Below are 57,671 nucleotides of genomic sequence, written 5' to 3'. Positions count from 1 at the left end.
TAGTTCAAACTCAGTAACGCCGCAATGTTCATATCCTGAATGCGGGAACCATTCTGAGAATACTGCGTTCCACGTTTGGTGAATAGACGATACCATTTCTTCATGAGGAACTTTCGGCGTTGTGAATACTGCGTATGTCGCTGCTGGGAAATTACGCTTTGCAACTTCATTTGGTACATTTTCAAAGTCTGTAACTTCCATTCCGATAATATAAGTGAAGTCTCCTGTTTCTAAATTAAAATCAGTACATAATCCAAGCTCTACCCATTGGCTCGTATCTTTACGATTCGGAATCGTCGTTCCAAGATCTTTTTGTAAATATTCTTGCCAAAATGCTGGAATGTCTTGATGGTTCTTCCCTTCTTTACTTGTCGTCTTCAGTTCATAACCCGCCATTAAAAATTCTGGTTTATTTACAATACGATATTCCATTTGTATGCCTCCTAAATACGGATTTAATTTTCTTTGCTTTACATTCACGCTGTAATACATCGGCGTTTCAATTTCTTGCTTTCGATATTCACTCGGTGTCATTTGAAATAATTTTTTAAAGGCTCTCGTGAACGTTTCGTGAGATTGAAAGCCATGCTCAAATGCGATATCAATAACTTTTTCATCCGTATGAGAAAGTTGATAAGCTGCTCGGGCTAACCTCCTCTTTCGAACATACTCCATTACTGTATCACCTACTAACGCCTGAAATACACGATGAAAATGCGACTCAGAAAAACCTGCAATACGTGCTAAATTACGCAGCGTCTGTTTTTCCATTACATCTTCCTCAATATAATCAATTGACCTTTGAATTTGTGCTTCATAGCTTTCCATCTCTGTTCACCCGCCTTATATGTATTATGATAAAAGAGAATCTTATCCAATTCTTGACGTTTTTTACTATAATTTTAAAAACAAATGTAACTTTTTTATATGTATTTCGTTGTTATGTATGAAGGGAGGGAAATGTAGTGAAACATAAACAATCATTAGAAGAAATTTACTCAGAGCATATGCAAGATTTATTTCGCTATCTTCTCTCCCTAACCGGAGATTCCCACTGTGCGGAAGATCTTATGCAAGAAACATTTTACCGAATGCTCATCCATATTGACTATTATAAAGGAGAAGAAATTAGGCCTTGGTTATTTACAATTGCCTACAACGCCTTTATCGATTGGTATCGAAAAGAAAAAAGATATAAAACAACGACAATTGCAGAATTCCATTTACCAAACGTACCAAGTACAGAGCACTCTTATTTCGTAAAACATGAGATTGCTAGTTGGTTAGACAGTTTATCTTCTCTTCCGCTCGAAAGACGAAATGTTCTGTTACTACGAGATTACTACGGATTCTCGTATAAGGAAATAGCAGAAATGACCGGTCTCTCACTAGCGAAAGTGAAAATTGAATTACACCGAGGACGAAAAGAAACGAAAAGCATAAAGGAGTGATACGGATGGGTTGTACAGAATTTAAAAAACTATGGGAGAAGTACGAAAACGGAACGCTCACGCATGATGAACAAGAACTGTTAGAAAATCATATTGAGACATGTGAAGAATGTGAAGCTTACTTAGATGAGTTGCTTTCGAAGAGTGAACCAATAAAGAAAAAACTACCACCACAAAAGCTGAAAGTCCCGTTTTGGAAAATAAAATGGAAACAACGTTGGCAAACCGTTAGTTTTGTCCTTGCCGTTTGTATTGCAATCTATTTTGTCGATCATTTTTCATCTTCTCTTTACTTCTATAATATGAAAAAGTTAGCCGAAGTAAATGAGATTCCAGCACTCGCACTAGAAGCAACAATTCCAAATAGTCGTTCCACTGGAGGCAGTACAAAAATCAAACCCTTTTTCCGTACAGAAAATGAAATGAATTTAGTTAAAACTGTCGGCAAAAAAGAACTTCCAATTGGCACAGTAACAACGCGTAGTTTCTTATCATCTGTAACTGACACAAATCAATCTTGGGCAAATAAACCCTATTCAAAAAAACTTTCCTTTGTTCATCCAAAAATCAAGGAAGAAGCTTCTTTGAAAGAATCATCTAAAAAAGTTTGGGATACACTTGGAAAGATACATGAGGGGACCGTTGCAGAAGTAGCGCTATCTTTCGATAAAGCTTACACTTTACAAGAAGTCGAATCGATTCTATATAGCGCATTTGAAGCACAAGAAATGCCGCCAACTCCTTTATGGTACGCCTTAGACACAGGACAAGAGAGAATAGATGAGGAAGATTTCATCCTACATGGTGGAGAAATTATAGGATTTTCAGAACATATAAATCTCCCTGATAATGAAGCAATACGACCGAAGACAAAAGAAGATGAAGTGATCGAAATGATGCACATTCTTTCTACACATAAAGAAACTGTAAGTAAAACTACTCGAACTCCTGAAAAAGAGCTGAATTTAGATAAGCGCTATCAGTATGTAAAAGATAACGGCGTTAAAGTATACGGGATTGTCATTACTGGTCCATCGAAAGAGTTATTAAAATTACAAAACTCGTCGCACGTTCGTTATGCGACTCTTGGAGATATTGAGGTTTGGAATTGGTTTGATTATTAATGAGGAAAAGGAGAGCAAAGATATGCTCTCCTTTTTAATCCGAAATCACTTTCACATACATCCCTCTCACCGCTTTTTCATAAGCGACCTCACTCATCTGTCTTATGTTTTCTGATACGAAAGACGATGAAACAACTTCACCTTCACGAAGTAACGACGGATCAATGAGTCGGACTTTATTTTTCTGATACAAATCATAATCATTTCTATCTTCTTTTACTTTTACATTCGGATGAACTTTTCTTAATAAAGCATGTACTTCTGAATCATTACATTGCTGCAATTTCGAAATTAGCTCATCATCTTCAAGAAGAAAATCATCTGCATGAATAACCTTTTTGTGTAGAGCTAACTTTAGCGTTTTTGCTAACATATCATTTCCGTAAATATTCATTGGTTGCATAAAGAAATCGATTACTTCTTTGTAATACGTTTCTGCAAACCATTCAGCTATTTCGATATTTTGAAGGACCATTTTCCCATCTACAGCAATGACATCCTCTAAAAAACTGTGAACTTCTTCTAAAGAAACATACCCATATGTATACATATCTCGTAACGTATAATCAACTCTGTCTGCGCATAATTCTGGTGCTGACCTTTCGAGTAACGTCCATTTTGAATCATCTAACAAAATATCTTCATAGTTATAACCATACTTTGAAAGAATCGCTGGAATTTCTGAGTTTTTCACTACAGAACTAAATATCTCTTCATGATAACTTTCACCCTCATTATGAAAAACATAATCAATCACGTGGGAAAAAGCAGTATGTGATACGTCATGCAGTAAACCTGCAATTTGTTCTTCTACTGAACCACCAAGTTTTTTAACTAATAACATAACACCAACTGAATGATCAAAGCGCGTTACATTCCATTTCTCATTTATTAAGTAGCTTGCGCCATTTTGATGAATACCTTTTAGTCTTTGCACAGACTTACTTACAATTAATTCTTCTAACACCTGATCCACTTCAAACTCACCGTATAGCACATCTGATATAACCACTTATAATCCCCCTTTATTTCAGCAGCGTCTTTTAATCGTACCTTTTTTATGAAATCGACATCAATATAAATATTAAATTCAAATATAATAATGTTATACATGTCTGTTATTTCTTTTAATTCATTTGTTTTTATTGAGTGCTCCTTATATGGAGCCTTTTTTTATTGAAAAATATGGGGACTTTCATTCCAAATCGTGAACAGGACGCTATAAATAGAAACGTACATATTCCGGCGACGAAAAGGATAATATTGCCAGTTTCATTCTTCTTTGATTTAATACAAGTATGGCCGTTAAGGGAAAGAGGGGAAACATGAAAAAGATTTTCTTCACCATTCTATTCATCATTATTGTATTCATTAGTTTAGGATATTGGAAATTCTTCACTTTATCTGGGGTTTCAGGCGGTGAAAAGATTCAATCCATATACTCGCCAGATAAAACGTATACTTTACATATATACAGACATAATGGCGGCGCAACGACTAGTTTTGCTATAAGAGGAGAGCTTATAGCAAATAATAAAAAATTTATGAACACGAAAAATATATACTGGAATTATCGTGAAGAAGATGCAACTGTACAATGGTTAGACGATCATACAGTGATGATTAATAAGCATAAATTACATGTAGAGACGGACACGTATGATTTTAGAAAAGATGAAAGAGAAAAGGACTGACATTTATCAGTCAGCCCTTTTCTCTTTATCCCTCTATTCAAACGTAACTTCCACCTGCACAATCTCAGATCTACTTCCCAGTCTTAATGGCGGTCCCCAGAATCCGAAACCAGAAGAAACAATCGCGTGGAATGCACCTTTTTGTGCGTATCCCCAGTCTAATTCGTACATTCTTCTCGTTACAATATGATTCGGCGCCATTTGTCCGCGGTGCGTGTGACCTGATAATAGTAAATCAACACCCGCCTCCGCTGCTTGTTTCAACTCGAATGGTTGATGATCCATTGCAATAACTGGCATAGATTTATCTACCGTACTCATTAGATTTTCAAAGCTTTGACGATCTCGCTCTGTTTTATCTCTTCTTCCGACGAGGTAAAATTGATCTTCAATTGTAATCACTTCATCTAACAGAATACGAATATCAATCTTGTCCATCTCTTGTAAAAATTCAGGAACTGCTCGTCCGTAATATTCGTGGTTTCCTAACACACCATATACGCCTAGTGGAGCTTTCATTTGTTTCATAATTGGTCCCATATTTTTTTGAATGAACACACCTGGATGATCATCGATAATATCTCCTGGCAGTAAAATAATATCAGGCTCCATCTCATTTACATGACGGACAAGTCTTTTTAAATGCGAAACGCCAGATAATTTACCGAAATGCATATCAGAAGCCATCGCAATGCGTAAGCTTTTACGTCCCTCTACTTTTTTCGGGATGTGCACCTCGTACTTTCTTACTACTGGGCTATATGCGTTGAATATCCCATATGCAAAAATAAAGATAAACGCAAATAACACGGTCGTTCCTGTCCAAATAATTGCCGCTTCTTTCTCCACTGAAAACTGTAAAAGAAAGACCGTAATATTTGCTAACGGCAATAACATAAGCGCATATTGTATGACCGCAAACCAAATTGAACCTATCGTTCGTAGAAATGGCAAGAACTTAAACACTTGCACGAGAATGTACGCATATGAAATAAATCCGACTACGAAAGCGTAATATCCCCAAGATTCCCAGCCAAACACCGCATGAAGCCAAATCCAACCGTTCCAGCCGATGTAAAACATGAGTAATGTGTATACAATTAACATAGTAAATATATTGAAATAACGAAGATTTTTCACAGTCAGCCTCCTTCTTAATTTCTTCTATTATATCTTGTTATGCACGTTTAACGTAAATATTAAGCACAGCAATCTTCACAATAAAAACCTCTAACTGCTAGATGCAAACCTAACAATTAGAGGTGCAATTCAAAACAAAATTACTTTTACAGATTTTCGTTATAGAAACTTGTTAATTTTTCAACTGCAATTTTTACTGGTTCTGGTTGGTCATATAAATCGTAATGACTCGCACCTTCCACAACAAGTAAATCTTTTTTCTCTGAAGCTGCTTTCTCATACAGCTCATGACCATCTTTATAAGAACCGAATGCGCCTTGCTTGCTGCCAACAATAATTTGTAACGGCTGTGTTAATAATATATCTGCTAAATGGAACGCATCAAAACCAATTACCGATCCCATGCTCGTAAAGTTTAACTTATTTGGAGAGTTAACACTTTGCCCACGCGGTGTTGTATAATACTCAACTGCTTCTACAATATCTATATCCATCATACCTGTCGCCTTTAATTCCTCCTCATTTTTAGGAATCCAGTTCGTAATCATCGCCTCTGCTCCGCGCGCTTCAGCAGTACGTTGTTTACCAATCGCCTCTAACACCCCAATCGGATTAGCTTCACGGTTTAATCGCCCAATATTTGCACCAACAACTGTGCCGACTGCTTTAATACGGCGCTCTGTCATTGCGGCATTTACCGCATAACCTCCGCCTGCACAAACGCCTAACACACCGATGCGTTCTTCATCTACATAAGGAAGAGTAGTTACATAATCTACCGCTGAGCGAATATCTTCAACGCGCGCAGCTGGTTCTTCCATATATCTCGGTGCACCTTCACTTTCACCTTGATACGATGCATCAAACGCAAGCGTTACATAACCTTGTTCTGCTAATTTCTCTGCATATAATCCTGCCGTTTGATCTTTACAGCTACTACCTGGATGCACACAAACAATCGCTGCATTTGGTTTCTTTTCCTCAGCACCTACAGGAATATTTAAAATACCTGCAACTCGTAATCCTCTTGCATAAAAATGAACTTTTCTCTTCGTAACTGCCATATATAAAACCACCCTTACTTTATTTTTAATTTACACTTGTGAGAGTTAATACTCACGTGTATATTTATAATAAAGCGAGCAACCACTTGTTTCAATGACCACATTTACGCATTTGGGTGATAATACACACATAACGAAATATGTGTATCAATAACGGAGGAACATCATATGGAGAAAATCGATAGAAGAATTATAAAATCACAAAACGCCATTCAATCCGCATTTATCGAAATGTTAATTGAAGATGGCTTTGATGAAATTACAGTAAAAAACATTACAGAAAAAGCGAACATCGGAAGAAAAACTTTCTACCTACACTACCTAGATAAATACAATTTATTAGATAAAATTGTGGACGACCATTTAAATCAATTAAGAGAAATATGCGATATAAAACAAACAAAAGGCTATATAGAAGGAACTGTCATATGGTTTGAATACTTCAAAGAACACAAACCATTTTTCACAGCTTTATTTAAAAGCAACAGCACATTATCATTTCAGAAAAAGTTCCTAACGTTCATCATGGGTGAACTAGAGAAAAAACTAAACACAAATACGTCAGTAAATAAAAACATTGATACACACATCGTTTTAAAATTTTTAGGAACAGCTGTCATGGGCATTTTGGAATCTTACGTGTTGGATGAGATTGATAATGATGTTGAGTATGTTGCGACGCAGGTTGGGGAATTGATGAGGAGGAATATATAACGGTTATGAAAAAGTGCACCCAGATTGTTGGGTGCACTTTTTATATTTATTACCTCACATATTAATTGCATCAACAGAATACAGCGTATCGTCCGTCTGAAAATACATAGCAAATCCGCGGCTATAATAAGTACCAAATTGAATTGGTTCTCCAAGTTCATTACGAAGATTCATATCATGCACATGATTATTATTTAAATCATAAACAAATCCGTCCTACATTATTTTCATCATATTTGTACGTTGCAAATACTATATTTTCACCCTTAACTGTTTATATATAAGATATTTATAAAAAAGAAAAGCTGATATCAGCTCTTCTTTCTACAATTTATTTTTCATTTAATTTTCACCATCCATTTCCTCTGCTGTCTCAGATGAAAATTCTTTTAGGTTTTTTCAATATCTCTAGTTTTTTCTTCATATAAATATCCCTTTTTACTAAAAAAGATGTTTTAAGCTCCCCTATAGGAATATATTTCTCCAATACTATTTGTCATCATAGAGTGTAAATGAATTAGCGGGAAGTTGTTGTGTAAAATTAGAAGTATTGAGTTGTTCTATTGGTTCTTGAGATGTTTGTTTCATGTGTCGTTTTTCAAATGCTAATTGTATCCTTTGTAGCATAATATGTGCTGTAATAATAGTCAGGATGAAAAATGTAATAGGAACCATTGGAATCCAAGGTTGAACAGAGAGGGAACGAAAATAGAGACCAATTAAACCTGACCATTCATTGCTAACTGACTCAACTTCATTTCCGTAGAAAAGAATTGTACCACCAAAAAATAATTCTAAAATACCAAAATGAGAGAAAATGATTAAAGTTTGTACAAATTGTTGCATCATGACAATGATTAGAATAGGAAATATATTCGGAAATATGTGTTTTATAGCGAGATGAAATTTGCTTCCTCCTAATATTGTAGCAGCTTCTATAAATTCTTCATTCAGTATCTTTTTTGTCTCTTTTGCAAAATAAAATATAAGAACGGGTAAAGCGAGAATGACTAAGACTATGATTTCAAAGGATGCTCGTTCAAAGAAAGAGGGAACTGGAGACCCGTTTTGAAAACGCAATACTGTATCAAGAATAAAGTAACCAATGAGGGTCATTGGAACAACTGTAAAACAATCAAAGAGAGCTTCAAGTGTCTTAAAACTTTTTCTTACATAAAAAGCGAAGAATAATCCAATTGCTAGCCCGATAAATGTTCGTAGAAATGCTATCAATAACGATATACCAATGGTCCATTTCGCTCCATCTACTACTCTATGTAATAAATCAAATCCCTTCATATCCGTACCTAACAGAAAAGTGAAAGAAGGGGGAAATGGTGCTGCTTGTACATTACCACTTTCATCATATAGAATAGATGTTTGGCGAACTTTCCCATCAAAGAATATGGAATTTCCGATGCTTACTATGATTAATAGAAGCAAAAAGGATATACAAATTATGAAATACTTATCCCTTTTTAAATGGGCCCACATGTTAAGATTCTCCTTTCAGTTCATCAGGTATGAAAATATTGAAAAGCTTAAAGACAATAAAGATAGGAATGTAAATTAAAAACAATGTAACGCAAAATATTTCAGGTGCTGGTTCTAATTCGGTATTATACGTTTTTAAAAATGTGAAAATACCTTGAACATTGAGTAAATATTCAATAATGTATAAATTAGATAACATATACCAAATATTTGTTTTTGAGAAGTAGAGAGTACTTAAAAAGACGTTTCTTAGAACGTGATGATTGAGAATATAAAACGTGTCAAATCCTTTGGCGCGTGCTAGCAAGGTATAATCTTTTTGTAATTCATTTTCAAAACGTAGCAATAGTAGCTTGTTAAACATAAGAATAGTTGGAAAACTTAAGCAAATAATCGGAAATAGTAAGATTGAGTTGTCTTTTGTACCAGCTATATTTGCGATTAAAAAGTTTGTCTGTTTATAAATCCAAACGACAAGTAATTGGAGACACAAAATAATAAAAATATCAGGAATTGCTTCTAATAGTAAAAAAAATGATTTTATTCTTTCTCTTTTTTTTACAGGGAGTAGCAACAAGGCATAAACAGTCATAAAAGAAACTAATACGGAAATAAAAAGAGCAGCTAAAAAGATAATAACCGTGTTTCCATATTGAATTAGAATTTGAGGAAATAGGGGTTTTGCAAATTTCGTGTAAGTTAATGGATCCCACCCTATTAATTTAGAGGTGACGTCCGTAAGTGTGTGCAGGTAATTGTTAAAGTCGATCTTCATCCCAATAAATAAGTGCGGTAATGTGCCGATAAATATAATGATAATAAACGATAAGAATAGGTGGAACGGTATCGTTAAATATGTTTGTGCAAAATTTTTTTTCATGTTAGCCTAACCTTTCCTATAAAGTGAAGCTACCATCAGTAGAGAATCTCTACTGATGGTAGCCTAATGAACCATTTTTTACAACAAATTCAGGAAAAAGAAACACTTCATATACTTGAATTGAAAGGGAACAAATTTTTATTCCTTATTTATTAGGGGTGCTAAATGTTTTTTATAAACAAATTACATCGCTAAACCATTTAAAGTGAACTGTTCTATAAAAGAAATTTAAGTAACTACTTTACTTTCTAAATGTCAAGATATGAAGTTTAGTTTATGTAGACTCAAAGGTTAAAAATTTTTATTTATTAGCTTTTCATTAACTCTTCTTTGTTTATCTCCATATTTGTCTTAGCAGAATTTTTAAATTCGATTATATTTACTTGATTTTGGAATTTATTCAAGAAGTCTGTTACTAACCTAATTAACAAAAAGAAAATAATCATTTGGATAATCATGCAAGCCCAAAGTAAATAATCCGTCCAGTTCATATCTTTCACTCCTTTATTTGTTTTGTAAGATATAAAAAATGATTCATACTACGATAAATTGTGAATGTTGAGTTTAAAATTGCTATTAATAAAACTAAGAATGTTGATAAAAGTATAGAGAAGATTCCATTATGATTGAAAATTAGTGATATATCCTTTTCATATATAAGAAGAGATTGCAAGCTGAAAAAATCTGTTTCATTTTTAATAAGGAAAATAATTAATCCTACTAAAAAAATATTGCGAAACACTAAAGTCCAAGATAAGTTATGATCTCCTACAATTCCACCACATCCGCAAGAAATATTGGTTCTCTTCCTATATAAATTAACAATGATTCCTATTGTATACATAATTAATAAAAGTAAAAGTATAGCGCCTACCCAAAGCTGTAATAATCCTAGAATGAGTGAAATGGAACAAATTAACGCAAGGCTTACTTCCATCCTAGAAAAGAATTTTATGAATTTTTTGGGGAGGATTTTATATTCCCCTACAATGACAACGTGTTTGCTAAAATGTAATAGTTTACTAATAGAGGACGATAGAAAAAGAGTACCTATTAATATCCTTAAAATTAAGATAATTTCATTCATATTAAAACCTCATCAAGTTTATTTTGATATAGAGTTGCTTGGGTTGTGTATAATTCATAGTATTTCCCTTTTTTCAGGAAAAGCTCTTCATGAGTACCGAACTCAACTAATTCACCATTGTCTAATACAACAATTTTATCTGCTAATTTAGCTGCAGACATTTTATGAGAAATCATAATTGTAGTTTTCTGGTTAGTCAGTAATTCAAATTTATCAAAAATTTCTCTTTCTGAAATAGGATCTAACGCAGCAGTTGGCTCATCTAGAATCATGATATTACCATTTTTAAATAACGATCGAGATATTGCTAATTTTTGCCATTGACCTCCTGAGAGCTCTTCACCCTCTTGTAAAAATCTCCCTAATGGAGTGTTGTATGCATTCGGGAATAGTTGGATATCTTCATGGATTCCTGACTGCATAGCTACATTTTTTAGTTTTTCATCATTATTTATTTCGGAAACATTACCAAGAGCGATATTTTCTCTTATGGTTAAATGGTACTGAATAAAATCTTGAAACATTACTGTCGTGTGCTCTCTTAAAGAATGTAATTGAATTTTGTTAATAGGTATATTATCAAAATATATATTTCCAGATGTAAGTGGATATAGTCCAAGCAGGCATTTTATTAATGTAGTTTTTCCAGATCCATTATGACCGACTATTGCTATCTTTTCATTAGGTAATATAGAAAAAGATACATTTTGTAAAATTTTATTTTTATTATTAGGGTATGAAAAAGATACATTTTCAAAGCGTATGCCATATTGTAAAACACTAGGAAATGGTACTTGTTCATCGGTATTTATTTCATCCTCATCTAGTGAATCGATATAATGAAAATAGTCATATATATATAATACATCCTCATATAATTGAGCCAAATTAGCTGAAATGTTATGTAATGCATTTTGTGTATTATGTACTGCTTGTCCTATAGAAACGAAGTCACCAATTTTAACAGCAGATTTTTTAATGAGCCAAATAATAATTCCGGCCGAACCACAATATGAAAGAGCTACTAGCAAATCTAAAAATATTTCCGCTTTACTTTTGGTTTTTAAGAAATTTAAAGAATAACTCATATTTTTATTATATTTTTTTTCCCATCTTTGTATGAAGTACGTATGTAGGTTAAAAATTCTAATTTCCTTAATCGTATCTTTTTGCATTAACAAGTTCTCTATATAATTTGTCTCCCTTAGGAGGGGAGTAGTTTTTTTTGTGAGTTCAAATCCTTGTTTACCAAGATATGATTTTATGAAAAGAGCTGGAAAAAAGGTAATACTAGCAACTACAGCTAAACTCCAATGAATAGAGAGTAAAAAAATAATTAAAGATGAAATGGTTATTAAAGATTGTGCAATTAAAAATAAATTGTTAATTGGTGATAGTAGACGTCTACCAGTATTTGATTTTATTCGATTGGTATAGTTATAAAAATCAGGATTATCAAAATATGAATACGGTATTTTAAATGTCTTATAAGCAATTTCTTCAGTTAAAAATTTAGTGAGCTTAAAGCGCATATTTTCGTCAATATAATACTGTAATTGTTTAATGATAGTTTCAATTAATAATAGCAAAAATTGTAGTACAAGCAGAGTAATAGCTAATGTATAATTTTTATTTTCACTTGTAATGATGGTGGATACATTGTTAATAAGTTCTTTTGTAGTCCATATTGTAGCCACAGGTAACATCCCTAAAATAATCATGAATATGCTAGAAAAGCAAAACCAAATCTTATTGAGTTTCCAAATTAGTTTAATAGTTCTTAGTATGTAAGTAATGAACATATAAAAAACCCTCACTTTTTTTCTTTTAGAGGACATTGTCAGATATTGGAGAGAATTTAGTAATAGTAGCTTCAGAATTTATACGTATAAATGTCGGGAAAACAAATATTTGTAATTGTTTTTTTTGAATCTCAGATAAAGGAAATACTGGAATCTTACAATGCGCCGGAATACTATTATTAAATTGATTGTATAAATCTGGGGTTTCGGAATATAAATATATTATTAGGTTATGTGATTTGTGCTTATTTTTATGAATAATTTCATTTAATTTTTCATGGCATATTTTACATGATGCAGCCATTAACAAGATAATAGATTCATCATGGATGGAATAGGAATTTGGTAATTGTAATATATTGCTAATATCTTTTTTTATTAAGGAGTTTGATTTTTTCTGAATAAATTTTGGTTTGGGTAATAGAGCGAGCGCTTTTTTCAACTTACTAATTTGTATAAGTAGAACTAATAGAAAAAGTAACCATATGAAAAATAATAGAAGATATACAATCATATTAAACGCCTTTCTATCTTTAATTTAATAGGATTCAAAGCTAAGAATTTTATATTCTTATCTTTGAATTTTACACTTTTAGCAACAACCAACAGCAACAAAACGTCCGTTACCATAATGACGAAGTAATGTGCGACGGCTTGTACCACAATAACTATCATAGTCACAACCTTCTTCATAGTATTGTGGACCAACAACCTCATTTTTTACCCCAAATAATTTTGCTAAAACATTACTCATACTAACAACCCCTTTTCAAATTATTGGTAATACATTACAAATTTTAGCAATAAAAGACAGAATATTCAATATAAATAAAATTTTATCAAGTTTTTTCAGTTTATAGCAAATTAATTATTAAAAAGAATCTGTTTCACAATTGTTCTTTTCTTATTTGTTAATTTTTACAAATAAAAGCATTGAATTAAAGTGGAATTCTTCAAAAAATAATTGGAATTCATTTTGAATAGAAGGATTCATAAAAAATGACATCATTTCGACTCTCTAAATAACTTCTCTTCCCCTATAAAATAAACTAATAATTCACCAAAATAATTATATGCAAATATTCCAGGTATTCTATTCTCTATCGTGCCTGTTATATGTTGTCTATCTATTATTTTTTCATCACTCATATATCCGTATATAGAATTAATTCTAATTAACAGTTGCTCAAAAACCGTTACTATTTCCTGTTTATATTTAGTAAAAAGCTTTTTTTGCAAATGATATTGTTAAATAATCGATACTCTTTCCCCTAGGATCTCCACCACGCTACACTATACCAAAAGCCGCTTCCTCTCCCAAGTACTCCACCAGCAGTACCGACCATTGCATCTAGCTCCTCATCATACCCCCCTGGTTCTTCATGCATCTACATTTCAATAGCTTTTTTCAGTTTCAAATACTTTATTAATTGGTTCGTAGTGTGCTATTTTTGTAAACTCCAATCCAATTTTTTCGATTGTTTCAAAGAAAAAGCTGACATATCTATACGGAGAAATATCTTTCTTCGTATAGATATCGAATATTATAGACATAAAAACTCTCCATTTTTAATTTTTTAATCTTTCCCATCCATATCCTATTAATCATCTAAATCATACTGTGATGCACTTATAAATAGTTTTAACTTTATACTAGCTACTACTATTTACTCCATAATCCGTTCTTCCGCATAACAAACAAATACTTACTTTTCCGAACATAAAGATACTATATAATACTCATCTTCAAAATGACCTACTATATACCCCATTTCCCCCGCTAGTTCAATTGTTTCTTTATTAAAATATACTCTTGCCCGATCAAATTTCATATGCTTTATGATACGCTCTAACTCATTTTCGTTTACTACCTTTTCAGAGAAAAGAAACACGAGGCTTCCATTCTGTCTTCGCAATAAATTGTGCTGCTTCCGTACGGCTTACCTCTTCACCTGGAACCCAGCCCTTATCTGCTCCAACTGAAATATTTTCTTGAATTAAACTATTAACATACTTCGCACCCCAATAATTTTTTAAGCAGCACATTTTTAGTAGTTTTATATTTTCATTTGTTTGCTCTTTATAAGTTTTAAAAATAACATCATATGTATCAGCTACTTTTATATGAATATACGCAACACAACCAACAAATTGATAATAATTATCAACTAAATACAAAAAATATCATTTCCTGCACAAATACGCCTTCCGCTCATTTTTAAAAAGTAAATAATGTGCCGTATGAACTTTCCGTTCTAAATAATCGATAGAATACGAGCTTGATGGATCAACTAAATCACCTATCGCACCTGAAAGATGATCAATGACTTGCTGCAGTATTTCTAAGTTTTTCTTTTCACTTTCAGAATTCATTTCATCCATAATGTCACAAATAAGGTATTGAACTCTCCTTAAACGTAATTCCTTTTGCTCCACGTATATCTCCTCCTTATTAGTCATATTACGCTTTAAATATATGGGGTTATAGCTTAACCAATTCTAAAAAGTACAAAGGCAACCATCTTCATAAAGATGGTTGCCCCTATTTTTATACTTGCATCGCTTTTTCTCTCAAAGCTCTTCTTAACAATTTACCTGTCGTATTCTTCGGCAATTCTGTTAAAAACTCGATACTCTTTGGTACTTTATATTTCGCTAAATGTAACGTGCAATAATGCATAAGTTCCTCTTCTGTTACGTTAGCTTGTTTCAAAACGACGTAAGCTCGCACTGCTTCTCCTAAGTTTTCATCAGGAACGCCAATTACGACAACTTCTGCTACAGATTCGTGTGTGTACAATACTTCCTCTACTTCACGAGGGTATACGTTATAACCACCAACTAGGACGATATCTTTTTTGCGATCAACGATATAGAAGTAACCTTCTTCATCCCTTTTCGCTAAGTCTCCTGTATACAGCCAGCCGTCTTTTAATGTCGCTGCTGTATCTTCTGGTGCGTTATAGTATCCTTTCATAACGTTAGGTCCGCGAACAATTAATTCACCGACTGCGCCAACAGGTACTTCTTCCCCAAGTTCGTTCACAATTTTATTTTCTACATGCCAAATATTTGTACCGATCGACCCTGGTTTACGCGGACGATCGAGCGGGTTAAAACAAGTTACTGGTGATGCTTCTGATAAACCGTATCCTTCTGAAACGATAACGTCAAAACGTTTTTCAAAGTTTTGCAGAAGAGCAACTGGCATGGATGCACCACCTGAAATACAAAGGCGAAGCGTCTTCACATCTTCTGCGCTTGCTTCTTCAAATAAATATAAATAATTGTACATCGTCGGTACACCAGCAAAAATCGTTGGTTCGTACGTGCGACAAATACGGAATACTTCTTTCGGACTAAATTTCGGTAACATTAAAATAGTTGCCCCGTTCACAATCGGTGCATTTACCGCCACTGTTAAGCAGAACACGTGGAACATTGGCAGTGCTGCAACGACGCGGTCATCAGCCGTATATTGTAAATACGACGCCACATCGCTCGCATTACTATATAAATTTTTATGTGTTAACATAGCGCCTTTCGGTTTTCCAGTTGTACCTGAAGTGTATAGAATAACCGCTACATCTTCTTCATCTAGCTCTGGGCCTTCGTAAGTTAAATCTCCAGCCCCTATCATTCTGGTAAACGTTTTCATTTTTTCGGTTTCTGTATGATTAAAATCTGATGAGGTTTCGCATATGATGATGTTTTCAAGTGAAGGAAGTCTTGTTGTAAGAGATTGTATAACAGGTAGAAGGACGTCGAGTACGATGATTGTTTTTACATCTCCATTTTGTAAAATGTAATGCATTTCGTCTGCTGTATAAATTGGATTAACTGGAATAACAGTTGCTCCAGCTTTCATTGTTCCATATAAACCGACCAAAAAATGTGGTGAGTTTCCAACAACTAATGCGACATTGTCCCCTTTTCCAATGCCCATTGCTGCTAAATTGCTAGAAAACCTTGTGACCATTTTGTTTAATTGGTCATACGAGACCGACTGATCCATAAATATATAAGCCGGTTTATCCCCCTTCTTTTTCGCCGTTTCAGCCAAAGATTGAACGAGATTCACATAAACCCCACCTTTATAAAATTTAGAATATTTAAAAATTCTAAATTAATTATATTAAAAGAAAATTAAAGTGGCAAGTGTTATTCCATTAACTGCATATACACAGGTCACCTCCTCTTAGTTTACTTTGGAAGGATAAGGGAATTTCATTTGTTAGCACACTATGAAACGAAGGCTAAAATCATTTCAGGATAATATGCACTCATCTTTTCTCTCAGCATTGCAAGTTCCTCTTTATTCAAGCTCGTATACTCCCCATACAAGTTAAGAACGTCCGCTCCATCTTCATGAAAAAACAATGTAACATATAACGTCGGTAACCCTTTATTGTCATCTATCGAAAAGACAAGATCTGGCGTTTTATTCACCGTACTAAAAGCTTCATTTCTTTTCCATTTCTTATTTTGAAACATAGTTTGTATATCAGCTATCTTTCGTCTGTTATCTGTATGCGTAAAATATATAACATTATCTTTCGCTGGCTTTCCAATAGATAAAAGTGTGCGATCTGAAGACGTTTCATCGTTACAAGCTGCCATTCCGATAACGAAACTGAATAGTAATACAACGTACATTACCCTCTTCATTTCAATCCGCCTCCTTTTGAATATATATACTCCTTTATGGGAGGCAAATGTCCTGTGATTTTATGGTATATGAAATTATATCGGCGATTTTTCTAATATATCGACTTACCGACAAAACGCGATAATTTACGCAAAAAAAGAGGCTGTCCATTACGGCAGCCTCCCTTATTTTTAGAAGAATAAATGTAAGAAATCTTCTGTTGTAATATTACCGAAGTAGCGTTTAATATCTACGCCTTCTAAAGCTGCAGTGAATGCATCTTTATCAAATTGTACACCTGTTAGACGCTCTTCAATGTCATGCACATCTAATGAACCGAAGAAATCACCGTAAATTTTACATTCTGTTACTGTTCCTTTTTTCACTTCAAGACGAACGTCAACTTGTCCAACTGGGAAGCGGTGTGAATGTTGTAAGTTGAACTTCGGAGATTTTCCGTAGTTCCAGTCCCAATTTTGGTAGCGTTCTTCAGATAGTTTATGGATTTCTTTCCAATCATTTTCTGTTAATTCATACGTTGGAATTTCTGTTTCTCCTTCGAAAATTGTTTCTAGAAGAAGTTGTCTAAACTCTTCTGTCGTCATTTTTTCGTTTAAGAACTCAGTAATGTTCGCAACGCGGCTACGGATTGATTTAATACCTTTTGATTGGATTTTATCCATTTTTACTTTTAACGCTGATACGACGTGATCGATTTCAGAGTCAAATAGTAACGTACCGTGACTGAACATACGACCTTTCGTTGAGAACTGCGCATTACCCGAAATTTTTCTACCTTCAGCTAAAATGTCGTTACGACCACTTAGTTCTGCATTTACGCCTAATTTACCAAGCGCTTTCGTTACAGGCTCTGTGAATTTTTTGAAGTTGCTGAAACTGTCTCCATCATCTTTCGTAATAAAGCTGAAGTTTAAGTTTCCTAAATCGTGATATACTGCGCCTCCGCCAGATAGACGACGAACGACATGAATCCCTTTTTCTTTTACGTAATCTGCATTAATTTCTTCTACTGTGTTTTGGTTTTTACCAATGATAATGGAAGGTTCGTTAATGTAGAACAGTAAGTATGTTTCGTTAATATCTAAATTCTTCACACAATATTCTTCAATTGCTAAGTTTATTCTAGGGTCTGTAATTCCTTTATTATCAATAAATAACATCGTATCACCTCATGAGTTCCATACGTAGCCACTATGCGCTAGCGTAATATGGCCACTGAAAATTTGTTTTGCTTCTGTTACTAAATCAGATGGGTTGCCTGTATGCGGTAAGTGCGTTAATAGAAGTTCTTTTACATTTGCATCCTTCGCAATACTTGCCACTTCTGTACTATTCATATGCCCTGCTTTCGCTGCTTCCTGATGTGCATACATATTACACTCACAAATGAAAAGATCAGCATCTTTTGTGAATGGAATAAATTCAGGAATATAACTGGAATCCGCGCTATATACTACAGCGTCACTACCAGCTGTAATACGCATCGCAAAGCATGTAACAGGATGAACAGTTTTTAAGAATGAAATCGAGAACGGTCCAACTTGAAGTGTTTCTTCTGGATTGTACGCGATTCCTTTCGTATGTGGTTCATGTGTTAAAGAATGGAATCCATTCTCGTCAAACGTATGACCGTATATTGGTAATTCCGGTAGTTGCCCTTTTGTCGCACTCGTAATTAATCTCGCATATTGCAATACCCCAATGTCTGCAACATGATCGTGATGATAATGCGAAAGTACAACTGCATCTATATCAGATGGTGTTATATATTTTTGAAGCTGTGCTAGTACACCACTACCACAGTCTACAAGTAAACGAAATCCATCGTGTTCAAACAAATACCCCGACGTTGCTTCTCCCGCTTCTGGAAAGCCGCCCCAAAAGCCGACAACAGTCATTTTCATATGTATCCATCCTTTCTAAAACCGAGTAGGAATGCATGTTTCACTTACATTCTACATTGTTAACTATAATCCATTTCCTAAACTTTTTCATTAATTTTCAATTTTGTTATAAAACAGTTATTGACTTTTATTTTTTGTACTAATACAATGATAGTAAGAAATGGAAATGGAGGGATTGACATGATCGATCAACCAATGGAGTTTTTCAGAAATTTACCGACGAAAACTTGTGCGCACTGCGGGAAAGAAATTGATGAGCAACACGAAGCATACCATAACAAATGTGATGACTGCGTTCACGAAGAATAGTAGTTTATGAACATAAAAAAACCTAGCAGACATAGTCTACTAGGCTAATAACATCGTATCCTTCATCGTTGAACCTTTCACCAAGAGCTCCAGTTCAAACTCATACAATTCTTTTTTTCGATAATTTTTCGTATGGATTTTATCCATCATCAGGTCGACAACTTTTCGGGCCATCTCATCGATTGGCTGTTCAATTGTCGTAATACCTGGCTCTGTAATCTGTGATAAAATTTGATTATCAAAACCGATAACAGCGAGATCATCTGGAATGCTCCAGTCATGGCGTTTCGCCTCTGAAATAATTCCAGCTGCTACTTCATCGCCTCCTGCCAAAATCGCGGTAGGATTTTTTTTGTCCTTTAATACTTCATGGAATATGCGCTTTCCGTCCTCCCAAGAGAAAGCGTTTTCAAGAAAATCGATCGCTTCTACTTGGCGGCTCTTCTCCGTTATGGCACGTAAAAAGCCCATTTTTCGCTGTTGACTAACAACTTTGGTTTCGTTTCCACGGCAAAAAATAAGATTACGATATCCTTGTTCTAACACATGCTTAGCAGCTATGTATGCTCCTTGCGCATGATCAAACTTCACTGTCGGAACATTTGCTTCCTCAATATATTCATTACATAACACGATTGGACCGTGCTGTAAGTATGGCTCTACATCTTCCCACGGATTTTCTAGTGAACATAGAATAATCCCATCTACTTGTTTCGTAGATAATAATTGTAAATACTCCATCTCTTTTTCCGGTAAATATCTTGTTTGACAAATAATCAGTTTATATTTATGTTCAGAAGCAGCAATCTCGATTGCTTCGATAAATCTACTGAAGAAAGGATTTGTAATCCTTGGAACTAGCACCGCAATTGTTTCCGTCTTTTGTTTACGAAGCCTTCTCGCCGCAGAATTAGGAACGAAGCCTAAATGCTTCATTGCTAATTGAACCCTTTTTTTCTTCTCATCTGAAACATATGGATGATTATTAATCACCCTAGAAACCGTTGTCCTTGATAACCCCGCTAATTTCGCCACGTCCTCTATAGTCGACACGAAATTCTCCCCCTTTGCATGAAAACGTTTTCTTAAACTGATTATATAGTATATTATTGGAAACTGCAACATGGGTTGTTATGATTTTACTATATTAATATTATACATAGGGAAAAGTATGTTAATGGGAAGGAAATTTATATTAGTTTTAGAAGTTTACAGGAGGCATATTTATTAAAAATAAAAGGAGATATTTCATGAATCGGACGGATCGTTTATTAGCTATACTAATTGAATTACAAAGAAGACAAACTGTTACAGCACAAAGCTTAGCGGAAAAATTTGAGACAAGTATAAGAACGATTTATCGAGACATGGATGCACTTAGTGAATCTGGCGTCCCACTTTTCGCCATGCCCGGCCACGGCTACTCATTAATGGATGGTTATTTCTTACCACCCATTCAACTTACGCCTGAAGAGGCTGTTACTCTTTTATTAGGCGGTGATTATATCGAGAAAACTTTCACTTCTTCTTTTTCTGTACATGCACAATCAGCAAAAGAGAAACTTGAAATTGTTCTCCCTGCTGACCAACAAAAGAAAGCTCAGGAATTACGAGGAACTTTTCGTTTCCTTTCTCCTATATTTTCACATCAGCAATCTGAACAAGAAAAGCTAGAAAATCAAATTCTCCTATTGCAAGAAGCTATTCAAAAAGAACAGGCTATCTCTTTTTCTTATCTGAAACCGAGAGAAACTACAAAAATAAAACGGACCGTTCATCCTTACGGATTAGTCAATATTTCAGGAATTTGGTACATCGTTGCCCATTGTTTACTTCGAAAACAAATACGTAATTTCCGTTTAGATCGAATGGATGGACTACAACAAGAACAAGAATTCTTTATAAAACCCGAAGACTTTTCTTTGCAAGAATATCAGCCTGAAAGCAACCGTACTGTGATGATTCATTTATTATTCCCATCCCATATTGCACATAAAATTATTGAATCACGATACTTCTTTATAGATTCATACGAACATAGAAATGATGGTTTTCACGTCTTTTTGAAATCAAGAAACATAGATGAAGTGTTTCAATGGGTCTTGAGCTGGGGAAGCCAAGTGCAAGTACTTGAGCCAAACGTTCTATCTGAAAAAATCCGTGATGAAGCAAAGAAAATGTTACAACTTTAATTTTTGCATTTCACTACTGACATAATGTTGTCAGCATTACTTCTTTATAGTAGGTAGTAACAAATACATTTTCATAAAAAGGAGTTAGTGATATGAAGAAATTTGAAGAGTTAGCAACGTACTACATAGAGGAATTAGAAAAGTACTCTATAGAACAATTTAGGACGAAGCCGTCTAGCGAAGAATGGTCTCTTGGTCAAATGTATAATCATTTAATTGCCTCTACATATATGCAGTTAGATGCCATTGCGAAATGTAAAACTGAAACACCATCAGCAACAAACAAGAAAACGGATATGGGTGAAAAAGTATATGAACTTGGTGCTTTTCCAAATATACAAATCAAAGTACCAAATCATCCTGGATATACACCTGAAAATCCCTCTAATAAAGAAGAAATACAAAAACGTATTCTAGAATTAATTACAGTTGTTAAAGACATTGAGCCAACACTTTCTTCTATTCCAAGTGATTGTAAAGTAAAGCACCCTGGGCTTGGTTACTTACATGCAGCAGAATGGTTCCAGCTTATTTCTATGCATTTTGCACATCATCTTCGTCAGAAAGAACGATTAGAGGACGCAATTTCATAATTTCTCATAAAGTGAAAATGGAATCCTCCCACAAATATATTGGGAGAAAGAATAAAATGTTTTAAAGATGGTTCAGATATTTACCTGGCCATCTTTTTAATCGTTACTATTAAAGTGGAACTATAAGAAGTAAACTATTAATTTGTAAGAGCCCCCGTTGAAAAACTGAATTGAGACAATTATATACATTACTGAAAGTGAAGGTTCAAATACAGTACTATTTTTATTTCTCAACAAAGAAACGTAGAGAATATAACAAATTACGAATATCACGTATTATAACAAATGGTACGACTAAAGAATAATTTTTATAAAGCCCCCCATAATCATTCCCTCCTTTAATTCCTTAAACAAATATTCACACAAACTGTATTATAAATTTATCTGCACTTAAAAACATAATACCCTTATTTTTCAAACCTATTACAAACCAAACTTTCTCAACAATTGATTACTAAAATGCGATTTACAGCTATAAAACCATCATTTATTATTAAGTATAATTTTACCATTTAAATAAAATACAGGTAAAATTACCAAAAAAACAAATCACACAAAGGGGATGGATTATGAAAAAGCTACATGCATTAACGTTAACAATGGGGTTATTAACTTCTGCTGTGGTTGTACCTACTGCTTCTTTTGCAAAAAGTGATGATTTACCTTACTTAAATGAAATCAAAAAGATGCAACCCGATGTAAGTACACAAGAATTAATATCTAGTATTAATGAATTAGCAATCAACACTGGGAATACAAAAGAAGCTGTTTCTGAGCAAATTTATAAAGAACTAAAAGCAGATGAAGAACAAGGTAAAAAAGAAGCAAGTAAAAAAATGAATACTTTAGGAGCTAGTGGTGGTACAGTTTCAGTAGGGAACAGCAATATGGGGGATTTCTTCTATACTGGCTCATACACTGCATACTTAAATCATGGACATGTTGGTATGTATTATAGTTCAAATACAATTGTAGAATCTGTACCAGGTGATGGCGTTCGTACAATTAGTACTACATCCCGTAAAGTAGATAAAGGAGATGCGGTAGTAAAATCCGTAAATACATCTTGGCAAAACAAAAATGATGCGGCATGGTGGGCAAAAGATCGTGTAGGTAAAGATTCATATTCTTATAATTTTGCTACAAATAGAAGTACAACACATTATGGGGCTAAAAACTGTTCTAAACTAATTTGGTCGGCTTATCAACTTCATGGCGGACTAGATTTAGATAAAGATGGTGGTGCTGGTGTATATCCGCGTGATGTTCGTGACGCAAAACAAACCTCAACAATTCGCTATATTTAATACTGAAGAAGTGCAACAACTATATTTGTTGCACTTCTTCTTATAAAAGGGAGCTCATAACAGTGAAAAAAATAATCGTTCTTATTCTAAGCATAATTTTAATTGCAGCACTCATCTACTTTTTCTTCTTTAAAAACAGTAATGTAAATTCAATATCTGAAGAAGATATTGAGAAAAAAGATTTTTTAAAAGATAAACAAGCTGTCATATATCTCTCTTCGACTGCCGATCAAGATATGGATGGTAGAGGGATTAGTTATGCGATATTCATCGATAAAAATGAAAAAGCACATGGATATAAAATGAATGGTTTAGAACTCGGAGGAATAGGTGTATCTGATAACAAAAAAGAAATCGTACTAGAAAGTAAAGATAATATTAAATTTATTGGAGAAGATTTTAAAAATTTTAAAATGAAATACCAACATACAGGAGATCAAAGGATATATTTAAAAAAACAAGGCTTATTTGTTAACATTTACAATTCAGGTAGTAACTCCTCTACTGGAAATTATGATTCGAATGTAATTTATGGTAATCAAAAGCAGATTCATAAAGGAAATATCCCTCATTATCTTATTAGCTCTGGCGTCAATACAGATGAAGTCTTAGTCTTAACTCAAGATATAGATAAAAATGAGCATAGCTTAAAAAAATTACTATTTAATAATTCAACTATGCACCTTGAAGACATTACAACAATTAATCTTGATAAAAACATGTCGTATGCTAGTTACTCATCTATTTTAAGTGACTCAAATTTTTATTATACGATTTTAATTGAGAATGATAATTCAATTAAAGGAAAAGTATATTTATTACGCATTGATAAAAAATCATTAAAACAAGATTTAATTTTACTTTCTTCCGAGGAGAATTCCACAGCTTCCATACCATTTACAAAAAATAATTCCGCTTATCTACATAACAATGAATTATTTTTTATAAATGGACTAGGTGAGGTCATAACTTTTAATACCGAAACAAATGCAGTTAATCTTAAATTCAAAATTGATTACCATGTAACCGATGGCGTTAGATATAATGAACAAACATATTTTGAAAACGATCAATTATATGTATTACGTTATAATGAAAAGCAAGAAGATAAGTATTATATAGAAACATACTCTCTAATAACCGGTAAAAAAATTAAAACTACTAAAATTAAAGATATGGATCAAATTATTACATCTGTTAAAGGTGGTAAATCCATTTACGCCTACGATTTTAAAATTTTACATCCGAATAAATAATAAAAGGCTCTGTTTTCCATAACAGAGCTTTTTATTTTAACTCCTCCCACTTCGTCCACAATTCTCTCCCGTTTATATGGTACATATTATCCTCTCGATCCATAAACCCGTGTACAATAAACTCACGTCTAATCGTACAAAAATCATCGTGATACTGTTGTATAAAAGTATTCATTGCTTTTTCCGTATATTGATTTTCAGCATTTAATTTGCTAATTAGATATTCTAACAGTACTAGTTTTTTCTTCTTTTGACCTGGAATCGATTTTAGGCGACCCTCTTTATCAAAAAAGTTACGAATTGTCGTATCCCTGAATTTCATTTCACTTTCAGTCATTTTGTTGTCCTCCATCGTTTTTTATGTACTGATTTTTTATTTGTCCTTACTATTTTTCTTCATTCTTTTACTTATAACATCCATAAAGTAATACCCACCAATTAGCACATAGTAAACTACAAGTATTCCTAGTGCATCTTTCATATTTGTATATTTCTCTTTATGAAACAAGATAGATGAAAGGGCGTAAACAAGAAAGATGATTAGCGGATTTACGATAAAATAATAAGTAAGATTTCCTTTCATCATATCAGCTCCTCTATTCTAGTTTTCTCTGTAAATTGTTGTAAATCCTTTTCTTTCGTCTCTATAGCTTTTAAAAAGGTATAGAGACGAAAGAAAAGATGCCCTACATGAAAATAAAAAAAGCACCAAAAAGGTGCTTTTTTCTATGCTTCAACCGCTTGATTTTCAGCAATATTTCTAAATTGTCGTTTGTGCATCCAAGTTAATGAAGCAATTGTTCCAAGTGATAACACAAAGATAAAGATCATGAGTATTCCAATATTTTGCCACATGAAATTAAAGTCTCCGCTTGATACGACTGCTTTCAATCCTGATACAGAGTATGTCATCGGTAGCCAAGCATTAAATGGTTGTAAAAACTTCGGAATCAATTCTAGTGGGAATGTTCCGGCACTCGTTGTAAGCTGAATAATTAATGTGATGATGGCAATGAAACGGCCTGCATCACCAAATGCTGTTACTAAACATTGAATTAGTGCGATAAACGCTAAGCTTGTCACGATGCTAAAGAGTATGAAGTACGGAATGCTTTGTACTTCTACACCTAATCCGAACAGTAATATGACATCAGCTACTACCGCTTGCATAACACCGACTGATAGTAATACGCCAAACTTACTAATAAACCAGCTAAATCCTGATTTTGGAACACCAACTGTATCGCGTAATGGGTATACGATAGATAATAGTAATGCCCCAACAAATAAACCAAGTGATAAGAAATATGGTGTAAATCCAGTTCCGTAGTTTGGAACTTCCGCCATTTTCTCTGTCTTCACTTTTACAGGGCTTGCAAACATATCATACGTTTTATCCGTTCCTTTTACTTCACCAGTTTTCTCTGCCCCTTCGCCAAGTTTCTCAGCAAGTTCACCTGAACCATCGTTTACTTTTACAAGACCATCTGTTACTTTTCCTGATCCGTCTGCTAGTTTATTTACTCCGTCGATTAGCTGGGTTGAACCTGTTGACAATGTACTTAATCCTGTTGTCACTTGGTCGGATCCATTTGCTAATTGCGTTATTCCGCCTGTCATTTGGCCTGCTCCTACAGATAATGTACCTAAGCCGCCTGTTACTTGGTTTGACCCGTCTGCTAATTGATTTATTCCGCCTGTCATTTGGCTTGCTCCTACAGATAACGTGCCTAAACCACCTGTTACTTTACTTGAGCCGTCTGCTAATTGATTTACACCACCTGCCATTTGATTTGCTCCTGCAGATAATGTGTCTAAGCCACCTGTTACTTTACCCGAACCATCTGCTAATTGATTTATCGCATCAATTAATTGACCGGATTCGTTTTTAAATTTATTTGCGCCTTCTTTAGCAGTATTTAACTTTGCACCAAACCCTTGAAATTTTTCAACAAACCCTTTTTGTGCACTGGATAATTGATCAATACCAACAGTTAAAGATTGTAATTCTGCTGTATTCGGTAGTTTGCTTTGCCCATTACCTGTTTTTTGATGTATTTCATCTTTTAATTGTTTTACTTCTTCATTTAATTTATTTGTTCCACCTGCTACTCTAATAGCTTTCTGCTGAACTGTCGCTGTACTCTTTACAGCACTTGTTATGAATGGTTGTAACTGCTCTTGATATTCTTTCGGTAAATTCTCAATTTGTTTTTGTAAATTCGCTACATCTTGCGTTGCAGTTTTTGCATCTCCTGCTGTTGATTGCGTAAGTTCATTTAACTGATTTACATTCGCCCCAGCACCATCTATTTTCTCATTTACTGTATTCAGTATAGAAGGGCCTTTTGACTGCATTTCCTCTAAAGCTACAGCAGAACTCTTCACTTTACTATTTAAATCTTGCAAACCCTTTTCAACTTTTTGAGAAGCTTCCTCTAATTGGCTTTGTCCCCCAACCAGTTGTTCCATACCATTTGATAGATCGGTTGTTCCTGTTTTTAATTCACCTGTCTTACTTACTAATGTATTTAAACCCGCTGTTACTTTCTGAGACCCATCTTGTAATTTCCCTATACCTGTCTGCATCTCACCTGTTTTACTATTTAACGTATTTAAACCTGCTGTTACTTTCTGAGACCCATCCTGTAATTTCCCTATACCTGTCTGCATCTCACCTGTTTTACTATTTAACGTATTTAGGCCTGCTGTCACCTTTCCAGATCCATCAAATAGTTTTCCTATACCTATCTGCATCTCACCTGTTTTACTATTTAACGTATTTAAACCTGCTGTCACTTTCCCAGATCCATCAAATAATTTCCCAACTCCATCCTTCATCTCCCCAGATTTTCCTTGCAGTGTATGAAGGCCATCCGTCACTTTACTTGAACCATCATGCAGCTCACTTGATCCATCGTGCAGTTTACTTGCACCTTCTGCCCCATCTGCTAATCCTTTTGAGACGTCTTGAATGGAATCAAACATTTTCTCTGCATATGTTTTCGTTAACGTACTTGATACTTCGCCTTTAATTTTTTCAATGGCTGTTCCGCCAATTTGTGAAGATAAGAAGTTTAAGCTTTCGTTTGGAATATATTCTAAGTTTAATGGCTTTGGATCATCTTTTAATAACGTTGTAGCGTTACTTGAGAAGTCATCTGGAATGCGTACTAACATGTAATACTTTCTACCTTCTATTCCTTTTTTCGCTTCTTTTTCACTTACAAACTCCCATTTAAAACTTGTATTATCTTTTAAATTATCAACGAGCCCTTTTCCGACCTCAATTGGTTTCCCATCAAATACTGCACCTTTATCTAAATTAACTACCGCCACTGGTAAATCATCTAACTGTTTATACGGATCCCAAAAGGCCCATAAAAACATACCCGCATATAAAATCGGTACGAATAGAACCGCGATAATTGGAATTAATATTTTTTTACTTTTTATAATTTCAGTAAACTCTTTACGAAGTAACTGATTCCATTTCATCATTTCTCCCCCTTTATTAAATGACCAAAATGTTCATTTAGTCATTTTTACCCAAACAAAAAGGCTATACTTATTCATACATATGCCTTATCCCCGAATTTATACTATGCAACTGTTCCTTACTATGAAGTAAATATTTTTATTATCCCTCCTAAATTAAATATATGACCATTTTGTTCAACCGGTCACTTTTTATAATAATAAAAGGATTATCTTAGTTTGACAATCCTTTTAATAAATAAAGTTCAAATAATTCTGCGATTTTTTCTTTTTCTAGCGGTTCATGATTTTTTTCCCAATCAAAAATAAGCGATACGTATAAGCGAAGCATAATAAATGCTGTAATTTCTGGATCACATTTGCTAATTTCACCTTTATCAATCGCAATCTTTAAATACGATTGAATGACAGAAACAATTTCCACATCTACTTGTTGCATCACTTCTTGTACTTCTTTCGTTCCCATATCACGCTCTTCTTGAATTAACTTAATCATGAGCTGATGTTCTTTTCTGAATTCTAATATGCTATATAATGCTCTATGTACATTTTCAAAAAATGAAACATCTGAACGAATTGCATTTTCTGCAACTTGCTTCATTTCTGTAATTAAATTAGAAATAATTTCACCAAATAGCTCTTCTTTATTTTTGAAAAAAGTATAAATCGTTCCTTTTCCTACATTCGCTAACTTCGCTACTTGATCCATCGTTGTTGCTTTATAACCGAACGCTGAAAAAGACTTTGTTGCAGCTTCAATAATAGAACGTTTTCGATCTATCGCCACATCGTCACCTCCAAAAATGACCAATTGGATAATATAGTCAATCAGTACATCTTTGATATTACCACACGCTTACATTCTAGACAAGTTCTCTTTTTTATTATTTCCAGTATAAAAAAATTCCAGTCAAGTTATATCATACTGTCCATAGTTTATCAGAAGAAAAGAGAAAAGGAAAAGGTGTTCTTGAGATATACGTCTCAAGAATACCTTTTTATTATTTCAACATAGAAAGCATAACCTTCTCTAACTCTTCTTTATTTACATTTTTATCAAATGCTGCTTCTCCTGGATGCTCTAAACTATGATTAATAATGACAATTTGATACGCACTATCTTTCCCTTTTGCAGGGACAATCATCTTCATACCTTGTAAATTACTATCCGAGTTATGAGTCGCGTAGAATATTTGATTACCTTCTAATTCGTACTGTTCAATGTTTTCTTCTACAACAAATAAAGCATGAAACGGATCTTTACTTTCTCCAAATACTTGCGATTGATAAATTGTATAGTTTCCTTTTCCGTTTGTATACTCTAATTCAATAATTAATTCAGGTCTTCTCTTAATAAAATAACCTACATTTTCATCCTTCAGATTGTATCCTTCAATTGTGTACGTTGGCTTCTTAATTTGAAAATCAACATGTTGTTGCGCTTCCTTTACCGTGTAATTTAAAGATTCGTATACTTTGTCATCAAATGATTTTGATTGATCATAAAGTGCATATAATTTGTCACGATCGGCTTTTAATAAACGCTCTTCTCTAAAAAATGTTGACTCGTAGTCAGAATCTCTCGGAGCACCTTTTTTCTGTATATTAATAATTTCTTTAGATAATTTTATGTACTGCTGGAATTCATCTTTTGTTAAAGCTTTTTCAGCTAAATATAAGTAATCTGTCTTTTCTTCATACACTCTTGCTGAATAATGATATTCTTTTTTCGCATTTTCTTCTGTACCATACAGCATATCTACAGCATTTTGGAAAGCATCCTTTGACTGCTCTACTTTATCCTCTTGTTTTTCTTTCCCTTCCGCTGCACGTGCGTTGAATAAAGAAAGAGATGCAATAGCAACTATAACAATAATCCCAAGTAAAGAAAGACGATACGATTTCTTTTGGAACTTTTTAATCATAACGATTCTCCTTTTTAGTGTTCGTTTATTTCTACTTAAATTCGCTAGACTTGGTGCTTGATAGGAATAGTGTTCTAGAAGGGTAATAATTGTATGACCGTATGCAAGTTGTTCCTCTTTATCTATAAAAGTAAGTGCATATGCATCACAGGCTAATTCTTGATCTTCTCGCATACAAAAATAGGCGTACCAAAGAATCGGATTGAACCAATTTAATAGGAGCAAGCTGTACATAATCCAATTTACAGCTACATCGTTTCTCTTAATATGAGCTAACTCATGGTAAAAAACATATTGTAATTGTTGCTCGTTTAATACTTTCATATGTTTTTTTGATAGTAATACTTTCGGGCGGAAGAAACTAAACACAGTTGGGCTCGAAATCTTTCCTGCTAAACGTAATGAAACTTCCTTCTTCATTTTCATAGACTGCTTACAGCGATTAAATATTGTAACGATCTGTTCATCCGTAATATCCGGTTGTTTCTTTATGTACGAATATAACCGTCTATTTGTAATAAACGTTATAGCTGCTAATACGATTACCCCAACTAGCCAAACATATAGAGCAATTTTATATAAAGAAAATGTAGTCTGTTGCTTCGCACTCATATTTACTTCAGGTTTACTATTTTTTGTCACAGTTTCAGCATTTGATTCTAATTCCACTGTATGATCACTTTCTATGTTCATCATACTCTCAGTAGACGACGGCATATTTTTTGGAATAACTTCCGATACACTAGAACGATAGGAAAGTAATGAATAAATGCTATAAGAGCTATCTGGTGACCATGGTAAAAGGAGTCTAATCATTAATACAATCCACAGCATATATTGCCACCGGGGTGTTAACTTATTTCTAAGTAGAATTTTTATACATAAAATAAATCCAACTAATATGCTAGCCATAAGTGACGTTTCTATAAGCCAATCAAAAAAATGAGGAAGGTATACATTTATAAGCATGTCTATCATTGTTATCGATCCTTCCTCTTATTCTCCTCTGTCTTCTCATCTAAAATGCGTTTTAGTTCATTAATATCTTCTGAAGATAATTTCTCCTCTTTCAAGAAATTGACAAGTAACGGCTTAAACGCCGCGCCGCAAAAACGCTTTAGCAAAGACTTCGTTTCAACTTGTAAATAATTATCTTGTGATACTAACGGATAATAAGCGTACATACGCCCTTTATCTTGATGATAAGAAACGGCTTCCTTTTGTACCAACCGATTAATTAATGTACGGATTGTTTTCGGTTTCCAGTCCATTGCATCTTCCAGTTCTTCTATAATTTCATTCGCTGTTTGTGGAGATTTCGACCAAAGTACTTTCATAATTTCTAATTCTGCTTCAGATATTTTAGGTAATTGATTTGTCATAGTATATTTCACTCCCTCGTATTACATTTGTAATCTATAATTAAGATTACAAATGTAATACTTAATTGTCAACCATATTTTAGAAAAAACTAATTTCAACTAAACCTTACTTAACAAGAATAAATTTCCCTTTTTTCAAATAATCAAATAAAAAACAAGAAAAACTTTACAATTAATAGTAATATATAAAATAGACAAGTTTATCAAAATAGTGGAGGCTTTTTCAGTCATGATGCGTGCGCTTCGTTTAAATATAAAGCAAGCTTTTTGTAATCGTGTTTCTTTAATTATTATGTTTAGTGGATTTGTTCTTATTTGTATTTATCACTATTATTATGTCATTCGTTATTTAGGAGACGCTGCGAGCGGACCTATATCAACAGATATAAAATGGATTGGATTTCGTGACAATGAAATGGATGTTTATTTATTATTAATGCCAGTTATTGCGAGTTTCCCCTTTAGTACAAGTTACAATTCCGATAAGTCAGATGGTTTTAAACCGTTCGTGAGTAAAGGAATTTCTTTATTTCCTTATTCAGTAACGAAATATATCGTTACGTTTTTTTGCGGAGGATTTCTTTATACATTTCCATTCATCTTATCGTTATTATTTTGCAAATTAACCATTCCAGACGGAGAACCTATAGCTGGTTCAGGCATCATAAATGATGATGGAATGTTCGCAAACCTATATTTAGATGCGCCTCTCACTTACATTACGGTATATATCGGAATTAATTTTTTATTTGCAGGTTTAATGGCCCTCTTAGGACTTGCTGCATCTGCATGGTCACAAAAGGACTATATGGCGATTCTATTTCCATTTGCAGTTAACTCCATTCCGTACGTCCTGCTAAATACAATATTCCCTACAATAGGCGGAGCACCTATTCATTTATATGACCCAAAGCAACCGTTGCAAGGCATGTCACCGTACATTTTAACGATGCAATGTGCTTTCTTCCTTCTCGTTAGCTTATTCATGTATATACAAGGCGTAAAGCGCGATAGAAAAAAATATAAAAGAAGACTGCAAAGAAGAGATCGGTGTAGAAAAGCATTTCAAGTATAATAAACCCCTAATTTCCTTACTATCTTGGAAATTAGGGGTTTTATTTACTATCCTTTTACGGCGCGCCAGCCAATCCCCATAAAATAACGACCGCCGTAAAATAAATCGCTTTAATACCTACCACTAAACATAATAAAATAATTGCATATTTACTTAACTCTCTACTTGCGCCGATTAAAGTAAAAATAACTGCCAAACTAAACGTTATATAAGATGCTGCTGTATGTATTAAGTTATATGTAATATCTAAAGTTTGTGTAAGTCCTGTTACATCAGCTAGAAATTGAAGCATGACGATTGTACTAAAAAAAATTGCAAGCTGATTCATTAGCTTTCCATTTAACCATGCTTGCATCTTTAACCTCCTCACTAAAAACACTGAACTTTCAAATAATTTTAACATGATTTTTACAGAAAAAGAACGCTTAGTATATCTCTAAACGTTCTTTCATGACTATTTAAGAAGCTTTCTTCAAATCAATTTGAGCAAGTACTGGATCGTGGTCGCTTACACGTCCGTGCTCTTTCATAATGTTTGTGTTTAAGTGTACTGGATCTAAAATTGTATGTGGTGCGATGTTGTTGGTTACTAAAATATGATCTAACACTTGTGCATTGCCTTCATGAATGTACGTGTAGCGATTTTCTTTCGGCACTGTGTTTAACATATTTTTTAAGTTTGTTCCTTCTAGTGTTTTTAGTGGTTTAGCGAACTCAAAATCGTTCATATCCCCTAACACAACAACTGGTGCATTCGTGTTCTTTTTCTGAATACCTTGTACGAAATGATTTACTTCTTGTGCTAATTGAATTCGTTTTTCTTCACTCTTTAATACGAGCGGCTGCACTTTTCCAAATGGCGTTGCATCTCCTATTTTTGAGTTTAAGTGATTGGCAACGACAACAATATTTTGTCCTTGGAACGTAAATTCTGCGGCTAGCGGTTTACGTGTACTTTCAAACAATGGATTTTCGTCTCCAATACGAACAACATTTTTATCTAGCAACTTCGGTACTGCTGCTAGTTTTACGCGAGATGGGTTATAGAAGAAACCGACGCGAATATTCGCTCCTGGTGCTCCTCCGTCTAGATTGTTGTTTGGAGCAATTTCTACATACTCATACTTCGGTCCACGAATTTCTAGCACTGCATCAATGATACGTTTTGCGCTTAACGAAGCATCTGTTGTACCGTCATTAAGCGTTCCGTTATTATCTTGCATTTCCTCTACACCGATAATATCTGGCATTTTTAAATTGTATTTAATAGAATACGCTAATGCTTTTACTTTTTCATCTGTTGTTTCTTTTTTATTCGCCGAGAAGTTTTCAATGTTATATGTAGCAACTGTTAACTTATCAAGACGCGGCTGAATATTTGCCCCTACTTGCTTAAATCCGCCGTCTACTACAGATGGTAATTCCGTTATTGGCGCAATGCGGAACGAACCGTAATCATATCCGACTACTCCTGTTATATCTCCTGTGAAAGTATCTCCTACTTTTGCTACATAATCACGAGGTACTTTTACAGAAAGACGCTCAGGATTTAATTGATTTTCATCTAAAAGAGGTGTACCATATTTCGTTACGACTTTATTCCCGCCATTTTTTACTGTTACATATAAATTCCCGTTTTTCTGAGGAGCAATAATTTTTGGCGTTGGCATCGTAACGCGCATACCTTCTACACTTTCATAAAAGTCAATTGCATCTTCACTTGGATCAAATAAACCAAATGCATCATTATCGATAATTTGATCAGGAATTTTCACACCGTTTTCTCCAAGTACAATCGGTGCTGGTAAAGCTTGATTTTTTGCGATTACAGCAACGCGACTCGCTTTAATTTCTGTCGTCGTTAAGTCTGTTTCAAATCGCTCTGCATATCCAGGCCCAACATATTCTTCTACTACCCCATCAGCTTGAATAAGATCTCCTACTGCTACATTCGCATCTTTTTTGTATACGTACATACCTTCTGAAGTAGCTGGATCATTATCTGGCTGATTGTCTTCTATATAAAAACCATTTTTATCAAGCGCTGTTACAACGCCTTCCACATTGTATACTTTCTTCCCGTTGTAAGGAGAAAGATGTGATTTCCCTTGAATATCATGAATACGAACCGGTTCATTGTTTACGATAACAAATGAAAAAGTTGAAATTGCTGAAGAAGTAAGCCCTTCTTTCTCTGCAATTGCTTTAATTACACTATTTTCATTTACTACAATTTGTCCGTTATAAAGAACATTTTTATTTGTAGGGTTAGAGCCATCTAACGTATAGTAGATTGTTGCTCCTTCTGTATTCGTTGTTAACGTTACAGCTGTGCCTTTCGTAATTTCTCCGCCACCAGGTGAAGCTACTACATCGCTAACACGGTTTTGTCCTTCTCCTTGAAACTTATGAGCTGTTACCGATTTTAAACCTGGGCTACTAAAATATAATTCAAGCGTTCCTGTTAAACTAACTTTCTTCCCAATATTTTCAGGATGATCTTTCACGTTTACTGCCGATCTCACATCGCCTTTTGGCAACTGAACAGGCATGATTTTGTCTGGATTTGTTTCATTTGGCGAATCCGCAATTGCTACGTTTGTATCATCAAACTTAGCCGGATCCTTCGTGTACTTAGAAGGACTTTGCGTATATCCGACAATATATCCTTCCACTGTCCCCTTCGTTTTCCCTTGCTGCTTAAATACTTGAATTGCTTTTTCTACTGACATAGAAGTAGCTTCTTCTGCTTGTACTAAAGTTCCAGTAAATGAAAGCAATAGTATGAATGATAAAAAGACACTTATCAATTTCTTCACAGCCATTTTCCTCTCCCTATTTTATATTTTCTCAGCATTTCTATCATAACAAATGATTCGTTATATAGAATGATATTTCGACAAGTTTTACAAAAAATTAATCTAATTTACTCGTTTTCAAACTATAATACAAAATAATAATTTTACACCTTCTATGAATGCACTTTATAATGTTAAAGAGAGAAAACAGAAAATATCGAAATTTTCTTGGCATGTAAATGGATTCATTTGAATAGGAGTGATTGGATGGAAGTGCAAACAGAAACATACCGCGCAGCTATGAATGGAACATTAGAACGTCATTTTTCAGATATGATTGCCGTTATACCAACTAGAATTACAATTGAGCATTTAAAACAGCGGCTAGAAACGATCTCTACTAAAGTTGATGAGTTAAAAATTGTTTTTAGTGATGAGACAAGCCTTATTGTTGAGTTACATATGGATGAAACAATCATACCGTATGAACTGCATATTGATGAGGCGAATGACCCTGAAGAATATAAAATATACAATAGACAAGATGCTACAATCGTAGATCGCCATTTTGAAGATGCTGCTTATGGCACTGAAATTTTTACTCGTACGCTATTTGTAGGCGATGTACTGGACTGCTTTTTCCAGCAGTTACAGTTTTTATGGAACCTGGCTCCAGACTTGTTATTTGTAATCGATTCAAGTGCCGCAATGAAAGTGATATCTAGAAGCTATATTGAATATCACGTTGAAAATGAATTGTTACCTGACATTCCTGACTTGTACGTTATTCATTCTGTTTATGAGGACGATAAAGAAGGTGCGCCTACGCAGTATTGGTTTCATACACACGGCCTTTTAAGAGCGGGCGTAACAGAAATAGAATTAATTATTCCAAATCGCATTTCTTCCTACTACGGTATTGGCGATCTTTTTCAAACATTTGCTAATAATGCCGTTGAGAATGGACAAGTCCCTATGAATGAGCCTATCGTTATCGCGCATAGTCAGCAAGGTTCTATACATACAGTAGCTGTTCCATGGGAAAAAGGATTATCTTATATTGGGCATAAAACGAGGATGGATCAATTATCTTCAATTGAGGATGAAGAAGTGAAACTACAACCAATTGATGCACAATACGTATTTCTTGGCGGTATGGATGACCGTGATGAATACCATCAATCTCCATCTGTTCTCTTGTTCAAATTTGATACTTCAGAAGAATGTATCGAAAGCTTTTTCAAGGAACACGAAGAAGCTACAGGGCTCATGTTCTATAAAACAAATAGCGAAACGGCTCGTATGGCTTACAACGCGAAGAATACTTTCGGGTATTTCAGTAACATTTTTCAAATTGAACAATCAAATGAAGATTTTCGTTTTCTAGCTAAGTTTGGTGTTTCCTATGAAGAGGGTAAAAGCGAACATATGTGGTTTGAAATGCAAGATATTACGGAAGACCTTATTCAAGGAATACTCATTAATGAACCATATTTTATAGAAGATATGAGTGAAGGAAATAGTTATCATTTAGATTTTGATGACTTAACAGAGTGGGCTATTTATGCAGGAGATGCCGTGATAAAACCAAATAACTTGTATATGTTTATTGGTGAATAAGTGTTTTATATAATAAACGAAACGCCTTCAATATGATTGAAGGCGTTTCACTTTATTGTGCGATTAATTCCGCATCCATTACTTTCTCCAAATGAGATAGCACACGCTTTGCGGCTTTCTCACCTTGATCAATACAGTCCGGAAGACCAGAACCAGCGTAAGAACTACCTGCCAAGTATATACCTGGCAACTCTTTTTCCATAAATGTTGTGAGTTTCTTCATTCGCTCGTTATGGCCTACTGTATATTGGGGCATTGCTTCTTTCCAGCGGCTTACGACTGTAAACTCTGGATCCTCAGTAATATCCATCGTCTTTCGTAAGTCTTCTAGTACAAGCTGAACAAGTTCCTCTTCTGTTTGTTCTACAACTGCTTCATCACCAGGTCGCCCAACGTAACATCGAAGAAGCGTTTTTCCTTCTGGCGTTGTATGTGGCCATTTTTTATGTGTCCACGTACATGCTGTAATTGTGTAATCACTATTCCGAGATACGACAAATCCTGTACCATCAATATCGCGCTGAATGGCTGATTTCGGGAAAGCCATTGCCACATTCGCAACTGATGTGGATGGAATGTTGCGGAAGAAACGAAATTGCTTATACTGAGCAAACATAGACGGCAATACTTTATGTGAGCTTGCCACTACGATCGCATCCGCTTCTATTTCTTTTCCGTTACTAAGAGTAATCGCATAGCCATCACCCTGTTTTGCAACTTTTTCAATGCGGGTTCCCTTTATTATCGTGCCTTCATGCATCTTTGATTCGAGAGATTCTACGATAGATTCTAAACCGGTTTTCACTGTTTGGAAGATTCCCTTTTTCGTTTCAGCTTTCTCTGCTTTCGGAGCGAGCATACGCATACCAAGTGAAATACTGCGATGTTTCTGCTCAATTTGATACATTTGCGGGAATGTTGACATTAAGCTCATTTCATCAATATCTCCTGCATAAATACCAGAGAGTAATGGTTCTATTAAGTTTTCAACTACTTCGTTTCCGAGACGATGTCTGAAAAAATGCCCGAGTGATTGGTCAGATACTGGCTTTGATCTCGGCATTAACAGATCAAAACCAGCTCTTAGTTTACCAATTGGAGAGAACAGCCCGGAAAATAGAAACGGCGTAATTTGCGTTGGAATTCCCATCATTGATCCACTCGGCATTTTATGTAACCGATTGTTTACGAGGATAAATGATTGACCGGCCTTATTATTGACAAGTTCTTCGCCAAGTCCTAGTTCTTTCGCTAATCTAGCTGCACTTTCTTTTCGTGCTAAGAAAGAATCCGGTCCGCGTTCAATTATAAATCCATCTTTTCGAACGGTTTGAATTTTCCCGCCAAGTTTACCCGATGCTTCTATAAGTAATATATCAATCGACAAGTTCTTCTCACGAATATCTTTTTGTAAGTTATACATTGTTGTTAATCCTGTGATGCCACCGCCGATGATTACAACTTTTTTCCTCAAGCATGCTCCCCCCTTTCTTCTTACAATACAGATTCTTTTTTCTTTAATACAACATCTGTTAAGCAATCAATAAGTGCGTCCGATGCGTTTGGCATTTCTGGACGATAATATTTCGCGCCAATTTCATCTGTTACCACTTTACACTCAAAGTCGTTGTCATATAAAACTTCTAAATGTTCCGCAACAAATCCAACTGGTGCGTATACGAATGAAGTATAACCGTACTTTTCATTTAATTCTCTCGTTAAATCTTGTACATCTGGACCAATCCAAGGATCTGGCGTGTTTCCTGCACTTTGCCATCCTACTGCATAGTTTGCTACTTCAGCTCCGCGCGCGATATAGTCCGCTGTTTCATTTAACTGATCTGGATATGGATCGCCCATTGCAATAATTTTCTCTGGTAAGCTATGTGCAGATACGATTAATACTGCTTTTTCACGTTCTGCGTCTGACATACCGTTATATATACCTTTCACTGCATCAACCCAGTACTGGATAAATTTCGGTTCTTTATACCAGCTATCAATGCCGTGAATTGTTAAGTTTCCAAGTTTCTCAGCTTCTTCTTGTGCTCGTCCTACATACGATTTCACGCTAAATGTAGAATAGTGCGGCGCAAGAACAAGTGCGATTGCATCCTGTATACCGTCGTTATGCATATCCTTCACTGCATCTTCAATAAACGGTTCGATATGTTTTAAGCCAAGGTACATATGGTACTCTACTTCATCTTGTACTTCATTTAAACGCTTCTCTAACTTCTTAGCTTGCTCTAATGTAATAGTAGCTAAAGGAGAAATACCACCAATTGCACGGTAACGCTCTGTTAAATCTTCTAGCATTTCAGGACTTGGCTTTCTTCCTCTACGAATATGTGTATAGTAACGTTCAATATCTTCTTCTTTATATGGCGTTCCGTATGCCATTACAAGCAAACCAATTTTCTTTTTCATACAGCAATGCTCCTTTACTTCGCTAACTGCCCTTTAGAGTATTCATGAATAAATGTAGTTAAACGTTTTAATGTATCTGGATTTACTTCTGGGAATACACCGTGTCCTAAGTTAAAGATGTAACCTGGCTGTTTCATCCCTTGATCTAAAATAGCTTTTACATGTTCTTCAATAACAGACCATGGCGCAAGTAAGAATGAAGGATCCATATTACCTTGTACCGCCTTGTGAATACCGCGTGCACGTGCCTCTTCAATCGGTAAGCGCCAATCTAAGCCAACTACATCAAGCGGTAAGTCGTGCCATTCATTTACTAAGTGTGCCGCTCCTACGCCGTGCATAATCATCGGAACACCCATCGGGCGAACTTCTGCAAAAATACGCTCCATTGCCGGTTTAATAAATACGCGGTAATCTGCTACATTTACTGTTCCAACCCAAGAATCGAAAATTTGAACTGCTTTTGCTCCTGCGTTAATTTGCGCTTTTAAATATGTAATAACCATATCTGCTAGCTTATCCATTAAAGCGAACCAAGCTTTCGGCTCTGCATACATGAACGCTTTCGTATTATGGTAGTTACGAGACGGACCGCCTTCAATCATATAGCTCGCTAGTGTAAATGGAGCTCCTGAAAAACCGATTAACGGTACGTCTAACATTTCAGTCGTTAATAAACGAATCGTATCTAATATGTACGGTACGTCATCTTCTGGATTGATTTCCCCTAGTTTTTCTACGTCTTGTAAAGAACGGATTGGATTATCAATAACTGGGCCAATACCTGATTTAATTTCTACATCCACACCAATTGCAGGTAGTGGTGACATAATATCTTTATAAAGAATTGCTGCGTCTACGTTATATTGATCAACTGGAAGCTTTGTAACGTAAGCACATAACTCTGGATTGTGTGTAATTTCAAATAAAGAATACTTTTCTTTTATCTTTCTATATTCCGGCTGCGAACGACCTGCTTGACGCATATACCATGCTGGTACATAATCAGTGCGTTCCCCCCTACATGCTTTTAAAAATGTCTCATTTATAGTTCTTACCAAGACCCTTGCTCCCTTCCTTGCCCATGCTTTTGCTCTAAATACGTTCTATTCCGATATTTATCTTTTTTTACTATACAGCTTGTAAAAACAAAATGCATAATATTATGTACGTTGTTCATTAAATTGACACAAACATTCGTAAAAACGCTTACTATTTTCACAACATTCTTATTATAACACAGAGAAAAACTATGGTTTAGCTACTTTTGACTTTTCTCCTTCGCGATTCGTTTGTGTGTTATATGGCACAACGTAAAAGCTCGGTTTTGAAAAGATGTTAACGAACTTTTCCTCATATTCCCCGGCACCGTTTACAGTACCTACATGCGTATGAATTCCGTTTTCCACTCTATAAATACGATACATAATTCTTTCATCTGGAAGTGGTGTCCAGCTTAATTTCGCTTTAAATAAACCGAAAGGGCTAAACGCTAATTTCATTTTCACATCTTCAATCTTATGCAGCCGAATCGGAGCACCGATTGTTTCCACACCTTCTGGTTTCATAAACTGCTCTTTCTGTTCTACATTTGCTTTCATTAAAATTTTCTTAAACAATTTCGTTGCTGACGCACTTTCTCCTTGCAGCTGATGCTCTTTATCTGTACGGTCATAACCAATCCACACAGCGCCTACTAAATTTGGCGTATAACCAACGAACCACATATCTCTAGCTCCATTATCGTCATTTGGCAAGGAAGTTGTACCTGTTTTTCCAGCTAACGCCCCGCTATATACACCAGCTTTCGCTGTCCCTTCCTTCACAACTCCTTCTAACATTTTCGTCATATACCACGCCGTTTGTTTCGAAAAAATTTTCGTTTCTACTTTTGGCGATTCTCCAATGACTGCGCCGTGTCTATTTAACACTTTATCAATAACGTGCGGCTCAATAATATCGCCATTTGCTAAAAATGCACGATACATTTTTACAAGCTCAAATGGTGAGACACCATTTTTCAATCCGCCAAGCGCTGTACTTAAACCAGCATCAGCAATATGAACATTACCTTTCTCTAAATATTGCTTTCCTTCTTCTACCCCTAACTCATTTAATAAAGAAACTGCTGGTACGTTTGCCGATTCTAAAATCGCATCGTACATGGTCATTTCTTTCGAATACTCATGGTTATGATTTCGAGGTTCATAGCCTTCAAAAGAATTTCGTTCATTCGTCAATAAAGAATACGGATTATACTTTTTCGTTTCGAGTGCTGGTGCATAGACGATAAGCGGTTTTAACACAGAACCCGGCTGTCTTTTTGCAAAAACACGATTAAACCCTCTCGGGACATACTTTCTTCCGCCAATCGCTGCTTTAATCCCGCCTGTACGATTATCCATTAATAAAAATGCACCTTGCGCACCCTCTTCTTTCCCAGGGAAATTCTTTGCATCTTGAAACTGGTTATACGCTACCTTTTGAATCTTTTCATCCATCGGTACGACAAACGTATATCCTCCTCGGAGTACTTCTTGATGAGACAAACTGTACAAACGCGCTGCTTCATCTATGACCATATCAATATACGGCATATATGCTAGCTCATTCTCATCTAAGTTTTTATAGAGAGCAATTGTCTTTCCTTGATAACGAACGCTTTCTTCGGCAGTCAAATACCCTTGTTTATGCATCAGTGACAATACGAGATCGCGGCGCTCCTTACTTTTCTCTGGAGAGAAATAAGGTGAATATCCGTTTGGCGACTTTGGAAGACCTGCAAGCATTGCCCCTTCTTCTACTGTTAAATCTTCTACATTTTTATTAAAATACAGCTTTGCTGCCGCTTGAATACCGTACGCCCCATGTCCAAAATAAATATGATTCATATACATTTCAAGAATTTGCTGCTTCGTATATTTTTGCTCGAGTTGAAGGGAAATTGCGACTTCCTTCAACTTGCGCGTAAATGTTTTTTCACGATTTAAAAAGACGTTTTTAGCAAGTTGCTGCGTAATCGTACTACCGCCCTCTACTTTTTCCCCAGCTAACGTATCTTTATAAAGAGCGCGAAGTATAGACGGATAATCAATTCCTTGATGCTCATAAAAACGGGAATCTTCCACCGCAATAAACGACTGCTGCACGTACTTCGGAATTTGCTCGACTGGTACGAGATCTCTATTCTCTATGTATAATTTCGTAATTTCTTTCCCTTTCTGGTCAACGATACGTGATGAAGAGTGGAAAACGAGCTGCTTTTCATCCATCATATAGCCACCAGCTAACACGATAAGTTTATACAGTACAATCGCTAATACTAGCGTTGCTAACCCACCTAATAAAGTCCACTTTACTTTCTTCATACATCGGCCTTCTTTCCAAATGATGGTACATTTATTATTTGAAAAAGAAGTATCTTTATGTATATAATCTTCGAAGTTTTTTAAGAGAGTTGATATAATAGAAACAAATAAGTAAGGGGGCATTAAAATGAAGGCTATTATTTCATACGAAACACCTCTAGAACAAGCACATTTCACTGCAAAAAATGATGAAAAAGATATGTTTTATAAAGAAGATACAGAAGAATCTGTAGAAGGCTCTCTTCAATATGACGTACTAGACGCTGTTGGAGAATTTAAAGGACAACCTGGCTATATCGTTTGTAATAATATTTCTGTCACAGACGAAGGCCGCCCTGTATTTGAAAACCGTTTTAAAAACCGCGCAGGCCTTATCGAAAACGAACCAGGATTCCAAGCGATCCGCGTTCTACGCCCATTAAGTAACGATACATATGTCATCTTAACGATGTGGGAAACAGAGCAAAACTTTAAAGACTGGACAGAATCACGTTCGTTTGAAAACGCTCATAAAAAACGCCCCACGCAAGCAGAAGGACAAGCTCCGGCGCATCCACATGCAGAACAGCAAAAGAGTATTTTCTCTCGTCCATCTTTCGTGACTACTTTTGATGTGTTAGTTTAAGTTTTTGAGTTCGGAGACCACGGTATGTGAAATTATATCGGCGATTTTTCGAATATATCTATCATATCTTTGAATATATCAACGATTTTTTCAATATATCGACGATTCGACAAATGACGACATAAAAAAGGAAACACCGTTACACGCCGGTGTTTCCTTTTTCTTTGTACCAATTATATATACGAAGCGCATCTTCTTTTTGCATATGCTTCACTTTGTAAGGATGCCCCGCTACCGATACAACAGCTGTACATAGCTCGTCTTTCTTTTGAAAATGCGACTGACTATATCCTACTGCTTGAACATGCCTTCTTCGCATGATCCCTGTATATTTCGCGAGTCCTCGGTACACCATTACTAACTGATTGTCTCGTATCATATAACCACTACTTGTATACCGAGCGTATGCAAGTAACATAAATACAATAAATAATGGTATCAGGCTGAATAACGCAATATTTTGTTTAAAATATATATTCGCACCGACGATCGGCACAGCGAGCACAGCACTTGTAATCCATCCCATGATCACATAACGACGCAATGCTACTTTCGGTAAATGAACGATTTCCTCTTCCATTTCATACGGCAACTGCAAATACGTAAGTAACTGCTGCACATCTTTTTTCTTCATAAAAGGATGTAGCATCACTTCATTCCCTGCCGCTTCTGTACTTTGAATGACTTCTACTTCGACAGAGCAATAACCGAAAGGCTGGCGGAGAATGCCTTCTTTCACTGTAATCGCTTGAATGCGGTGTAATTTTAACACAAACTCTTTCTTATCAAATAATCCTTGCACGATGCGAACTTCATTTCCGTTTCGCTCTATTTTAAAGTTCGCATATTTTAACGCATAGCCAGCTGTAGAAATGACCCACGAGACTGCCATTAAAATCGCCGCCATAACGATTAATTCATATACACCGTTATCCATCACATACGCTTCTACTTTATTGATGAGCCATTCTGGTAGAAATTGATTAAATTCTGTGTAAAGGATGACCAACATAGAAAACACTAATCCAAATCTACTAGATGTAATAGATGCTGCTAAAATTTCTTTCGTTGTTAACTGATAAACCGTCTTACTTCCTTCTTCCGCAGGCGCTTCTTCACTCACAACGCTTCTTTCTTTATGTAATAAGGCTATCAGTTCCTTCGCTTCCTCTTCTCTAATACCAGCTAACATCACTTCCGGCTCATTACCGCCGCCCGCTACTTCAATATTTAATTTCGTCAGTCCAAGTATTTGATAAATGATGTTAGAAGACGTACTAATATTTTGCACACGTTCTTTATTTAAGTAACTTTCTTTCTTAACGAACACACCGTGCTTTATATGTAAAATATTATTTTCAACCCAGTACACTTTGAAATACCATTTTATAGCTGAGAAAATAGCCATAATAAATAAAATGGCCAAAAGAACAAGATGAAATAAATACCAAGGTTTCACTTCACCATCTGACTGAAATAAAACAAGAAAAATAAAAGGCAATAAACCCGCAATTCGAATACCTAATAAAATCGTAATCGGATGTTGCCTCTTATACATCCTCATCACTCACTTTCGCAAGTTCTCCAATTTGTCTTTTCAGCTGCTCTGCTTCTTCCTTCGTTAAGCCTGGGATACTATGAGAAGTTGCTGCTGTTGAAATATGTAATTCTGCTAAATTATACTTTCTCATAATCGGGCCTTGTTCAATCGTTACATGCTGCACACGGATCATCGGAATGAGTACACGTTTTACGACGAACATTCCCTTTTGAATCTCAATCTCTTCTTCATTTAATTTGTAACTATAATAACGTTGACGTAAATTTGGAAACACAAAATAATCAAGTGGGATAAACGTAATAGCTCCTGTTACTAACAAGCCAAACAACCAACCCCACCAATTAAAATTGATCATAAAAAAGAAATACGCAATTACGACTGCTAGTATAACCGCCGCCCCAATTAAAGCGTGAATTCGCCACACTTTCAGCATATTAGAATGAATCTCCCTTTCTAACGGCTGCATCTCATCACTCCAATTATATGAATTTATTACTTATATATTAGTTGTTATATACATTTTTGTAAATTTATAGTTTTCTATATCATATCGATCATTTCTTTAAAATTCCCTTCATTAATGGAATACACTTGAAACTGAATGTAATCTATCTCATTCGTATCTGGTTTAGCAAATGGCAAAATGTTAAATCTCGCCGCTGATCTTCCTAACATATCTACAATCATTAAAGAAACGTCAATATATTCGAAGTCTATACAGAATACTACTGCTTCTCCCGTAAATTTATAATCTGTAATCGCATCATAGGACTTATTCGCACTAATGAGCATCACTTTTAATAGTTGGTTCAAATTTTCTGGTTTAAAATTAATCATATATACAGCTCATTTTTTCAACAAAACACTACAAAAATAGTGTAACCTTATACTTTCATAGCTTCACACATCAATTATATTAAAAATAAAGCTAGTTTTTTATAATTTTTTTGATATAATTACTTACGGGAAAAGGGAAGAATTTTGTCTTCCCTTGTGTTTTTATTTGCATCTAGTACTTTTGCTAGATGCTTTTTTTATGCTAAAAAAGCATCCTCACATACTTTGGGGATACCTTTTCAACAATTGTACTTACATAACCTAGCCTCATCTCCTAGTTTATATTATTTCTGAGTATGCTCTAAAGTGCGTTTTCACTCATTCTCTATAAGCAATTGCATTTGGCAACTGTAAGAATCCGTACTAAAAAACTCATCTAATAATTCCACTTCAATGCAATTTTTAATTGTTACATTATTTTTCTCTATATAATCTTTTAATTTCTCCATACTTTCTTCTTTATTATTCTTTTTATAGGCCAGCATCAAATAGTTACCTTCTGGTAATATATCTATATTTTGCTCTTTCTGTGTGTAATCATATTTATATAACACAGAAAAAGCATACTTTGGTTCCAATCTGTATTTTGAATGAATGGTATATGCTATACCAATCTCCATCGTTGTTTCTAAATTTCTCTCCTGAATAATTTTATCTACATCCGAATAATAAAGGAATTCTTTAAAATTACCCACTTCTTTGCATGGAGCAGTGACGATATAACGTTGCTCAAAATACTGTATTGTTATTTGATTATGTACTAGTACCTTTTTGGCGACTTGTACACTATTATCTAGTTTATCAATCGTATGAATGACTGCTTGCATCTCTTTTATCTTTTGCTCAGTTTCTTCTCTTTTTAATGCTAAAAATTTTAATAATTCATCCATATTCTTTTCCGTAAAAATTTTTTGCAGTTCTTTCGTACTCGTTCCTAAAGCTCTACAAACTTTAATTATATCAATATAAACAAATTGATCTACCGAATAGTATCTATAACCCGTTTTTGTATCAATGTATACGGGGATAAGAATGCCTGTTTGATGGTAGTATCTTAAAGCTTTTATTGTAACACCTTTCATATTAGCAACTTTACCAATAGAAAATAAATTTTCCAATTTATATTGCCCCCTTATTCTTGACTCTCCTCTTAAGGGAGACATTATTATTTTATCGTTAAAGTTAATAGAAGGATAATAAAAAATAGGTCATGCAACAGTAGATGGCTATCACGTATCGTTGTTTTTTGAAATACTGCAACGTGAAATGAACCGTTAACTTTTAACTATGCTTTATTGCTAAAGTTAATAAAAGCGTAGTATAAAAAGAGAGGGAATTTCTACAAAGCTCTTTCTATAGGACATACCATTTTTTCTAGCTAACTAATTCAATGAAAGAAGGATATAATATGAAAATTGATAGACCAAAAATTTCGCCCGAGTTATCTTTAAAGAGTTTTCACGATATTTTTTATGAAGAAGATTCCACATTAGAAATGTGTGAAATTATCGATTCCACTTTTGAAAATGAATCTGTAGATAGAGTACGTTTATATAGTGCAGTGATAAAGAATTGTAAGTTCACAAATACAGACTTTAGCAATATTGATATTACAGATGTTTGTTTTGAAAACTGTGATTTATCAAATGTTAATTTAAGCAATTCTTCTGTTCACAGAGTCGAATTTAAAAACAGTAAATTAATTGGAGTTAATTTTACAGAATCTAGCTTAGGGAATGTTGAATTTGAAAATTCAATTTTGAATTTAGCTTCATTTGGAAATTCTAAACTAGAAAAGATTATATTTAATGAAACTTCATTAAATAATGCAGACTTTTTTGACTGTAAGCTAAAGAAAATTGAATTTGATTCATGCAGCCTTGACGAAGCAAATTTTGATCAAACATCACTGAAAGGAATAGATATTAGTTCTTCTACTTTTGATACACTTACGGTTTCAGTGAACAACCTAAGAGGATGTAAAGTATCACCACACCAAGCTATTCAGTTTGCATCTTTATTGGGATTGATTATTAAAGATTAGTCAAAAAGAACGATTTAAAATGGAAAAAGGTATCCTCATACTTGAAGGATACCTTTTTATTCTCTCTATTTTTATTACTGTTTTGTATCGTATTCTTTTCATCAATTTAGTGCATTTCAATAATTGTACCATCTTCAAATACTTTGAATACACCAGTAAACCCTGATCCAGCTGCACCTTCTATTTTATATGTTGTACGCACTCTAATTTGATAATATTTCTTTCCATTCTCTACTTGCGTATTCTCTAGCGTGTAATCATAGTCTTCTTTATATTCATTTTTGATATATGCTGTAGCTTTCTCAAAAGTAAATGCATCTTGATTCTTTCCTGTCTCTACTTTTTGGTTCTTTTCTGTTACTACCTTCTGATTCTTTTCTGGCTCTGTTTTTGGATTCTTTTCTGTTGTTACCTTCTGATTCTTTTCTGGCTCTGCTTTTTGGTTCTTTTCTGTTACTGCCTTCTGATTTTTTTCTGGCTCTGCTTTTTGGTTCTTTTCTGTCGCTACCTTTTGACTCGTTACTGCATCAGTTTTTTGTGCCTTTGCTGCTGCCGTTACATTCTTTGCATTTTTTTCTTCTTCACCAATTTTAGTGATTAATCCTACAGCCTTTTTATTATATTCTTCAAGATTCTTGTTATCTTTTGTTTCTGAAACTAGCTTATTTAATAGCTCTTTCGCTTCTGCATAACTTTTCTTATTTATTAACTCTTCACTTTTCGTCAGTTGCTCGCTATACTTCTTTTTTTGTTCTAAAATGGCTAATAATGCTGTTCGTTCTTCCTTGGCCTGCTTTATAAGTGTAGTATTTCCATCCTTCATGTTCTCTACTTTTTCAAATGACTTAATTGATTCTTCTATCTTTTTTTCTTCTTTTAACTTCACTGCTTCCATCATGATTTTCGTTTGTTCTACAAGCACTATTGTATCTGAATCGTCTTTTTTCTCATCCAGCGCTCGTTCAAATGATGATAAGGCATTTTTATATTCTTTATTCGTTAACGCGGTCTTCCCTGCATCTATTTCTTTTTCAAAATCTCCATTACTACACCCTGCTAACATTAAAAATGTAATTCCAATTACCGTTAATAACTTCCTCAATGTTTCTCCCCCTATGCATTCCTAAAACAATAACGTCATATGTATAAAAGTCTGTGTAGTAATTAGACTGAAAGTAAATATGTACTACAGTGTGTGTGGGAAAGGAAGTACATTTCATTTACTATCATTACTTAAAACTCCTAAATAGTTGGTAGTTGGTTTTCTTCTTCTTTTAAGACAGAAAGGAATTTTAATAATGTGCGTAAAGCTCTCACCAGGCTCTTTACTACACACACTCTTATACACATAGAAAGATTATTTTTAGTTTAGTATTTTTTTAACTTTATATATTCTCGGTTGATTGGTTACGAACCTCAATTCGTAACATACTGAAAAGCAACAGAAAACAAAACGTAACAAAAGTCATGTTTTGTAACTTCTTTGTAACACAAATGTAACACAAGGTTTTTAAACATACAATAGTTTTTTTACATTATTTTCCCCACTTTCTATATTTTAAGGCGTTAATCCGGTTCCAATCCTTAATGTAATACGTATTTTCATAACAATTACGCCAAAAAAGAGGGAATTTACATTTCTAAGTGCAAAGGTACAGAGTTATTATTTTCCGGATGTTATAAAATTCTTAAGTTGAAGGATATGAAAAGGAAAAAATACGCTATTCTTTCCTATAAGCCTACAGAAAGAATAGCGTATTTTTCAAAAATGAGTTTTCTTATTCAAACGCTTTGGTTCTATATCACAATTAAAAGGGCAATCAACGCTAATATAGCTGGAAGCCCTTGTTTCACAATAATTGATTTATTAGATGTGAAACCGCCAAAAAGAGCTGCTACTACCACACACATTACAAAAAATAATTGAACCATATAGCCAATTGAATTGAGACCAAGTGTAAGCCCCCAAATGAGACCAACGGCTAAAAATCCATTATATAAACCTTGGTTTGCAAACATAATGGCTACGTTTCGATCTCCTTCTAAATGCTCCGGTAATTTAAAAGCACGTTTTGCCACTTTTGAATTAATAAAAAACATTTCGAGGATCATGATAAATAAATGTTCTAATGCTACGATCCCGACTAAAATAGCTGCGATGATTTCCACACTATTCTGCCCCCTCTATTCCCTAATATCAATTTTATACTATTTCCATTGTGCAATTCTATCAACAAAGAGACGGTATGAAGCATATCCTTTGTCCGCTGTTTTACCGACAGATAGAAATATAACTAGTACATAGCACTCTTTTTCCAATCCAAAGGTTACAGCTATACTTTCCTCTGTATAGTCCCGACTGGATTTATATCATATCCATGTGCACATGCTGTCATTAACTGCCTGGAGACAATTAAAATAGTTTCACAAGTTTCTTGGACTGGAAGCTGTTCAACATGTGCATACCATGCTTTTACTTGTCTGTTTTTTAACCCTTGCAACATGTACCCTAGCTTAACAGCCGTTAAACATATTTCCTCTATCTTCACTTTAACCTTGTAGCTTATATACAATTCCGACATCGTCTGAATAACATGTTTTCAAAAATTCCCCCTTCTTACTTATTAAAACATTAATTGATACATCAATATTTGATAGGTCAATTAATATACAACTCCCCTTTTAGTTTTACAAGTTTTTTTGCTCAATTAGTTTTATTTTGTTCCGTCAACTTTAAATCAATTCAAAACCTCTGTTCACTCTCTAGAAACTATAGTGTTTTTCAATAACTACATAAAAAAAATCAGCTGAATCATCAAATTAATAATTAGTTGTCTCCAAAGACGAAAATTTTATTTCTTTTCTATTTTATTTTTTTATCTTATAAGGCGGCGTTAATTCTTTCATCATGGCATAAAAAAATGTTATTACTCCTGTTACATCGAGTAATAACATTTTTATTTTAATCTATTTAACAAATTTGCTTCCAACTAGCATCCTTCACATCTTCACTAGTCGGCTTTCTAACTGATTTCACAAAACATTCCTCACAAGCACCGAACGTAATGAAATTTTTCTGTGCTTGTCTTAACGAAACTTCATTCGCTCCGCCTTCAAAGTCAGAATCATTAAACTGAACCTCATCATCTTCCCAATAACATATATTACAAATTTCATATGTACCTGGTGGTTCTTCTTCTATTGTTTGATATCCGCAGCATGGACAGGTGTATTTCATATAATCACCTTATTTCCCTTCATATGTAGTCCTACTTACTAAAAATGTAATAGAGCAAATTATAGTTAATCCCATAAAGTACATCATTTTAATAATACGAGTATTTTCATATGTTGTAGGAACCCCGTCAGATATAAATTCATAGCAAAAAACAATACTTATGGCTAAAAGAATATATAAAATTAAGGATGGGATAAAATGTAGCTTTATAGGTAAAATAACGCACCTAAACAATATCTCCCCAAGAAGACATCCAACTAAAACAACAGGGACTCCAACTATCAAAGTAGCGGCCAACATTTGGGCCATAGCAATAAAAAGGTTCATAAAAATAGAAAATAGCTCTCCTTTAAAAATCCCCTTCTCATCGTATATTTGAATTATCGTCATTGAAATAAATAAGCTTAATAAAGAATGGGAATACGGAATTAAAAATTTTCCCAATCCTGCTCACCTCACTTTTTTTTTGCGTCACATATATTATTAATTATTTCCTATCATTTTTACATAGAAAAATAACTCGCCTTCCGCAAAAGACGAGCCATTCCATTTAATTCTCACTTATTCTCTTCTTATACCAATCCTGCATTCTCTCCGCATCTTCTACTCTCGTATGCTCTAATTTATAACTCGATGATGCGTTAGAGAACTTATACGTACATAAATCCGCGCGGCGCTGGAAATAGGATTGTGTCTTTTCCATTGATTGGACGTGTCTTCTTCTAACAAGTCCTGTATATTTTCCGATGCTGCGATATACAAGCGTAATTTGCTCTCCATTTACACTGTAACCATTTGTTTTAAATGTTGCGTATCCAAGTATAAAGATGAGGACCGCAAGCGGAATTAGTGCCCACATGATGAAGTGCTTTTCAAAGTATATACTTATTCCAATAAGCGGGATTGCTAGCATAGCGAAGAAGATGAAGCTATCAATGAGATAGCGGCGTAATGCTGCTTTTGGTAATGAAATAATATTTGTATTCAGTTCGTATGGTAGTTGTAAATGCGCGAGTAACTGTTGTACTCGGTCTTTTCGAATGATTGGATGCAGTGTAACTTTTTCTTTTTCATCACCCGTTCCCTTACTTTGAATAACTTCTACTTGCACAGCACAATAGCCGAATGGCTGACGTAAAATACTTTCTTTTATCGTAATCCCTTGAATACGATGTAACTTTAGGACGAGTTCTTTTTTCTCAAGTAATCCTTGTGAAATGCGGACTTCGTCATTTCTTCGATTTACTGTGAAATCTCCATGTTTTAGCGCATAACCGATTGTAGATATAATCCACGAAAGGACGAGCAAAATAGCTACCATGAAAATCCAGCCATATATATCATGTTCCATTACATACGATTTTACGCTATTCTCTATCCATTTCGGAATGTACTCATCTACTTGATGATACACGAAAAAGATTAACCAGAATAATAGTCCAAACTGACCCGATGTAACAGAGGCTAGTAAAATTTCTTTCCAAGTCAATTTATATTCTGTCGTTTGTTTTTCTTCTGTAACGATTTCTTTTTCTACTGCATGTTCTGTTGCTTCATCTAACGTTTCTTCTGCTTTCACTTCTGGAGTTGGCTCATTTAGTAAGGAAATAAGCTCCTTCGCCTCATCTTCCTTAATTCCAGCTAAGCTTACTTCCGCATCATCGCCTCCGCCAGCTGTTTCGATTTGAATTTTCTTTAAGCCAAGCATTTGATATAACACGTTAGAACTTGTATTAATCGTTTGAACACGTTCTTTATTTAAGTAGCTCTCCTTCTTCACAAAGAGACCTTGTTTCACATGTAATACGTTATTTTCAATCCAATATACTTTGTAATACCAGCCTACGATGGCTGAAACAATCGTGATTATCGCAAAACCGATAGGAACTAAATACCAAAATGGGAACTTTCCTTTTAAACTAAAGAGAAAAATAATAAATGGTATAAAGTCTGTTATTTTTAATTCCAATAACATCGTGATTGGATGCTGTCTCTTATACATCCTCATCACTCACTTTCGCTAATTCTGCGATTTTCGTTTTCAACATTTCTGCTTCACACATCGTTAAGCCTGGGATGCTGTGAGAAGTTGCTGCTGTTGAAATGTGTAATTCTGCTAAACCATATTTTCTCATAATCGGACCTTGTTCAATCGTAACGTGCTGCACACGAATCATCGGTACCAATACGCGCTTTACGACGAAAAGACCGTGTTGAATTTCAAGCTCTTCTTCATTTAGTTGGTAGCTATAATAACGTTGACGTAGTTTCGGGAATAAGAAATATGAAAATGGTGCGAATGCAACTGTTAGCCCAATCATCACATACAAAATCCACGCCCACCAATCAAACTTTATCATGAGGAAAAGGTACGCTAACATGACGAGAATACCGATTCCTTCTTCAATTACAGCCCGAACTTTCCACACCTTGACCATGTCAGGGTGAATTTCATTTTTCAATGGATCCATGTAACCACTCCAAATCTAGTAATCTAATATATGAATACTCTCAATCTATATTTTACATAACTTTACAGAAAATTGAAATTTAATTATCTTTCTTCTCAGGAATAAAATATCCGAACCAAAGTAACCAAATGAAACCGATTAACTTCAGCCAACTTCCATCCGCTTGAAAAGCTTCAATCATACCTGGTATTTTATAAATCCCAATAAATCCAAGAAAACCGAGCCACCAGTTTTTTTGCATTTTCAAGTTTACTCCTCCTTCATGACGTTTTTCACATTTCGAATCCAAATCTCTTTATACTTTAACTGAAATCCCATGAGCATGTAATTGCTCATATTATCAATTACAAGCGCTAGTGTATGAGCATTTTCTTCCGTTGCATCTTCTGACACAACGCCCAGTCTCGCGCCTTTCTTCAATAAATCGTGGAAACCATTTAAAAACTCTTCTTGTATTTCAAATAAGCGTTTCTGATACTTTTCATTTCGCGCCGCAGTTACGATAAATTCATTTATAACACGCAGTATTCCTTCTTGTCCTTCATACTCAGAGAGCATATGTAAACCATCTGCGATTAACTTTTCTGCAAAATTTTCTCTCGTATATTGCCCTTTATCAAAATAACTCACGAAATGATAACCAGAAAAAATTTCTTCAAATAAAAAGTCCACTAACGCTTCTTTAGAAGAAAAATGATAATAAATAGCCGGTTTTGAAATTCCTACCTCTTTCGCAATCATGGAAAGGCTCATCTTCTCAATGCCGTGCTCTGCCATGAGTTTAAATGAAGCCTCTACAATGTTTTGCGATGTTTGTAAATTCTTCGTCATACTGTACCTCACTCATTTTTACTTACCGGTCGGTAAGTAAATTGTAAAATAAAAAATTATCGTTTGCAAGTTTGATTCAAAACTACATATTACTTTCTCCATTTACTTTATGAATCGGAATCATATTCCTCCATAATTACTACAGTAATCTTTAATCCGGTTAAACCACAAAAAGCACCTTTGTGAGTGCTTCTTGTAATCTAATATTTAGGCCCCATGTAATCATAACTTTGATCTAGCGCTTTTAATAAATCAATCGCACCCTTTAACTCTCGTTTATCAGACTCTAATTCTTCCATTCTTCTTTCAATATCTTTTTTAAAAGATTCTAAATCGCTAATGGCTTTTTTTTCCTACTCCAAGTTGAGACCAGCTTGATAAGAGTAAATCATGCACCTTACTTACAACCCTTTTATTATGGTTTAAGTCTTGAATCATATGGTCAAATTGTTGTAAGGCTTGGTTCAATGCTTCTTCATTTAAGTAAATTCTCGGCATCCTAATCTTCTCCCTTAATATTGTTGATCCGCCTTCTTATAATCATCGGCTTTCTTCTCAATAAAATCTGAAATTTCCGTTGCTGTTCGTATGTACCAAAAACTTAAATGTTCTACATGTGCACGTATATTATTTACTTTAGCTTCTACCCTTCTACTTTCAGCCGTTTCTAATAATGTCATCATATTTGAAATTAACCTCGGTACTCTATCTTGAAATTCTTGCGCGTTTCGCTTCATATCTCTTACGGCCTTTTCCAAATTCTCTACAACTACACGAATCTCTCCCCCGCCTAATAACGCGCCCGGTGAATCATAAACTCTTTCATTCGTGTCTACATTTAACAAGTATTTATTTGATAAAGACCCATTCTCCCCAAATCGGAAGTTTTTATCTGTTTGATAATGATAACCAGGGCCACTTATCGAATTCAAAAATCGAGTAACATCCATCCCAAGCTTTTGCTGTAATGATAACTCGGACATTTCTTCTTTCGAAATTGGTGGTGTTACCGCATAAGTAGATCCTATATGACTTTCATATGCACCAAATGGTCCATAACCAATCGAATCATTTCCGTGAACAACACTTACAATTCTATTATTAAACTCACCATTATTTGCTTTTTCTTGTAAATCAGGCGGTAACAAATGTTTTGCACTCGGCGCATTCCATGACATACATCTTACATTGTCATTAGATGCCGCTGCATATTCCGCTAACGCTCCCCCTAACGAATGACCCGTCGTATATATCTCCACATCATCCCTATCCTTGTATGTATCCGTTACTTGTTTCATGACCCTTTCAGCTTGTTCGAATTGATTATGTGTTTCCCAGCGCTGATTCTCTTCATTCCAATATTTCTTTGAACCTGCATTCTCAGTCCCTGCTACAGGAGGTGCTGCTGGTTCATGAACACCTTCTCGTAATACAAAGTGATTTACATCCGCTTTGGCATCCTTCATACCTTCCCCTGGTTTCATCGGAATGCCTAAAGAGTTTTTCTCTATAATTTTATCCCCTTCTGTCCCTCGAAAATCTACCATAACTTTCTTTTCCCCATTTATATCTCATTCAAAGACCACTGGGTCCATTCCGATTTATCGTGGAATGTTCCTCCCTTTTCCTATACTTGTAAACTTCGACCATCTTTATTGGTAATAACAACTTCTTCAATATATTTATCAGATTCCTACGTAGTTTCTGCTAATTGATAAAAAGTAGAATCTAAAACTCCATTTTTATTACTCAAAACATTTTTCTCCTACAACATTTGATATATTCTTATAATTAAGATAACATTTCCGGAGGATACATATGGATATTATTATTAAAAAATTTAGTTTTTGTTTATTATTTATACTTATTTTAAGTACTTTAGAGGGATGTACCATGGATCAAAAAAACAATGAAGAACAAGTAGTAAAAGAAGCAAAAGCGACAACCATTACATACTTTAAGGAAAAGCAAAATTTGGATGTAGTAATTACTGGGCATGAGTTTGGTCCTAAAGACTTACAATCCATTTATATTTCTGGACATGTCAAAGATGATAAAGACAAAACATTTAATATAACTATTCAATATAGCGGAGATAAATACACGATAGGTTCAATTTCTAAAAGTAAAAGTTTAAAATTAAAATACTAACACTTCCCATAATTTTTATCTAAGGCATTCCTATATGCTCCCAATGATGTTCAAATAGTTTTTATAAACGGACATGTTAAAGATAACAAAAATAAGGTTTTTTCTATGGACAAAGAATATGATGTAGGAGATTATCATATAAGCTGTATGTCTCATTCAAAAAATTTAGAGCTTAAAAACTAATAATCTGGGCACTTTAGAGTGCCTTTTCTTTATACCCCACCACACAATGTTCTGTGAATATAAAATTTAGTAAAGAGAAATATAACGCAACATTTATGGAGTGATTATTCATGAAAAAATACGGTATAAGATTATTCTTTATTTTTACACTTATCCTTTTAGGAGGATGTACGATAAATCAAAAGAATGAGGAACAACAAATCGTTAATAAGGCTAAAGAAGAAACTATTAAATACTTCAAGGAGGAGGAAAACGTAAATGTAACTATTACTAAACATAAATTCACTCCAAATGATCTGCAAACAATTTTTATATCTGGTTATGTAACGGATGACAAAAACAAAGAATTTAGTGTTGCAGTTGAATACGCTAATAACTACCATATCAGTACCATTTCAACCACGAAAAATTTTGAACTAAAACACGATTAGTTAACGATTCGTTTTATATTATTTCTTTATAAAAAATAATATAAAGAAATTTCAGGAGATACATATGGATCAATCAAAAAAGAAAAGGGTTATAATTTTAATCATTTTAGCAATTATATTTTTAGCCATAGGCTGTACTACATCCTTTATTCACAATAGAAATACAACAAAAGAAAGAGCTGCTGAAGCTGCAATACAACATATACAAACAAGAGAAAATATAGATGTTATAATAACTAAAATCGATATGAAACCAGCTTTTCAAGGAGGCTTTATTGAAGTTAGAGGATATGCGGAAAATGATAAAAAAAGAAAGTTTTATGTCACAGTAAGTAAAAAACAAAATTACTCTATCATGGGGTGGAATTTAGATGATCCTCAATAAGAAACAAAATATTTTCATATTATTATCCGTAATAATTATGATTTTAATTATAGGTTATATAGCAAAGTTTATTCATGACCAAAATGCTGCAATAGAAAAGGCTGCTGAAGTTGCAATAGAAACTATGAAAAAAGAAAA

Annotated in this window: 59 protein-coding genes and 4 pseudogenes (2 of these 63 only partly in view); 17 read left to right on the top strand and 46 right to left on the bottom strand. The window is 34.5% G+C overall.

Annotated elements, in window-relative coordinates:
• Positions 1–828: the 5' portion of an AraC family transcriptional regulator gene (locus ACYVEC_RS07905; RefSeq protein ID WP_199677688.1), read on the bottom strand. The gene continues 75 nt to the left of window position 1, outside the view; 828 of the gene's 903 nt are visible here — the first part of the coding sequence; the start codon lies at positions 826–828; its stop codon lies off the left edge, out of view.
• 137 nt (positions 829–965) lie between these two features.
• On the opposite strand from ACYVEC_RS07905, the gene ACYVEC_RS07900 reads away from it, so the two are divergent.
• Together ACYVEC_RS07900 and ACYVEC_RS07895 are read left to right on the top strand one after the other, a co-directional pair.
• Entirely contained in the window at positions 966–1,451 is a 486-nt protein-coding gene (locus tag ACYVEC_RS07900; protein WP_199677689.1) for an RNA polymerase sigma factor, read from the top strand.
• A gap of 5 nt (positions 1,452–1,456) precedes the next feature.
• On the top strand, positions 1,457–2,575 hold the full coding sequence (locus tag ACYVEC_RS07895; protein WP_199677690.1) for an anti-sigma factor: 1,119 nt from the start codon (positions 1,457–1,459) through the stop codon (positions 2,573–2,575).
• 34 nt (positions 2,576–2,609) lie between these two features.
• Here the strand turns inward: ACYVEC_RS07895 and ACYVEC_RS07890 are convergent, their stop codons facing one another.
• A complete protein-coding gene (locus tag ACYVEC_RS07890; protein ID WP_199677691.1) occupies positions 2,610–3,587 on the bottom strand; it encodes an HD domain-containing protein in 978 nt (325 codons plus the stop codon).
• 313 nt (positions 3,588–3,900) lie between these two features.
• Between ACYVEC_RS07890 and ACYVEC_RS07885 the strand changes: the two genes are divergently transcribed.
• A complete protein-coding gene (locus ACYVEC_RS07885; RefSeq protein ID WP_048526605.1) occupies positions 3,901–4,269 on the top strand; it encodes a DUF5412 family protein in 369 nt (122 codons plus the stop codon).
• 33 nt (positions 4,270–4,302) lie between these two features.
• On the opposite strand, the gene ACYVEC_RS07880 is transcribed toward ACYVEC_RS07885, so the two are convergent.
• Together ACYVEC_RS07880 and ACYVEC_RS07875 are read right to left on the bottom strand one after the other, a co-directional pair.
• The gene (locus tag ACYVEC_RS07880) at positions 4,303–5,409 is read right to left on the bottom strand and encodes a metallophosphoesterase (RefSeq protein WP_199677692.1); all 1,107 of its coding nucleotides are present in this window, start codon (positions 5,407–5,409) and stop codon (positions 4,303–4,305) included.
• A gap of 146 nt (positions 5,410–5,555) precedes the next feature.
• The gene (locus ACYVEC_RS07875; protein ID WP_199677693.1) at positions 5,556–6,473 is read right to left on the bottom strand and encodes an alpha/beta hydrolase; all 918 of its coding nucleotides are present in this window, start codon (positions 6,471–6,473) and stop codon (positions 5,556–5,558) included.
• 168 nt (positions 6,474–6,641) lie between these two features.
• Between ACYVEC_RS07875 and ACYVEC_RS07870 the strand changes: the two genes are divergently transcribed.
• Positions 6,642–7,187 carry a TetR/AcrR family transcriptional regulator gene (locus ACYVEC_RS07870; protein ID WP_199677694.1) on the top strand — a complete coding sequence of 182 codons (546 nt, stop codon included), beginning with the start codon at positions 6,642–6,644 and terminating at the stop codon, positions 7,185–7,187.
• A 489-nt stretch (positions 7,188–7,676) separates the two neighbouring features.
• On the opposite strand, the gene ACYVEC_RS07865 is transcribed toward ACYVEC_RS07870, so the two are convergent.
• The 14 genes and pseudogenes from ACYVEC_RS07865 to ACYVEC_RS07800 form a co-directional block, all read right to left on the bottom strand.
• The gene (locus tag ACYVEC_RS07865; protein WP_000263306.1) at positions 7,677–8,681 is read right to left on the bottom strand and encodes an ABC transporter permease; all 1,005 of its coding nucleotides are present in this window, start codon (positions 8,679–8,681) and stop codon (positions 7,677–7,679) included.
• Position 8,682: 1 nt separating this feature from the next.
• Positions 8,683–9,561 carry an ABC transporter permease subunit gene (locus tag ACYVEC_RS07860; protein WP_048526602.1) on the bottom strand — a complete coding sequence of 293 codons (879 nt, stop codon included), beginning with the start codon at positions 9,559–9,561 and terminating at the stop codon, positions 8,683–8,685.
• A 308-nt stretch (positions 9,562–9,869) separates the two neighbouring features.
• Entirely contained in the window at positions 9,870–10,052 is a 183-nt protein-coding gene (locus ACYVEC_RS07855) for a hypothetical protein (protein ID WP_001104600.1), read from the bottom strand.
• Between the two features lie 5 nt (positions 10,053–10,057).
• Positions 10,058–10,648 (bottom strand): MauE/DoxX family redox-associated membrane protein, encoded by a 591-nt coding sequence (locus ACYVEC_RS07850; RefSeq protein ID WP_016088962.1) that lies wholly within the window; start codon positions 10,646–10,648, stop codon positions 10,058–10,060.
• A complete protein-coding gene (locus ACYVEC_RS07845; protein ID WP_460506094.1) occupies positions 10,645–12,450 on the bottom strand; it encodes an ABC transporter ATP-binding protein in 1,806 nt (601 codons plus the stop codon). Before ACYVEC_RS07845 ends, ACYVEC_RS07850 begins: the two co-directional genes overlap by 4 nt.
• A 592-nt stretch (positions 12,451–13,042) precedes the next feature.
• Positions 13,043–13,204 carry a hypothetical protein gene (locus ACYVEC_RS07840; RefSeq protein WP_000073170.1) on the bottom strand — a complete coding sequence of 54 codons (162 nt, stop codon included), beginning with the start codon at positions 13,202–13,204 and terminating at the stop codon, positions 13,043–13,045.
• A 641-nt stretch (positions 13,205–13,845) separates the two neighbouring features.
• Positions 13,846–14,004: a hypothetical protein gene (locus ACYVEC_RS07835; protein WP_174887996.1), complete on the bottom strand. Its 159-nt coding sequence runs from the start codon at positions 14,002–14,004 to the stop codon at positions 13,846–13,848.
• Between the two features lie 152 nt (positions 14,005–14,156).
• Positions 14,157–14,351: pseudogene (locus ACYVEC_RS07830) on the bottom strand (hypothetical protein); the annotation flags it as partial.
• Positions 14,326–14,628, bottom strand: coding sequence for a hypothetical protein (locus ACYVEC_RS07825; protein WP_098557388.1), 303 nt, complete (start codon positions 14,626–14,628; stop codon positions 14,326–14,328). The pseudogene ACYVEC_RS07830 and the gene ACYVEC_RS07825, both read right to left, overlap by 26 nt.
• Before the next feature lie 6 nt (positions 14,629–14,634).
• Positions 14,635–14,886 (bottom strand): hypothetical protein, encoded by a 252-nt coding sequence (locus ACYVEC_RS07820; RefSeq protein ID WP_048526595.1) that lies wholly within the window; start codon positions 14,884–14,886, stop codon positions 14,635–14,637.
• Positions 14,887–14,998: 112 nt separating this feature from the next.
• On the bottom strand, positions 14,999–16,531 hold the full coding sequence (locus ACYVEC_RS07815) for a fatty acid--CoA ligase family protein (RefSeq protein ID WP_063224672.1): 1,533 nt from the start codon (positions 16,529–16,531) through the stop codon (positions 14,999–15,001).
• A gap of 161 nt (positions 16,532–16,692) precedes the next feature.
• Positions 16,693–17,118 (bottom strand): hypothetical protein, encoded by a 426-nt coding sequence (locus tag ACYVEC_RS07810; RefSeq protein ID WP_336448389.1) that lies wholly within the window; start codon positions 17,116–17,118, stop codon positions 16,693–16,695.
• Positions 17,119–17,289: 171 nt separating this feature from the next.
• Positions 17,290–18,279, bottom strand: coding sequence for a lipoate--protein ligase (locus ACYVEC_RS07805; RefSeq protein ID WP_000897268.1), 990 nt, complete (start codon positions 18,277–18,279; stop codon positions 17,290–17,292).
• Between the two features lie 9 nt (positions 18,280–18,288).
• Entirely contained in the window at positions 18,289–19,023 is a 735-nt protein-coding gene (locus ACYVEC_RS07800; protein ID WP_071758331.1) for an MBL fold metallo-hydrolase, read from the bottom strand.
• Positions 19,024–19,203: 180 nt separating this feature from the next.
• Between ACYVEC_RS07800 and yhfH the strand changes: the two genes are divergently transcribed.
• Positions 19,204–19,332, top strand: a complete 129-nt coding sequence (yhfH, locus tag ACYVEC_RS07795) for a protein YhfH (RefSeq protein ID WP_000567010.1) — start codon at positions 19,204–19,206, stop codon at positions 19,330–19,332.
• A gap of 39 nt (positions 19,333–19,371) precedes the next feature.
• Here the strand turns inward: yhfH and ACYVEC_RS07790 are convergent, their stop codons facing one another.
• Positions 19,372–20,385 carry a LacI family DNA-binding transcriptional regulator gene (locus tag ACYVEC_RS07790; RefSeq protein WP_000103726.1) on the bottom strand — a complete coding sequence of 338 codons (1,014 nt, stop codon included), beginning with the start codon at positions 20,383–20,385 and terminating at the stop codon, positions 19,372–19,374.
• A gap of 197 nt (positions 20,386–20,582) precedes the next feature.
• Between ACYVEC_RS07790 and ACYVEC_RS07785 the strand changes: the two genes are divergently transcribed.
• From ACYVEC_RS07785 to ACYVEC_RS07770, 4 genes are all read left to right on the top strand, one after another.
• Positions 20,583–21,524 (top strand): helix-turn-helix transcriptional regulator, encoded by a 942-nt coding sequence (locus ACYVEC_RS07785; RefSeq protein ID WP_336448388.1) that lies wholly within the window; start codon positions 20,583–20,585, stop codon positions 21,522–21,524.
• A 92-nt stretch (positions 21,525–21,616) separates the two neighbouring features.
• Positions 21,617–22,117 (top strand): DinB family protein, encoded by a 501-nt coding sequence (locus tag ACYVEC_RS07780; RefSeq protein ID WP_336448387.1) that lies wholly within the window; start codon positions 21,617–21,619, stop codon positions 22,115–22,117.
• Positions 22,118–22,686: 569 nt separating this feature from the next.
• The gene (locus tag ACYVEC_RS07775; protein WP_336448386.1) at positions 22,687–23,424 is read left to right on the top strand and encodes a hypothetical protein; all 738 of its coding nucleotides are present in this window, start codon (positions 22,687–22,689) and stop codon (positions 23,422–23,424) included.
• Positions 23,425–23,486: 62 nt separating this feature from the next.
• Positions 23,487–24,680, top strand: coding sequence for a hypothetical protein (locus ACYVEC_RS07770; RefSeq protein ID WP_336448385.1), 1,194 nt, complete (start codon positions 23,487–23,489; stop codon positions 24,678–24,680).
• A 31-nt stretch (positions 24,681–24,711) separates the two neighbouring features.
• Here ACYVEC_RS07770 and ACYVEC_RS07765 read toward each other — a convergent pair whose 3' ends face one another.
• From ACYVEC_RS07765 to ACYVEC_RS07740, 6 genes are all read right to left on the bottom strand, one after another.
• On the bottom strand, positions 24,712–25,017 hold the full coding sequence (locus ACYVEC_RS07765; protein ID WP_128974544.1) for a DUF2087 domain-containing protein: 306 nt from the start codon (positions 25,015–25,017) through the stop codon (positions 24,712–24,714).
• Positions 25,018–25,053: 36 nt separating this feature from the next.
• Positions 25,054–25,266 (bottom strand): hypothetical protein, encoded by a 213-nt coding sequence (locus ACYVEC_RS07760; RefSeq protein WP_460506087.1) that lies wholly within the window; start codon positions 25,264–25,266, stop codon positions 25,054–25,056.
• A 140-nt stretch (positions 25,267–25,406) separates the two neighbouring features.
• Positions 25,407–28,178, bottom strand: coding sequence for a YhgE/Pip family protein (locus tag ACYVEC_RS07755; RefSeq protein WP_460506085.1), 2,772 nt, complete (start codon positions 28,176–28,178; stop codon positions 25,407–25,409).
• A 214-nt stretch (positions 28,179–28,392) separates the two neighbouring features.
• Positions 28,393–28,965 carry a TetR/AcrR family transcriptional regulator gene (locus ACYVEC_RS07750; protein ID WP_000963375.1) on the bottom strand — a complete coding sequence of 191 codons (573 nt, stop codon included), beginning with the start codon at positions 28,963–28,965 and terminating at the stop codon, positions 28,393–28,395.
• A gap of 214 nt (positions 28,966–29,179) precedes the next feature.
• The gene (locus ACYVEC_RS07745; protein ID WP_063222370.1) at positions 29,180–31,081 is read right to left on the bottom strand and encodes a M56 family metallopeptidase; all 1,902 of its coding nucleotides are present in this window, start codon (positions 31,079–31,081) and stop codon (positions 29,180–29,182) included.
• 2 nt (positions 31,082–31,083) lie between these two features.
• A complete protein-coding gene (locus ACYVEC_RS07740; protein WP_063222371.1) occupies positions 31,084–31,485 on the bottom strand; it encodes a BlaI/MecI/CopY family transcriptional regulator in 402 nt (133 codons plus the stop codon).
• Positions 31,486–31,714: 229 nt separating this feature from the next.
• Between ACYVEC_RS07740 and ACYVEC_RS07735 the strand changes: the two genes are divergently transcribed.
• Positions 31,715–32,560: a hypothetical protein gene (locus ACYVEC_RS07735; protein ID WP_063222372.1), complete on the top strand. Its 846-nt coding sequence runs from the start codon at positions 31,715–31,717 to the stop codon at positions 32,558–32,560.
• Positions 32,561–32,615: 55 nt separating this feature from the next.
• Here the strand turns inward: ACYVEC_RS07735 and ACYVEC_RS07730 are convergent, their stop codons facing one another.
• Together ACYVEC_RS07730 and ACYVEC_RS07725 are read right to left on the bottom strand one after the other, a co-directional pair.
• Positions 32,616–32,915 carry a hypothetical protein gene (locus ACYVEC_RS07730; protein ID WP_063222373.1) on the bottom strand — a complete coding sequence of 100 codons (300 nt, stop codon included), beginning with the start codon at positions 32,913–32,915 and terminating at the stop codon, positions 32,616–32,618.
• 103 nt (positions 32,916–33,018) lie between these two features.
• Positions 33,019–35,385 carry a DUF6359 domain-containing protein gene (locus tag ACYVEC_RS07725; protein ID WP_063222374.1) on the bottom strand — a complete coding sequence of 789 codons (2,367 nt, stop codon included), beginning with the start codon at positions 35,383–35,385 and terminating at the stop codon, positions 33,019–33,021.
• A gap of 240 nt (positions 35,386–35,625) precedes the next feature.
• Here ACYVEC_RS07725 and ACYVEC_RS07720 point away from each other — a divergent pair, with 240 nt between their 5' ends.
• A complete protein-coding gene (locus ACYVEC_RS07720; RefSeq protein WP_460506080.1) occupies positions 35,626–36,978 on the top strand; it encodes a DUF4026 domain-containing protein in 1,353 nt (450 codons plus the stop codon).
• A 52-nt stretch (positions 36,979–37,030) separates the two neighbouring features.
• On the opposite strand, the gene hemY is transcribed toward ACYVEC_RS07720, so the two are convergent.
• From hemY to ACYVEC_RS07700, 4 genes are all read right to left on the bottom strand, one after another.
• The gene (gene hemY, locus ACYVEC_RS07715; RefSeq protein WP_460506078.1) at positions 37,031–38,452 is read right to left on the bottom strand and encodes a protoporphyrinogen oxidase; all 1,422 of its coding nucleotides are present in this window, start codon (positions 38,450–38,452) and stop codon (positions 37,031–37,033) included.
• 20 nt (positions 38,453–38,472) lie between these two features.
• The gene (gene hemH, locus ACYVEC_RS07710; protein ID WP_063222377.1) at positions 38,473–39,408 is read right to left on the bottom strand and encodes a ferrochelatase; all 936 of its coding nucleotides are present in this window, start codon (positions 39,406–39,408) and stop codon (positions 38,473–38,475) included.
• Positions 39,409–39,422: 14 nt separating this feature from the next.
• Positions 39,423–40,469: a uroporphyrinogen decarboxylase gene (gene hemE / locus ACYVEC_RS07705; protein WP_063222378.1), complete on the bottom strand. Its 1,047-nt coding sequence runs from the start codon at positions 40,467–40,469 to the stop codon at positions 39,423–39,425.
• A 189-nt stretch (positions 40,470–40,658) separates the two neighbouring features.
• Positions 40,659–42,776: a transglycosylase domain-containing protein gene (locus ACYVEC_RS07700; protein ID WP_063222379.1), complete on the bottom strand. Its 2,118-nt coding sequence runs from the start codon at positions 42,774–42,776 to the stop codon at positions 40,659–40,661.
• A gap of 127 nt (positions 42,777–42,903) precedes the next feature.
• On the opposite strand from ACYVEC_RS07700, the gene hmoB reads away from it, so the two are divergent.
• The gene (gene hmoB, locus ACYVEC_RS07695) at positions 42,904–43,401 is read left to right on the top strand and encodes a heme-degrading monooxygenase HmoB (RefSeq protein WP_048526567.1); all 498 of its coding nucleotides are present in this window, start codon (positions 42,904–42,906) and stop codon (positions 43,399–43,401) included.
• 139 nt (positions 43,402–43,540) lie between these two features.
• Here the strand turns inward: hmoB and ACYVEC_RS07690 are convergent, their stop codons facing one another.
• From ACYVEC_RS07690 to ACYVEC_RS07675, 4 genes are all read right to left on the bottom strand, one after another.
• Positions 43,541–44,959, bottom strand: a complete 1,419-nt coding sequence (locus ACYVEC_RS07690; RefSeq protein ID WP_063222380.1) for a PH domain-containing protein — start codon at positions 44,957–44,959, stop codon at positions 43,541–43,543.
• Positions 44,952–45,428 (bottom strand): PH domain-containing protein, encoded by a 477-nt coding sequence (locus ACYVEC_RS07685; protein WP_063222381.1) that lies wholly within the window; start codon positions 45,426–45,428, stop codon positions 44,952–44,954. Before ACYVEC_RS07685 ends, ACYVEC_RS07690 begins: the two co-directional genes overlap by 8 nt.
• A 74-nt stretch (positions 45,429–45,502) precedes the next feature.
• Complete coding sequence (locus ACYVEC_RS07680) at positions 45,503–45,799, bottom strand: hypothetical protein (RefSeq protein ID WP_063222382.1); 297 nt, start codon at positions 45,797–45,799, stop codon at positions 45,503–45,505.
• A gap of 314 nt (positions 45,800–46,113) precedes the next feature.
• On the bottom strand, positions 46,114–46,917 hold the full coding sequence (locus ACYVEC_RS07675; RefSeq protein ID WP_460506073.1) for a MerR family transcriptional regulator: 804 nt from the start codon (positions 46,915–46,917) through the stop codon (positions 46,114–46,116).
• Between the two features lie 290 nt (positions 46,918–47,207).
• Here ACYVEC_RS07675 and ACYVEC_RS07670 point away from each other — a divergent pair, with 290 nt between their 5' ends.
• Positions 47,208–47,843: a pentapeptide repeat-containing protein gene (locus ACYVEC_RS07670; RefSeq protein ID WP_275718836.1), complete on the top strand. Its 636-nt coding sequence runs from the start codon at positions 47,208–47,210 to the stop codon at positions 47,841–47,843.
• 106 nt (positions 47,844–47,949) lie between these two features.
• Here ACYVEC_RS07670 and ACYVEC_RS07665 read toward each other — a convergent pair whose 3' ends face one another.
• The 11 genes and pseudogenes from ACYVEC_RS07665 to ACYVEC_RS07615 form a co-directional block, all read right to left on the bottom strand.
• Entirely contained in the window at positions 47,950–48,945 is a 996-nt protein-coding gene (locus tag ACYVEC_RS07665) for a hypothetical protein (RefSeq protein WP_063222385.1), read from the bottom strand.
• 695 nt (positions 48,946–49,640) lie between these two features.
• Positions 49,641–50,012, bottom strand: a complete 372-nt coding sequence (locus ACYVEC_RS07660; protein WP_063222386.1) for a DUF1304 domain-containing protein — start codon at positions 50,010–50,012, stop codon at positions 49,641–49,643.
• A gap of 39 nt (positions 50,013–50,051) precedes the next feature.
• Positions 50,052–50,386 (bottom strand): annotated as a pseudogene (locus ACYVEC_RS07655) (nitroreductase family protein); the annotation flags it as partial.
• A gap of 428 nt (positions 50,387–50,814) precedes the next feature.
• Positions 50,815–51,081: a CPCC family cysteine-rich protein gene (locus tag ACYVEC_RS07650; RefSeq protein ID WP_063222388.1), complete on the bottom strand. Its 267-nt coding sequence runs from the start codon at positions 51,079–51,081 to the stop codon at positions 50,815–50,817.
• A gap of 9 nt (positions 51,082–51,090) precedes the next feature.
• Positions 51,091–51,525, bottom strand: a complete 435-nt coding sequence (locus ACYVEC_RS07645; RefSeq protein WP_063222389.1) for a hypothetical protein — start codon at positions 51,523–51,525, stop codon at positions 51,091–51,093.
• Positions 51,526–51,631: 106 nt separating this feature from the next.
• Positions 51,632–53,083, bottom strand: coding sequence for a PH domain-containing protein (locus ACYVEC_RS07640; protein WP_098556858.1), 1,452 nt, complete (start codon positions 53,081–53,083; stop codon positions 51,632–51,634).
• Positions 53,076–53,552, bottom strand: a complete 477-nt coding sequence (locus ACYVEC_RS07635; RefSeq protein ID WP_063222391.1) for a PH domain-containing protein — start codon at positions 53,550–53,552, stop codon at positions 53,076–53,078. The genes ACYVEC_RS07640 and ACYVEC_RS07635 overlap by 8 nt, the downstream gene beginning before the upstream one ends.
• Before the next feature lie 79 nt (positions 53,553–53,631).
• Positions 53,632–53,799 (bottom strand): hypothetical protein, encoded by a 168-nt coding sequence (locus ACYVEC_RS07630; RefSeq protein WP_063222392.1) that lies wholly within the window; start codon positions 53,797–53,799, stop codon positions 53,632–53,634.
• Between the two features lie 2 nt (positions 53,800–53,801).
• Positions 53,802–54,383 carry a TetR/AcrR family transcriptional regulator gene (locus tag ACYVEC_RS07625; RefSeq protein ID WP_063222393.1) on the bottom strand — a complete coding sequence of 194 codons (582 nt, stop codon included), beginning with the start codon at positions 54,381–54,383 and terminating at the stop codon, positions 53,802–53,804.
• Positions 54,384–54,583: 200 nt separating this feature from the next.
• A pseudogene (locus ACYVEC_RS07620) lies at positions 54,584–54,881 on the bottom strand (hypothetical protein).
• A gap of 14 nt (positions 54,882–54,895) precedes the next feature.
• Positions 54,896–56,001: pseudogene (locus ACYVEC_RS07615) on the bottom strand (lipase family protein); the annotation flags it as partial.
• Between the two features lie 275 nt (positions 56,002–56,276).
• Between ACYVEC_RS07615 and ACYVEC_RS07610 the strand changes: the two are divergent.
• The 4 genes from ACYVEC_RS07610 to ACYVEC_RS07595 form a co-directional block, all read left to right on the top strand.
• Positions 56,277–56,534, top strand: a complete 258-nt coding sequence (locus tag ACYVEC_RS07610; protein WP_080468431.1) for a hypothetical protein — start codon at positions 56,277–56,279, stop codon at positions 56,532–56,534.
• Between the two features lie 293 nt (positions 56,535–56,827).
• Positions 56,828–57,148: a hypothetical protein gene (locus ACYVEC_RS07605; protein ID WP_063222396.1), complete on the top strand. Its 321-nt coding sequence runs from the start codon at positions 56,828–56,830 to the stop codon at positions 57,146–57,148.
• Between the two features lie 64 nt (positions 57,149–57,212).
• Entirely contained in the window at positions 57,213–57,533 is a 321-nt protein-coding gene (locus tag ACYVEC_RS07600) for a hypothetical protein (protein WP_063222397.1), read from the top strand.
• A protein-coding gene (locus tag ACYVEC_RS07595; RefSeq protein ID WP_231428407.1) for a hypothetical protein crosses the window boundary here: on the top strand, positions 57,520–57,671 show its 5' portion. 7 nt of this gene lie beyond the right edge of the window; the window shows 152 of its 159 coding nt (coding positions 1–152); the start codon lies at positions 57,520–57,522; its stop codon lies off the right edge, out of view. Before ACYVEC_RS07600 ends, ACYVEC_RS07595 begins: the two co-directional genes overlap by 14 nt.

The organism is Bacillus sp. MN7755, from assembly GCF_054771475.1.
Note: the sequence above shows the minus strand (reverse complement) of the source record. Positions and strands in the feature narration are given on the sequence as shown.

Bases quoted from the DNA above. Each gene is read 5' to 3' on its own strand.
- ACYVEC_RS07850 (WP_016088962.1), bottom strand. From the start codon at position 10,648: ATGAATGAAATTATCTTAATTTTAAGGATATTAATAGGTACTCTTTTT.
- ACYVEC_RS07835 (WP_174887996.1), bottom strand. From the start codon at position 14,004: ATGTCTATAATATTCGATATCTATACGAAGAAAGATATTTCTCCGTAT.
- ACYVEC_RS07845 (WP_460506094.1), bottom strand. From the start codon at position 12,450: ATGTTCATTACTTACATACTAAGAACTATTAAACTAATTTGGAAACTC.
- ACYVEC_RS07800 (WP_071758331.1), bottom strand. From the start codon at position 19,023: ATGAAAATGACTGTTGTCGGCTTTTGGGGCGGCTTTCCAGAAGCGGGA.
- ACYVEC_RS07860 (WP_048526602.1), bottom strand. From the start codon at position 9,561: ATGAAAAAAAATTTTGCACAAACATATTTAACGATACCGTTCCACCTA.
- ACYVEC_RS07640 (WP_098556858.1), bottom strand. From the start codon at position 53,083: ATGTATAAGAGACAGCATCCAATCACGATGTTATTGGAATTAAAAATA.
- ACYVEC_RS07870 (WP_199677694.1), top strand. From the start codon at position 6,642: ATGGAGAAAATCGATAGAAGAATTATAAAATCACAAAACGCCATTCAA.
- ACYVEC_RS07740 (WP_063222371.1), bottom strand. From the start codon at position 31,485: ATGACAAATCAATTACCTAAAATATCTGAAGCAGAATTAGAAATTATG.
- ACYVEC_RS07775 (WP_336448386.1), top strand. From the start codon at position 22,687: ATGAAAAAGCTACATGCATTAACGTTAACAATGGGGTTATTAACTTCT.
- ACYVEC_RS07895 (WP_199677690.1), top strand. From the start codon at position 1,457: ATGGGTTGTACAGAATTTAAAAAACTATGGGAGAAGTACGAAAACGGA.
- ACYVEC_RS07680 (WP_063222382.1), bottom strand. From the start codon at position 45,799: ATGATTAATTTTAAACCAGAAAATTTGAACCAACTATTAAAAGTGATG.
- ACYVEC_RS07700 (WP_063222379.1), bottom strand. From the start codon at position 42,776: ATGAAGAAAGTAAAGTGGACTTTATTAGGTGGGTTAGCAACGCTAGTA.
- ACYVEC_RS07865 (WP_000263306.1), bottom strand. From the start codon at position 8,681: ATGTGGGCCCATTTAAAAAGGGATAAGTATTTCATAATTTGTATATCC.
- ACYVEC_RS07875 (WP_199677693.1), bottom strand. From the start codon at position 6,473: ATGGCAGTTACGAAGAGAAAAGTTCATTTTTATGCAAGAGGATTACGA.
- ACYVEC_RS07685 (WP_063222381.1), bottom strand. From the start codon at position 45,428: ATGCAGCCGTTAGAAAGGGAGATTCATTCTAATATGCTGAAAGTGTGG.
- ACYVEC_RS07735 (WP_063222372.1), top strand. From the start codon at position 31,715: ATGATGCGTGCGCTTCGTTTAAATATAAAGCAAGCTTTTTGTAATCGT.
- ACYVEC_RS07745 (WP_063222370.1), bottom strand. From the start codon at position 31,081: ATGATAGACATGCTTATAAATGTATACCTTCCTCATTTTTTTGATTGG.
- ACYVEC_RS07725 (WP_063222374.1), bottom strand. From the start codon at position 35,385: ATGGCTGTGAAGAAATTGATAAGTGTCTTTTTATCATTCATACTATTG.
- yhfH (WP_000567010.1), top strand. From the start codon at position 19,204: ATGATCGATCAACCAATGGAGTTTTTCAGAAATTTACCGACGAAAACT.
- ACYVEC_RS07635 (WP_063222391.1), bottom strand. From the start codon at position 53,552: ATGGATCCATTGAAAAATGAAATTCACCCTGACATGGTCAAGGTGTGG.
- ACYVEC_RS07730 (WP_063222373.1), bottom strand. From the start codon at position 32,915: ATGCAAGCATGGTTAAATGGAAAGCTAATGAATCAGCTTGCAATTTTT.
- ACYVEC_RS07840 (WP_000073170.1), bottom strand. From the start codon at position 13,204: ATGAGTAATGTTTTAGCAAAATTATTTGGGGTAAAAAATGAGGTTGTT.
- ACYVEC_RS07625 (WP_063222393.1), bottom strand. From the start codon at position 54,383: ATGACGAAGAATTTACAAACATCGCAAAACATTGTAGAGGCTTCATTT.
- ACYVEC_RS07760 (WP_460506087.1), bottom strand. From the start codon at position 25,266: ATGATGAAAGGAAATCTTACTTATTATTTTATCGTAAATCCGCTAATC.
- ACYVEC_RS07720 (WP_460506080.1), top strand. From the start codon at position 35,626: ATGGAAGTGCAAACAGAAACATACCGCGCAGCTATGAATGGAACATTA.
- ACYVEC_RS07785 (WP_336448388.1), top strand. From the start codon at position 20,583: ATGAATCGGACGGATCGTTTATTAGCTATACTAATTGAATTACAAAGA.
- ACYVEC_RS07605 (WP_063222396.1), top strand. From the start codon at position 56,828: ATGAAAAAATACGGTATAAGATTATTCTTTATTTTTACACTTATCCTT.
- ACYVEC_RS07755 (WP_460506085.1), bottom strand. From the start codon at position 28,178: ATGAAATGGAATCAGTTACTTCGTAAAGAGTTTACTGAAATTATAAAA.
- hmoB (WP_048526567.1), top strand. From the start codon at position 42,904: ATGAAGGCTATTATTTCATACGAAACACCTCTAGAACAAGCACATTTC.
- ACYVEC_RS07805 (WP_000897268.1), bottom strand. From the start codon at position 18,279: ATGTTATTTATTGATAATAAAGGAATTACAGACCCTAGAATAAACTTA.
- ACYVEC_RS07855 (WP_001104600.1), bottom strand. From the start codon at position 10,052: ATGAACTGGACGGATTATTTACTTTGGGCTTGCATGATTATCCAAATG.
- ACYVEC_RS07780 (WP_336448387.1), top strand. From the start codon at position 21,617: ATGAAGAAATTTGAAGAGTTAGCAACGTACTACATAGAGGAATTAGAA.
- ACYVEC_RS07650 (WP_063222388.1), bottom strand. From the start codon at position 51,081: ATGAAATACACCTGTCCATGCTGCGGATATCAAACAATAGAAGAAGAA.
- ACYVEC_RS07690 (WP_063222380.1), bottom strand. From the start codon at position 44,959: ATGTATAAGAGGCAACATCCGATTACGATTTTATTAGGTATTCGAATT.
- ACYVEC_RS07610 (WP_080468431.1), top strand. From the start codon at position 56,277: ATGGATCAAAAAAACAATGAAGAACAAGTAGTAAAAGAAGCAAAAGCG.
- ACYVEC_RS07670 (WP_275718836.1), top strand. From the start codon at position 47,208: ATGAAAATTGATAGACCAAAAATTTCGCCCGAGTTATCTTTAAAGAGT.
- ACYVEC_RS07810 (WP_336448389.1), bottom strand. From the start codon at position 17,118: ATGAAGAGGGTAATGTACGTTGTATTACTATTCAGTTTCGTTATCGGA.
- ACYVEC_RS07885 (WP_048526605.1), top strand. From the start codon at position 3,901: ATGAAAAAGATTTTCTTCACCATTCTATTCATCATTATTGTATTCATT.
- hemH (WP_063222377.1), bottom strand. From the start codon at position 39,408: ATGAAAAAGAAAATTGGTTTGCTTGTAATGGCATACGGAACGCCATAT.
- ACYVEC_RS07600 (WP_063222397.1), top strand. From the start codon at position 57,213: ATGGATCAATCAAAAAAGAAAAGGGTTATAATTTTAATCATTTTAGCA.
- ACYVEC_RS07765 (WP_128974544.1), bottom strand. From the start codon at position 25,017: ATGACTGAAAGTGAAATGAAATTCAGGGATACGACAATTCGTAACTTT.